46 protein-coding genes, 1 tRNA gene and 4 pseudogenes (1 of these 51 running past the window's edge) are annotated in these 57,671 nt (G+C 43.0%); 22 read left to right on the forward strand and 29 right to left on the reverse strand.

Annotated elements, in window-relative coordinates:
- Window positions 1–418 precede the first annotated feature (418 nt).
- Complete coding sequence (locus N0824_RS10110) at window positions 419–1,864, forward strand: Ig-like domain-containing protein (RefSeq protein ID WP_108936664.1); 1,446 nt, start codon at window positions 419–421, stop codon at window positions 1,862–1,864.
- A 241-nt stretch (window positions 1,865–2,105) separates the two neighbouring features.
- The gene (locus N0824_RS10115; protein ID WP_108936665.1) at window positions 2,106–4,343 is read left to right on the forward strand and encodes an FUSC family protein; all 2,238 of its coding nucleotides are present in this window, start codon (window positions 2,106–2,108) and stop codon (window positions 4,341–4,343) included.
- A 29-nt stretch (window positions 4,344–4,372) separates the two neighbouring features.
- Here N0824_RS10115 and N0824_RS10120 read toward each other — a convergent pair whose 3' ends face one another.
- The 7 genes from N0824_RS10120 to N0824_RS10145 all read right to left on the reverse strand — a co-directional run bounded on the left by N0824_RS10120 (window position 4,373) and on the right by N0824_RS10145 (window position 10,846).
- Entirely contained in the window at window positions 4,373–6,445 is a 2,073-nt protein-coding gene (locus N0824_RS10120) for an AAA family ATPase (RefSeq protein ID WP_108936666.1), read from the reverse strand.
- Window positions 6,446–6,607: 162 nt separating this feature from the next.
- Window positions 6,608–6,784 carry a hypothetical protein gene (locus tag N0824_RS20980; RefSeq protein ID WP_004160190.1) on the reverse strand — a complete coding sequence of 59 codons (177 nt, stop codon included), beginning with the start codon at window positions 6,782–6,784 and terminating at the stop codon, window positions 6,608–6,610.
- 101 nt (window positions 6,785–6,885) lie between these two features.
- Complete coding sequence (leuD, locus tag N0824_RS10125) at window positions 6,886–7,476, reverse strand: 3-isopropylmalate dehydratase small subunit (RefSeq protein WP_108936667.1); 591 nt, start codon at window positions 7,474–7,476, stop codon at window positions 6,886–6,888.
- A 9-nt stretch (window positions 7,477–7,485) separates the two neighbouring features.
- Entirely contained in the window at window positions 7,486–8,280 is a 795-nt protein-coding gene (locus N0824_RS10130; RefSeq protein ID WP_108936668.1) for a class I SAM-dependent methyltransferase, read from the reverse strand.
- Window positions 8,281–8,285: 5 nt separating this feature from the next.
- Window positions 8,286–8,837: a bifunctional adenosylcobinamide kinase/adenosylcobinamide-phosphate guanylyltransferase gene (cobU, locus tag N0824_RS10135; RefSeq protein ID WP_108936669.1), complete on the reverse strand. Its 552-nt coding sequence runs from the start codon at window positions 8,835–8,837 to the stop codon at window positions 8,286–8,288.
- Window positions 8,838–8,885: 48 nt separating this feature from the next.
- The gene (locus tag N0824_RS10140; protein ID WP_108936670.1) at window positions 8,886–9,263 is read right to left on the reverse strand and encodes a phosphomannose isomerase type II C-terminal cupin domain; all 378 of its coding nucleotides are present in this window, start codon (window positions 9,261–9,263) and stop codon (window positions 8,886–8,888) included.
- 299 nt (window positions 9,264–9,562) lie between these two features.
- Window positions 9,563–10,846 (reverse strand): flotillin family protein, encoded by a 1,284-nt coding sequence (locus N0824_RS10145; protein WP_108936671.1) that lies wholly within the window; start codon window positions 10,844–10,846, stop codon window positions 9,563–9,565.
- A 125-nt stretch (window positions 10,847–10,971) separates the two neighbouring features.
- On the opposite strand from N0824_RS10145, the gene N0824_RS10150 reads away from it, so the two are divergent.
- Window positions 10,972–12,486 carry a SagB/ThcOx family dehydrogenase gene (locus tag N0824_RS10150; RefSeq protein ID WP_108936672.1) on the forward strand — a complete coding sequence of 505 codons (1,515 nt, stop codon included), beginning with the start codon at window positions 10,972–10,974 and terminating at the stop codon, window positions 12,484–12,486.
- Window positions 12,487–12,529: 43 nt separating this feature from the next.
- Here the strand turns inward: N0824_RS10150 and dndE are convergent, their stop codons facing one another.
- Window positions 12,530–12,928, reverse strand: coding sequence for a DNA sulfur modification protein DndE (gene dndE / locus N0824_RS10155; protein ID WP_004160206.1), 399 nt, complete (start codon window positions 12,926–12,928; stop codon window positions 12,530–12,532).
- 190 nt (window positions 12,929–13,118) lie between these two features.
- A complete protein-coding gene (gene dndD, locus N0824_RS10160) occupies window positions 13,119–15,104 on the reverse strand; it encodes a DNA sulfur modification protein DndD (RefSeq protein WP_108936673.1) in 1,986 nt (661 codons plus the stop codon).
- A gap of 256 nt (window positions 15,105–15,360) precedes the next feature.
- Between dndD and N0824_RS10165 the strand changes: the two genes are divergently transcribed.
- Entirely contained in the window at window positions 15,361–17,004 is a 1,644-nt protein-coding gene (locus tag N0824_RS10165) for an alpha-keto acid decarboxylase family protein (RefSeq protein ID WP_108936674.1), read from the forward strand.
- A 144-nt stretch (window positions 17,005–17,148) separates the two neighbouring features.
- Window positions 17,149–18,540 carry an IctB family putative bicarbonate transporter gene (locus N0824_RS10170; protein ID WP_108936675.1) on the forward strand — a complete coding sequence of 464 codons (1,392 nt, stop codon included), beginning with the start codon at window positions 17,149–17,151 and terminating at the stop codon, window positions 18,538–18,540.
- Window positions 18,541–18,554: 14 nt separating this feature from the next.
- On the opposite strand, the gene N0824_RS10175 is transcribed toward N0824_RS10170, so the two are convergent.
- The 11 genes from N0824_RS10175 to nifJ form a co-directional block, all read right to left on the reverse strand.
- Window positions 18,555–19,478, reverse strand: coding sequence for a MoxR family ATPase (locus N0824_RS10175; RefSeq protein ID WP_108936676.1), 924 nt, complete (start codon window positions 19,476–19,478; stop codon window positions 18,555–18,557).
- A 237-nt stretch (window positions 19,479–19,715) separates the two neighbouring features.
- On the reverse strand, window positions 19,716–20,639 hold the full coding sequence (locus N0824_RS10180) for a bifunctional riboflavin kinase/FAD synthetase (RefSeq protein ID WP_108936748.1): 924 nt from the start codon (window positions 20,637–20,639) through the stop codon (window positions 19,716–19,718).
- A 141-nt stretch (window positions 20,640–20,780) separates the two neighbouring features.
- The gene (rplA, locus tag N0824_RS10185) at window positions 20,781–21,494 is read right to left on the reverse strand and encodes a 50S ribosomal protein L1 (RefSeq protein ID WP_002765993.1); all 714 of its coding nucleotides are present in this window, start codon (window positions 21,492–21,494) and stop codon (window positions 20,781–20,783) included.
- A 55-nt stretch (window positions 21,495–21,549) separates the two neighbouring features.
- Window positions 21,550–21,975, reverse strand: a complete 426-nt coding sequence (gene rplK, locus N0824_RS10190) for a 50S ribosomal protein L11 (RefSeq protein WP_002735897.1) — start codon at window positions 21,973–21,975, stop codon at window positions 21,550–21,552.
- 3 nt (window positions 21,976–21,978) lie between these two features.
- Window positions 21,979–22,596 (reverse strand): transcription termination/antitermination protein NusG, encoded by a 618-nt coding sequence (gene nusG, locus N0824_RS10195; RefSeq protein ID WP_108936677.1) that lies wholly within the window; start codon window positions 22,594–22,596, stop codon window positions 21,979–21,981.
- Complete coding sequence (gene secE, locus N0824_RS10200) at window positions 22,593–22,829, reverse strand: preprotein translocase subunit SecE (protein WP_108936678.1); 237 nt, start codon at window positions 22,827–22,829, stop codon at window positions 22,593–22,595. Before secE ends, nusG begins: the two co-directional genes overlap by 4 nt.
- A gap of 124 nt (window positions 22,830–22,953) precedes the next feature.
- A tRNA-Trp gene (locus tag N0824_RS10205) sits at window positions 22,954–23,026 on the reverse strand.
- A gap of 101 nt (window positions 23,027–23,127) precedes the next feature.
- On the reverse strand, window positions 23,128–23,490 hold the full coding sequence (gene rplS, locus N0824_RS10210) for a 50S ribosomal protein L19 (RefSeq protein WP_108936679.1): 363 nt from the start codon (window positions 23,488–23,490) through the stop codon (window positions 23,128–23,130).
- Between the two features lie 198 nt (window positions 23,491–23,688).
- Window positions 23,689–24,897, reverse strand: a complete 1,209-nt coding sequence (locus N0824_RS10215; protein ID WP_108936680.1) for an ATP-dependent 6-phosphofructokinase — start codon at window positions 24,895–24,897, stop codon at window positions 23,689–23,691.
- Window positions 24,898–25,429: 532 nt separating this feature from the next.
- Entirely contained in the window at window positions 25,430–26,455 is a 1,026-nt protein-coding gene (locus N0824_RS10220; RefSeq protein ID WP_108936681.1) for a dihydroorotate dehydrogenase-like protein, read from the reverse strand.
- Window positions 26,456–26,457: 2 nt separating this feature from the next.
- Window positions 26,458–30,012, reverse strand: a complete 3,555-nt coding sequence (nifJ, locus tag N0824_RS10225; protein WP_108936682.1) for a pyruvate:ferredoxin (flavodoxin) oxidoreductase — start codon at window positions 30,010–30,012, stop codon at window positions 26,458–26,460.
- Window positions 30,013–30,466: 454 nt separating this feature from the next.
- On the opposite strand from nifJ, the gene lexA reads away from it, so the two are divergent.
- From lexA to N0824_RS10260, 5 genes are all read left to right on the forward strand, one after another.
- Complete coding sequence (gene lexA, locus N0824_RS10235; protein ID WP_066030189.1) at window positions 30,467–31,081, forward strand: transcriptional repressor LexA; 615 nt, start codon at window positions 30,467–30,469, stop codon at window positions 31,079–31,081.
- 662 nt (window positions 31,082–31,743) lie between these two features.
- The gene (locus tag N0824_RS10245; RefSeq protein ID WP_108936684.1) at window positions 31,744–32,376 is read left to right on the forward strand and encodes a cohesin domain-containing protein; all 633 of its coding nucleotides are present in this window, start codon (window positions 31,744–31,746) and stop codon (window positions 32,374–32,376) included.
- A gap of 47 nt (window positions 32,377–32,423) precedes the next feature.
- The gene (locus N0824_RS10250; RefSeq protein WP_108936685.1) at window positions 32,424–34,442 is read left to right on the forward strand and encodes a hypothetical protein; all 2,019 of its coding nucleotides are present in this window, start codon (window positions 32,424–32,426) and stop codon (window positions 34,440–34,442) included.
- A gap of 104 nt (window positions 34,443–34,546) precedes the next feature.
- On the forward strand, window positions 34,547–35,509 hold the full coding sequence (locus N0824_RS10255; protein ID WP_108936686.1) for a diiron oxygenase: 963 nt from the start codon (window positions 34,547–34,549) through the stop codon (window positions 35,507–35,509).
- 48 nt (window positions 35,510–35,557) lie between these two features.
- Entirely contained in the window at window positions 35,558–36,271 is a 714-nt protein-coding gene (locus N0824_RS10260) for a glutamine amidotransferase (protein WP_108936687.1), read from the forward strand.
- Here N0824_RS10260 and N0824_RS10265 read toward each other — a convergent pair.
- A complete protein-coding gene (locus N0824_RS10265; RefSeq protein ID WP_255420527.1) occupies window positions 36,268–36,876 on the reverse strand; it encodes a MarR family winged helix-turn-helix transcriptional regulator in 609 nt (202 codons plus the stop codon). The two genes, N0824_RS10260 and N0824_RS10265, sit on opposite strands and share 4 nt — an antisense overlap.
- 247 nt (window positions 36,877–37,123) lie before the next feature.
- Between N0824_RS10265 and N0824_RS10270 the strand changes: the two genes are divergently transcribed.
- Window positions 37,124–37,360 (forward strand): thioredoxin family protein, encoded by a 237-nt coding sequence (locus N0824_RS10270; protein ID WP_108936689.1) that lies wholly within the window; start codon window positions 37,124–37,126, stop codon window positions 37,358–37,360.
- A gap of 616 nt (window positions 37,361–37,976) precedes the next feature.
- Here N0824_RS10270 and N0824_RS10275 read toward each other — a convergent pair.
- Window positions 37,977–38,278 (reverse strand): annotated as a pseudogene (locus N0824_RS10275) (IS5/IS1182 family transposase); the annotation flags it as partial.
- A gap of 169 nt (window positions 38,279–38,447) precedes the next feature.
- On the opposite strand from N0824_RS10275, the gene N0824_RS10280 reads away from it, so the two are divergent.
- Window positions 38,448–38,714, forward strand: coding sequence for a TIGR02450 family Trp-rich protein (locus tag N0824_RS10280; protein WP_002737176.1), 267 nt, complete (start codon window positions 38,448–38,450; stop codon window positions 38,712–38,714).
- A 151-nt stretch (window positions 38,715–38,865) separates the two neighbouring features.
- Here the strand turns inward: N0824_RS10280 and N0824_RS10285 are convergent, their stop codons facing one another.
- Window positions 38,866–40,203, reverse strand: a complete 1,338-nt coding sequence (locus N0824_RS10285; protein WP_108936690.1) for a DUF4335 domain-containing protein — start codon at window positions 40,201–40,203, stop codon at window positions 38,866–38,868.
- Window positions 40,204–40,473: 270 nt separating this feature from the next.
- The gene (locus N0824_RS10290) at window positions 40,474–41,013 is read right to left on the reverse strand and encodes a DUF3038 domain-containing protein (RefSeq protein WP_108936749.1); all 540 of its coding nucleotides are present in this window, start codon (window positions 41,011–41,013) and stop codon (window positions 40,474–40,476) included.
- Between the two features lie 135 nt (window positions 41,014–41,148).
- Here N0824_RS10290 and N0824_RS10295 point away from each other — a divergent pair, with 135 nt between their 5' ends.
- Window positions 41,149–42,720, forward strand: a complete 1,572-nt coding sequence (locus N0824_RS10295) for a Na+/H+ antiporter (protein ID WP_108936691.1) — start codon at window positions 41,149–41,151, stop codon at window positions 42,718–42,720.
- Window positions 42,721–42,749: 29 nt separating this feature from the next.
- On the opposite strand, the gene N0824_RS10300 is transcribed toward N0824_RS10295, so the two are convergent.
- From N0824_RS10300 to N0824_RS10315, 3 genes are all read right to left on the reverse strand, one after another.
- The gene (locus tag N0824_RS10300) at window positions 42,750–43,313 is read right to left on the reverse strand and encodes a hypothetical protein (RefSeq protein ID WP_108936692.1); all 564 of its coding nucleotides are present in this window, start codon (window positions 43,311–43,313) and stop codon (window positions 42,750–42,752) included.
- A gap of 389 nt (window positions 43,314–43,702) precedes the next feature.
- Window positions 43,703–43,954 carry a UPF0175 family protein gene (locus N0824_RS10310; protein WP_043995814.1) on the reverse strand — a complete coding sequence of 84 codons (252 nt, stop codon included), beginning with the start codon at window positions 43,952–43,954 and terminating at the stop codon, window positions 43,703–43,705.
- A gap of 206 nt (window positions 43,955–44,160) precedes the next feature.
- The gene (locus N0824_RS10315; RefSeq protein ID WP_108936693.1) at window positions 44,161–44,676 is read right to left on the reverse strand and encodes a single-stranded DNA-binding protein; all 516 of its coding nucleotides are present in this window, start codon (window positions 44,674–44,676) and stop codon (window positions 44,161–44,163) included.
- A gap of 85 nt (window positions 44,677–44,761) precedes the next feature.
- Between N0824_RS10315 and N0824_RS10320 the strand changes: the two genes are divergently transcribed.
- From N0824_RS10320 to N0824_RS10340, 5 genes are all read left to right on the forward strand, one after another.
- A complete protein-coding gene (locus tag N0824_RS10320; RefSeq protein WP_108936694.1) occupies window positions 44,762–45,757 on the forward strand; it encodes an amino acid ABC transporter permease in 996 nt (331 codons plus the stop codon).
- 256 nt (window positions 45,758–46,013) lie between these two features.
- Window positions 46,014–46,391, forward strand: a complete 378-nt coding sequence (locus N0824_RS10325) for a hypothetical protein (protein WP_052277890.1) — start codon at window positions 46,014–46,016, stop codon at window positions 46,389–46,391.
- A 65-nt stretch (window positions 46,392–46,456) separates the two neighbouring features.
- On the forward strand, window positions 46,457–47,317 hold the full coding sequence (locus tag N0824_RS10330; RefSeq protein WP_108936695.1) for a shikimate dehydrogenase: 861 nt from the start codon (window positions 46,457–46,459) through the stop codon (window positions 47,315–47,317).
- 29 nt (window positions 47,318–47,346) lie between these two features.
- A complete protein-coding gene (locus N0824_RS10335; RefSeq protein ID WP_108936696.1) occupies window positions 47,347–48,390 on the forward strand; it encodes an AI-2E family transporter in 1,044 nt (347 codons plus the stop codon).
- A 172-nt stretch (window positions 48,391–48,562) separates the two neighbouring features.
- Window positions 48,563–49,549 carry a DMT family transporter gene (locus tag N0824_RS10340; RefSeq protein WP_108936697.1) on the forward strand — a complete coding sequence of 329 codons (987 nt, stop codon included), beginning with the start codon at window positions 48,563–48,565 and terminating at the stop codon, window positions 49,547–49,549.
- Here N0824_RS10340 and N0824_RS10345 read toward each other — a convergent pair.
- Window positions 49,526–50,755, reverse strand: a complete 1,230-nt coding sequence (locus tag N0824_RS10345; protein WP_108936698.1) for a methyltransferase domain-containing protein — start codon at window positions 50,753–50,755, stop codon at window positions 49,526–49,528. The two genes, N0824_RS10340 and N0824_RS10345, sit on opposite strands and share 24 nt — an antisense overlap.
- 229 nt (window positions 50,756–50,984) lie before the next feature.
- Here N0824_RS10345 and N0824_RS20705 point away from each other — a divergent pair, with 229 nt between their 5' ends.
- On the forward strand, window positions 50,985–51,140 hold the full coding sequence (locus N0824_RS20705; RefSeq protein WP_158269547.1) for a hypothetical protein: 156 nt from the start codon (window positions 50,985–50,987) through the stop codon (window positions 51,138–51,140).
- A 227-nt stretch (window positions 51,141–51,367) separates the two neighbouring features.
- Here the strand turns inward: N0824_RS20705 and N0824_RS10350 are convergent.
- Window positions 51,368–53,026, reverse strand: a pseudogene (locus tag N0824_RS10350) (IS1634 family transposase).
- A gap of 169 nt (window positions 53,027–53,195) precedes the next feature.
- On the opposite strand from N0824_RS10350, the pseudogene N0824_RS10355 reads away from it, so the two are divergent.
- The 3 genes and pseudogenes from N0824_RS10355 to N0824_RS10370 form a co-directional block, all read left to right on the forward strand.
- Window positions 53,196–53,911, forward strand: a pseudogene (locus tag N0824_RS10355) (transposase); the annotation flags it as partial.
- A gap of 4 nt (window positions 53,912–53,915) precedes the next feature.
- Window positions 53,916–54,590: pseudogene (locus N0824_RS10360) on the forward strand (IS5 family transposase); the annotation flags it as partial.
- Between the two features lie 1,069 nt (window positions 54,591–55,659).
- Window positions 55,660–57,671 carry the beginning of a type I polyketide synthase gene (locus N0824_RS10370; RefSeq protein ID WP_108936700.1) on the forward strand. The gene runs 2,572 nt beyond the window's last position, so the window shows 2,012 of its 4,584 coding nt (coding positions 1–2,012); it begins with the start codon at window positions 55,660–55,662; its stop codon lies off the right edge, out of view.

Consider the following 57,671-nt stretch of genomic DNA (forward strand, 5'->3'; position numbering starts at 1 on the left):
CTCCAAAAACTTGAGAATATTTAAATTAACATTCCGCAATATTTATAAATTCTTAAGAATTAATTGAGAAAGATTTTTATTTAACAACGATGTTATGATAGTTACAGCGATTTTACTGAATTTCACAGTGGGTTATTCTGTGCTTTTTTGGGCAGCAATGGTTGAAACCCTTGCCACACCTAGAAAGTGATCCTAATTAAGACGGTTAAATCAGTCAATTTCACCCACAACGATGATCTTTTTTTGTGTAGTTTTATTGCAAAAAAATTTTTTTTTGACAAAAAGTACAAAATATGATAGGCAGCCAAGGTGTTTCTGGTTGGGAGTAATTATTGTAGAGGGGGGAGATGGGAGAATAAATAAAAGCAATCTCCTGACAACCGACGACCGACTACTGATAACTGATAACTGATAACTGATGAAAAGATTAGCTTGGTTCGATCGCTTAGTGTTAGCGACTATTTTGGCTTTAATTGCGGCGATATCGTCGATTTTGATCCAGGGAAATCAAGTTCCTACGCGAGGGGAGAATTTTAGCTGGCAAGGACGAAAAATCGGCGTTAGGGACAATTATTTCACTTTAAGTTTTAATCGACCGATTGACCGTTCCGACATAGAAACCAGCTTGGCGATCAATCCTCCCTTGCCGGGTAAAATTAGCTGGGCCGGAGATCGCTTAACCTATACCTTGACAGAATTGCCAATCTACGGCAAGAAATATCAAGTAAAGTTACCCATTGCCAAAGGTGAGGATTTTATCGGCGAATTTTACAGCCACGATCGAGCTTTTGCCTACATTGGAGTCAACCAAGAGGAAAGAGGCCGTTTAATCGTCTGTAATATCATTCAGGGGGCAAATAACGTCACAGAACTGAAAAAAACCATCCTTACCCCTGAAGATATAGTGGTCACGGATTTTCAAATGTATCCGACGGGGGATAGAATTCTATTCTCGGCCTTCGATCGCTCTGACTTAGGACGAGATACCCCAAAACAGCAACTTTACACAATTACCACGGGTTTAAATCATGACGAAAATGGTCAAAATTTGCCCAGTGGTCGTATAGAAAGGTTTTTAGATGCGAAAACCTATCAAAATCTGCGCTTTAATCTCTCAGATAACGGCAAAACCCTAATCGTGCAGAGAATTAATCATGGGAATCCGGGGGATGCCAGTTTATGGGTAATCAGCGATGATGGACAATCGCGACCGTTAGGAATACAAGGGGATAATTTTTTACTATCTCCCGACGGTAAAAAAGCGGTTGTCAGCCAAACGGGAGGGGTAGCGGTGATTCCTTTGGATGTCCAGGCGGGAAAACCGCAATTTTTGCCCACCTACGAGAAAATACTCGCTTTTTCCCGGGATGGTCGCCAAAAACTCATGGTGAAATCAGAACCGGATAATCAGCGATCGCTATTTCTGCTCAACGATCAGGGAGAGTCAAGACTACTATTAAGAACAGCTAATCCGATTATTAGCTGTGAATTTGAACCGCGACAGGAAAAAACCCTTTACTGTCTGAAAAGCGATCTGGTTATAGGCAGCGATGGCAAGGTGAAAGAAGAACCTTTTTTAGGGATTATTGAGCTAAAAACGGGTAAAATGATCCCCCTGCTGGCCTTACCTAATTATCGTGACGTGCAGATGAGTATGTCTCCCGATGGCGTGGCTTTATTATTTGATCAGTTAGCAACCATACCCTTTGGAGTCGGAAATGATTTAGTCACTGGGGAGGGGTCGAGCATTGCCGATGGTCGTCTCTGGTTATTACCGCTTCCTGATCAATTCAGTCCCAATAGCATCCCGAAAATTCTACCTCAAGAACTAAACGCTGGTTTTAAACCCCGTTGGCTGCCCTAATACAGCAGAATTAAGGAGTTAGGAGTTAGGAGTTAGGAGTCAGGAGACAGGAGACAGGAGAGAAATCCTTACCTAATCAGGTGACTCGGAGAATACTGATACTAAATCCGGTTATTAAAGATTGATTATCTATTCCCTCTTTTGCGGGAGTGCCTCTCCTCATAACTAGCCTATACTCAACGGATTTAGTATGACTCCCGAAAACGAAAACCTCATACCTCACCATTAAGATAAGTGCTATATGCTACTTCAGCGATTTGGTTTTTTATTGCGTCCTAGTGGCGATATTGAGATCGAGCGGGGGATTCGGACTTTATTAGCGATCGCAGTACCGATTATTGTCGGTGATATTTTAGATCGGTCAAAATTGGGGTTAATGGTCGGTTTAGCGGCTCAAATCTTGATTTTAGCTGATGCGGGGGGACTTTACTGCCTGAGAGCGCAAACACTAGTCGCTACGACTATCGGGATGGCTCTAGCTTTGATTATCGGTACATTAGCCAGTGCTTGGCTAGGATTGACCGTAGTGATAGTTTTTTGTGGGTTGTTTCTAGCGGGTTATTTGACGGTTTACGGGGAAAATGGGGCGTTAGCTGGGGTAGTAATCAGTTTATTGCTGCTTTTTGCTGTTTCTTTGCCATCGGGGGATATTATCGTCGCTTTACAACGGGCCGGAATCGTTGTGTTGGGGGGGGGATGGACAATTTTTTTGGCCCTGTTTATCTGGCCTTTTCGTCCTAATCAGCCTTTACGTCAGGTAACGGCGGAAAATTTTCAGGGTATCGCCACCTATCTCCGCTCTTTGCCTTTACACTCTCGTTCTAATGCTAATGAGGAGCCATCTTTTAACAAAATTCGGCAACTGTTGCTCCGTTCTAGGAAAACTGTCACCTTGACGCGTCGGGGACGTTGGGGAAAGAGTGAGCTGCGGGAATTGTTAATCGTCTTGATTGAAGATAGCGATCGCATTAATACCAGCTTAATTGCGCTGCGAGAATTGCTTTATCTTCATCCCTTGCCACAACTGACCACGGTGGGTATTTTATTAGAAGATATTCTCGTGCAGGTGGCGGAAATTAGCGAAGATATTGCCAGGTTAATTTTGGGTAGAAATAAACAACCAGATTGTGAGCGCTTGCAGCTATTACTCAAGGCGATCGAACAACAAAAAAACCTGCAAGCTAAAGTTTTAGAAAATGCCCAGGATGATTATAGCAGTTATGTGGCAATTTCCCAATTAAATAATCGTTTAAAAAAATTATTTAAACAGCTAAAAATAGCCAGTGAAACAGCGCAACATTTGCGGCAAAGCGAAGAATTTTCCGATAAAAAAAATCCTTGGCAGCGGAACTTTGAAGGGATAGAAAAAGAGTACGGTCAAGAAAAAGCTTGGTGGGAACCATTAAAATCTAATTTTAATCTAGAATCGCCCCTATTTCGCCATGGTTTACGCTTAGGTTTGGGAAGTGCGCTAGGAGTTTTGATTTACAATAAGCTAGGAATTACCCATAGTTTTTGGATTGGTTTAACCTTAGTTATTGTGTTAAAACCAGATTTTAGCTTGACTTTTCAACGCTTTTTTAATCGGGTGTTTGGCACGATTTTAGGCTCGTTTTTTGTTTTGGCACTGTTGCGAATTATAGATAATCCGCTCTGGTTAGAAATTATTGGGGTGATTTCTATAGCGATCGCTTTAGCTTTGGTGCGATTTCACTATAGTTTGGCCGTATTTTTTATCACAATTTTTGCTTTAATCATCAGTCGTCTCGATGCCAGCAATGACGGTATTAATTTAGAGTATATCAGAATAGTTTATACTTTAATCGGTAGTGCTTTAGCCTTTGTCCTTTCCTTCGGTTTTTTGCGGTTTAATGAAGATGAACGTTTTTCCCTCGCTGCCATTAAAGCATTAGAAGCTAATCAAATATTTTTTCAGTCAGTTATGGCAGTTTATTTAGGAGAATCATCCTATCAAACTGCAATTTTATCTTCCCATCGCAATAAAGCTCGACGAGCAAATACAACTATGCAAACAGCCCTACAAAGATTAATTGATGATCCTAGCACACCCTTTCCACAAATGGAACCAGCAATCACTTTAAGTAATTATATTCCTCGTTTTGGTCGCGGGGTGACAGTTTTATTGACGGAATTGGAACAATATCGCGGTAGTCCTCCCCATCCTAATCTGAGTCTGTTCACGCAACAAATAACCGAAGCTTTGACACAATTAACCGAAGCTTTGCAAACAAATAGTCCTCCTTCTCCCTTACCTCCCCTCGAAGATACTTTAGAAAATATCCTCGATCATTTGCAAGAATTGCGAGAGGAAAGGTTAGTAGAAATTGCCCATCAAAAAGAGGGAACTAATCTCCAGAAATATTTAGGTGATTATAATATTGTCACCACGGAACTTGTGGAATTATCCCGTCGTGTTGGAACAATGAATACAGCAATCTCTCGTTTTATTAGAAGTTAAAATTTAGTTATGACCACAAAATTTACCAGTCACGAGGAAAATCGATTAACTTCGATAATTTCTGTATATTCAAAATTATTAGGACTGCGTTTCACCAGAGAATAATCAACACCATGAAGATTAATTAAATCCTCTTGACAATCTGCTTTCGGGGAATTATAAACTAACACATATTCTTTACCAATATAGGGAGAAATCTCGGTTTCTACTTCTCCTCTCCATTGAGTTTTTGTCACTAAAACAACTAACTGATTGGCTAATTTAGGAATAGCGATCGCAACTTGCCGACGATAGATATGATCGAGACTACCAAAAGGAGAATCCATCACCAGAGGAAAAGTGCTGCTATCAATTCCCATCAAAGTATTTTTCTGACTCCATTCTCGCACTCGATCGATAATTCCCCCGATAAAAGATAAACTAAGAATCTGATTTTCTCCAGTAGAAGCTGCCACGGGAATAGCGAATCCTGTCGTATTTTCTAATAATCTTACCTCGTAATCGGGACTAATACGGGGAATATAGGGAGTAAAAGAAATTGAGCTAAAGATTTCCTGTACCCGTTTTTCTAAGGACAAACGAAACTGATTTTCTAATCTCTGTCTTACCTCACTAATGCGATTAATTGCCTCTTGAGTCGCTAAAATACGTCGTTGTCCTAAATTATATTTTTCCTCTTTTTGTTGCTGTTTCTGTACCTGTTTTTGCAGGGATTCTAACTCTTTTTCATAGATATCTAGTTGATTTTTATTGCTGCCCTGTTCCAAGCGTAAATCTTTTAGGGAATCCTCGATCGCATCTAAGCGAGATTGCAGATTTTTAATATCTTCATCGGGATAATGGCGAAATTTATCCCGCACTTCATCTAATTCTGATTCTACCAAAGATAATTCTAAGCGCCACTGGTGAATATTAGCTTGATAATTATCCACTTCTTGCCAAAAATCTAAGACTCGTTTATCTATTTCTTTGACTGTGGAAGATAAGCGAATAGCTGCTTCTTCTACATCGGCCATTCCTGCTTTATTCATCCAATCTTGTACCTGTAAATAAGCTTGGCTATTTTCCTGTAATTCCTGACCACAAATACATTTTTTCCGCTCTAATAATTGTTGGACAAATTGCTGTTTGATACCACTGGGTAATTCCCCTTGTTGTCTTAGGCGATCGATTAATTGCTGAAAATTTTGATTAATTCCTTTTAAAAAGACTTGATAAGCTTGCTGGGAAATTAATTTCTTTAACTTATCCTTAGTTCTGACTAAATCTTGCCGCAGATTTCTTTCCTGTTGTTCTAATTTTTCTTTTAACTGTTTTAATTCCTCGGCACCACTTAACTCTAGTAAGCGATTAGTAACGGCTTTTTTTAATTCTTCCTGCTGGGATAACTGGCTAATAATATCCTGCTGACGCTGTTTTAATTTCTCGAAATCCTGCTCAATTTTACTTTCCTGTTTCAATAACTTTTTTAAATCCGATTCCCCTAAATCTTTAAGCTCATCTTGTAAAGATTTTTTGGCTTTTTTTAAATGCTCGATCGCTCGATCTAATACTTTAACTCCCAATAATTCTTTTGTATCTTCGGCGATTTTACCTTGGCTACTACTACGAAATTGATGATCGATATATTCCCCATCAAAAAAGAAATAACGGTGTAAACTTTCGGGTAAGATTTGATTAATAATATCCTCCGCTGGTTGATTGGGTGTGTACCAATTGCCATCATCACCAGCGTAGAGCATATATAAACTATTTGAACCGTATTTAATTTTACTATTTACATCTTGGTAGGCGAAAAATTTTCGTTTTACCTGATAGCGTTTATTTTCATGTTCAAAGTTTACTTCTGCCGAACATTCTATGGAAGTTCCCGTGGTTACTTCGGTAATTGCCCGTTTATTAACTAATAACTCTGGTTCGGCAAAAGCTGCTGTAAATTTTTCATAAAGAACCCAGGTACAAGCATTTAAAATGGTTGTTTTTCCTGCCCCATTATTGCCATAAATTACCGTTGTATTGCGAGAACTCGCCGCTAAATGTATCTCAGGAGTCTTGCCATAAAATTGTCGAAAATTACATAACTTTATTGATAGTAGTTTCATATTTATATAGAGGGGATGATGGGGAAGTGGGAATTATGAATTATGAATTATGAATTATGAAGTGGGGAGAAGGGAGAGGGGAGAATAAATAAAACTAATCTCCTAACTACTGACTCCTAACTCCTGTCTCCTGACTCCTGACTCCTGATAGCTAAAAGCTAATTATTGGATTACTTCTTTAATAATCGTTAAAACATCATCATTGATATTGCGAGGATTGCGCTGGTATAACTTATCTCTTTCCAATTTTAAAACGCGATCAATGATTTTTCGCACATCTTCGGGAGCGTTTAAAATCGGTTCTTGGATATTTTGGAGATTATTATCAGGATGAGTCATAGGGCAGATTTTTTAATATTTACAGCCGCTGCATTGCAAACAAAATCCTTGCCAGGGTACGTTAATCTATTACTAACGCACCCTCAGCCTAGATTGTTTCCCTAGACGAAACTTAAATAGGGTAACTTTTGGGCGGTAGATTGAATCAGATCGAGATTTTGTAAAAGCTGTCCGCAGGTATCCCAACCCCCTTCTATTAACATCTGTCGGGAACCTTCATTCATAGAGACGGTAGCGACAAAATCCCCCCATTCCACTGTCATGGTTGGCAAAGAAAGATCGACGGGAATTTCGGGATTAGCTGCAATTAAATCCTGTAAATGGGTGATGGTTTTTGCCTCGGCAGTGACACAGGGAACCCCATTAGCGATACAATTGCCAAAAAATATTTCGGCGAAACTTTCCCCGATAATTGCTTGTATTCCCCAACGTAAAATCGCTTGCGGTGCGTGTTCCCGAGAAGAACCACAACCAAAATTACCATTGACTACCAGAATTTTCGCTCCTTGGTACTGGGGTAGATCGAAAGGATGACTCCCCTGTAAAGCCGCTCGATCATCAGCGAACACTTGTTCGCCTAAACCTTCAAAGGTGATACAACGCAAAAAACGAGCCGGAATAATGCGATCGGTGTCAATATCGTTGCCTCGCAAGGGTAAAGCTCGTCCGGAGATGGTTTTAACTTGACTCATGATCTTTTTCTAACGTTTACTAGCAGTGACAAAAAAAGTGGTTGCATCTTGCCATACCCCCTGATCGGTGGCATTTTTCTCGATTTCTCGGCGATAATTGTTCACTAGAGTCGCAATTTCGCCAGCCGATAGGCGGTCAAAAGGGTTATGCTGAGGATGAAAATACTGCCCATACCAGAAGTTTTTGGCAGTTTCTAGGGGCAAATATCGACCTAATTGCTCGACATTGACCGATATATTGGTAAATCCCGCATTTTCCAGCAATTGATGGCATTTTTCCGGGGTGGCGATGGGAGTATGCAGATTAGGCAACTCAAAACCATAGGTTTCGCGACAAACACCACTGATCAAGGGTAGGAAGTGGGATTCTAAATTATTACAGGAAAAAGCGACCGAACCGCCTTTTTTTAACCATTGATACCATTTTGCCAGCACTTGCGGGATATCGGGGAAAAGTGCAATCGCCAGAGAACAGGTAATCAGATCGAAACTAGACTCGGCAAAGTCAATGGCAGCTATATCGGCGTTAATCAGGTCAATATTCTCGATATTTAATGCTTCTAGCTTTTTTTCGGCTCTGGCAATCATTTCTGGCGTGAAATCAACCCCGATGACACTTTTTACTTTTGGGGCAATTGCTACCGCTATAAATCCCGTTCCCGTTGCCACGTCTAGCACAGATTGGCTTTTTTGTAAATAGAGATAATTTACTAATTTAAGGGCGCGAGCTTGTGTAAAATCGTTATCGTAATCGTGACGAAGGGCATAAAAATCAATTACTTGACGCTGATAATCGTTGCTCATCTTCTCTATTGCCCAATTATCGACAAAGACTGACCCAATTGACTTAAATTAAGAGCATGGCCGCCGGTAACTAGATAAACCGCGTCTGCTATTGTGCCAATTCTACGACAGAGATCGCCTAAACGATCGCGAAACAGACGACCGAGGGGATAAGGGGGAACCACACCCCAACCGGTTTCTTCCGCCACCAGAATAACATCAACGGCCGCGTTTTTGAGGGAAGACAAGAATCGATCGCTAATTTCTAACCATTCGGCTGCCGACATTTCTAAACAATTGGCTACCCAAGTACCGAGGGAATCGATCAATAAACAGTGAGTAAATGGGCTATTATCAATAGTTTCGCTCAATTGTCGGGGAATTTCTTGGGTTTGCCATTGGGGGGAACGTCGCTGCCGGTGTCTTTCAATGCGATCGCACCATTCTTGATCTTTTTCATCCACCGAGGAGGTGGCGATATAAATAACGGGTTTTTGGCTGATTTTGGCTAAATATTCGGCCCATTCACTTTTCCCAGAACGGGCAGCCCCTGTAACTAGGATAATTTTTTCATCCACGATCGAGATTTTGGCAAATAACTAAAGTATATACGGAAGAAAACTGTCCTATTCTCGATCATCAAAACGGTGAATATCATCATCTCCTAAATATTCGCCATTTTGCACCTCAATCATCACCAGAGGAATAGAACCGGGGTTTTCCAACCGATGACGGGTATTCATAGGAACATAGGTAGATTCTTTTTGTTTGAGGAGAGTTTCTTTTTCATCACAGATTACCCGCGCTGTACCAGAGACGACAATCCAGTGTTCACTGCGATGGTAGTGCATTTGGGTACTCATGTGATGGCCGGGTTTAATGACAATGCGATTGATGCGATACCGGGGACCTTCCTCCAATACCGTCACCGTTCCCCAGGGGGGAGTCCTCGTCATTTCTAGGTCTTGGGGAGAAGGGGAGGGATCATTAATTAAGTCATCCATGGTGGTGGTCTCCAAACTTGATTAACATTCTAGTGGACAATCTCTGGTTTGCAGCTATTAGCTAAAGGTGTGTGGTGTGTGGGGTGTGGGGTGTGGGGTGTGGGGTGATGGGGTGATGGGGTGATGGGGGAGATGGGGAGATGGGGAGATGGGGTGATGGGGAGAATAAATAAAGTAATCTATTGAATCCTGTCTCCTGTATCCTGTATCCTGTCTCCTGTCTCCTGACTCCTGTATCCTGTATCCTGTATCCTGTATCCTGTCTCCTGTATCCTGTCTCCTGTCTCCTGATAACTGATTCAAGAGGGCAATTTTTTAAAATCAAAATTTGTGTCTTTGCCCTTGACAGATGGCTCGGTTTGTGCTAGGCGATTAGCCATTTGTACCAGATCCACTCCGGTAGCTTGACGCAATTGTTCGGCAAAGGCAGTCATTTTCGGGACAAGATTACCATCACCCCCGTCCACTACCGTCACCGTTTGCACCTGCACTTCTGGGACACTAGCGACCATTAATTTAAGTAATAACTCCAATTTTTGGTATAAAAAGATGTTTTTAGCGTTATTTCCCGCTCCTTGCCAAGAGGCCGCTAATTTTTTGGTTCCTTCCGCTTGCGCTTTCCCCTGTTCGATAATTTTGGCCGCTTCCCCCCGGGCTTTTGCGATCGCTTGTTGACATTCCGCTGCCGCAGGGGCGATCACATCTGCTTGTAATTGCTGTTTCACCTGCTTAATTCGGGCGTTTTGTACCGCCACTTCGGCCTGTACTTTAGCTAAATCGGACATAACCACCGATTCTACCTCAGCAATCATGGCGCCGCGCTTAGTTTGAGTGTCGCGCACCCGTTTTTCTGCGTCAGCTTTGGCTATTTCTAAATCTTTTTGGATACGACGCAAAGCGGTTAGGCGTAGATTCTCGGAATCCTTGATAATCGATGTTTTTCGGGCTTTTGCTTCTGCTATCCGGGCATCTCTCTGTAATTCGGCTTTTTGCTTCCGTCCGATCGAATCGAGATAACGCACCTCATCGGAGATATTCTGGATCTGCAAACTATCCAAAACTAAACCCAATTTTTCTAGATCCTGTTCCGCTTCTTCCAGGAGACTTTTAGCGAAAGCGATCTGATCGGAGTTCGCTTGTTCTGGGGTTAAATTCGCCAAGACACCGCGCAAATTGCCCTCGAGGGTTTCTTTAGCCAATTGTTCAATTTCCTTGCGTTTCTTGCCCAATAAACGCTCGATCGCATTATGAATAATCGGTTCTTCCCCGGCAATTTTAATATTTGCCACCCCGGTGACGATCAACGGCACACCGCCCTTAGAATAGGCATTAACCACCCTGAGATCGATGATCATGTTGGTCAGGTCCATTCGATACACTTGTTCTAGCATCGGTAAACGAATACTGCTGCCCCCTTTTACCAAACGATAACCGATGGTTTTGCCCGTGGCCGTGGGACGACGACTGCCGGCAAAAATTAAAACTTCGCTCGGTTGACAGATATGGTAATAGTTACGGATGACCAATAAACCCGCACCTGTGCCTAAACCGAAAACTCCCAGTAAAACAGCGATAATTTCCATAGATTTTATGTGGGTGAAATTGGTGATTATCTTTACTTTTAGCCGATCGACTCTCTGGCTGGTTGATTTTTTGGGGGTCATCGATATTACACTAAAAAGTAAAGCTTAGACAGCCTATCTTTATCATGCCAGATCAGCCAATCTCGATCGCCCAATACTACCACGAGCGGACCAAATACGACCCCCAGACGATCGCCTCAAAAAGTAAAGGTCTTGATTGGAGTCAACAACCCTATCCCTTCAAAGAATACAAAATTGGTCAGACTTTCGATCTCAAACCCTACCTCTCCCGTCAAACAGTTCCCCAAAAAGGAGACTTTTGGCGACGTATATCGCGAATTGTGGGCTGTAGCTATGGTTTAACTGCCAAAATCGCCACTATGGGCAGTCCCTTGTACCTACGTTCCGCACCCTCTGCTGGTGGATTATACCCCGCCGAGGTCTATCTGATCTCCCGTGGCACGGAATTTTTACCCGCCGGTCTCTACAGTTATCAAGGTCAAAGTCACTCGCTGCTTTTATTCTGGGAAAGTGATGTCTGGACGAACCTACAATCTGCTTGTTTCTGGAATCCTGTTTTAGAAAATACCGATATCGCTGTAGTTACCAGTGCCATTTTTTATCGGTCCGCTTGGCGCTACGAAGATCGAGCTTATCGGCGTATTTTCCTCGATACAGGGCATTTATTGGGCAATATTGAGCTATCAGCCTCGATTAATGACTATCGGGCCCATTTAATCGGTGGTTTTAACGATAGTCAGATGAATGAATTGCTTTATCTCGATTCCGAGAAGGAAAGTGTCATGACGGTGATTCCTTTGGCAGATCTGCTCAATATCCGGCAAAATCTCCCCCCTAGTACCACGGCACTCCCTTCGGCAACCACGACTCTTTATCCCAAAATTGCCGAGGGAGAATTATTAAGCTCCCTACAGCGAGCCACTATCATAGATGCAGACGAAAAGATAGAAGCAGCCGTTACCCTGTCTAATTGGGAAGATAAATATAATTTTCCTTTTTGTCTGAAAGTTTCGGTGACATCCCGTCCCGTCAATTGGGGGGAAGATTTAATCGATCTGGAAAGTACGATGCTTAAACGCAGATCTACCCGCGCTTATAGTGGTGCTAGTCTCAGTTTAGACGAATTGCGAGCGCTGCTGCATTTTACCTATCAACCCCAAGATTATGCCAGTCAAAATCTCGATCCCAATCCCGATTATTTTGCTCTGGATTTATTGGAAACTTTTATCGCTGTTTCGGCAGTAACTGGATTAGAGGAAGGCTGTTATTATTATGCTCCTAAAGCCCAAGAATTGCGGCAAATTCGCTTTAAAAATTTCCGGCAAGAGTTACATTATCTCTGTTTAGGTCAGGATTTGGGACGAGATGCGGCTGCTGTGGTTTTTCATACGGCGGATCTGTCAAAAGCAGTGGCTAAATATGGCGATCGAGTTTATCGTTATCTTCATGCAGATGCGGGCCATTTGGGACAGAGATTAAATTTAGCGGCTATTCATCTGGGGTTAGGGGTTAGTGGTATCGGTGGTTTTTTTGATGATCAAGTGAATGAAGTGTTAGGAATTCCCTCGGATGAAGCGGTTATTTATATCACTACTTTAGGCCGACCGAAGGTTTTTTAGGGTGAGTTTGAACCATTAAAGGATTAAGGATGAACCTCCTTGATTAAGATTCTCTGAGATTTTCTCTCTCTAATTCGATTAAATTATCGATTTTTTTTAGCTTGGTATCCCCAGCAAGATAACCGATACCGCGATGTAAGTGTAAGCGAAATTGTTGAGTTAGGGTTTCTTTATCGGTTCCCAATCCGTCTTGATGACAACGTTGTTTGAGGGCAATTAAGAAAATATCAGCCATTTCTCCCCCGAATACTTTCCAAGATAATTCTACATTGCTATCGGCAGGAATGGGAACGGGAGAGGGGAGACTCGGTTCGGCAAGGGAACGACAAAAAGCCCAACGACAAAGGATATTCCATTGGTCAATTTTGGTGTAGCGTTTTAATTTTATTAGGCTATCTTTGGCGGTTTGAGATAGTCGAAAACGTTCGATCGGTGATTCCATAATTTATAATTTTACCTCGATCTGAGTGATGATAAAATAGTTAGTCATTCTCAATCCTGTTTAATAGGATAGTGGAAAGTGGGGAGTTTTTTTCAGTGATCGGTAAACAGTGAACTGATAACTGATTACTGATTCAATGTCTCAAGTTAATTGGGGGAGGATTTCGTGGGAATTTATCTCGGTCATAATCTTACCAAAAGTAACGATCGGGGTGAATAGTGGTTTGACGTTGTTGGGAATTGTATTCTAGCAGGTATTTTCTGGCGATTACTTCCTGTTTTTCTAATAAGAGTAGCTCATTTTGTCCAATTTCTGTATCGGTAGAAAGGAGGATGACTTGAGAGGAAGCAGCGGGAAAATAACGTTCAACTAAATTATGGCGATGGGAAGAATCTAAACGTCCCAGGGGTGTATCGATAGCGATGGGTAAATCTCGTCCGGAGACTCGCGCTAATCCCCACAAAAAAGCGATCGCTAATAGTTGTTTTTCTCCGGCAGAAAGACGGTGTTTAGGCACATTTTGTCCATCGGGTCCAAAGAGAGATAGACCAAAAGTATCAGCATCGATCGCTATTTTCTGAACTAGATCAGACTTATGTAATAAATAACGAAAACATTCCGCCACTTCTCCCTCTAATCTATTTAATTTTTTTAAAGTTAAGCGTTCTTTAAATACTTTTAAAGTTTGCTGTGCTTTGACAATAGCATTGACGATATGTTCGTTACTTTGGGATTCTAAAGCTTTCTCACTATAGGCAAATAATTCTTTTTTAGTTTTCTCAATTTTCTTTTTGATTTCCTCATAATTTTTGTGGCTTTGCTCGTATGATGCTTGAGCATTTAGATACTTTTTCTGAGCATTTTTTAAGTTATTACTCAGGGTTTCGTATTCTTCGGGAGAGGCTGCTACTGCTAATTCTCGCTCTAAATTATCTAAGTCAACTTCCAGATTTCTTAATTGTTCCATCGCTTGATGAGCGAGGTTAATTTGTGCCGGTAATTGATGGGTTAAGACTCGATTTAATAATTCGATTGCCTCCTCGTCTAAATCTAAGTAAGGAGCGGTCAAAGAATTGCTATCCTCGGCTAAAAACTGATTTTCTTGCTGTAAAAATTCCCTAATATTATCCAATTGTTCTAAAGTTAAATTCAGTTGTTTTAAATAAGCAAGTAACTTTTTATCTCTGGATTCTAAAACTGATTGAGCGACTTTAGCTGATTGAAATTTTAGCTCTTTTTCTCCCTGAATTTTAGCGGCTACTAGGATAGGAAAAATTAACTTTAATGGTAAAAATTCCCCTGCTAATTGACCTAAATATTCCCTCTGTTTATCTAACTTTTTATCTAAGTCCTTTTTTCTGCTCTCTAATTGACTTCTTTCGGCGGCAATTTTTCCGCCATCAATGCGAAATTTATCCGAGACTGCATCAAAATCATTTCTAACCAAATCTAAATTTTTTTGTTGAGTTTCCATCTCTTGTCTAGCCAATTCTAAATCTTCTTGGTACTGAGCTAATTTTTTCTCAATAGCTTCAATAGTTGCCAGTTCATTTTCTGCCGCTAATAACCGGCGCTTGCGACTAGCTAAAATATCGAGATCAAGGGCTAATCTTTCTGCTAATTCTAACCCTAATAAAGTCTGCATCGAATCCTTAACGCTGTCAGGAGGTACATCCTGTTCCGCCAATTCTTTTACCTGTTCCCCATCAAATAAAAACAGGTTAGAAATACCCAAAGGTAATAAAGTTTCAATATATTCATCCCAAGTATTAGCTAAGGCGGGATCGGGCCAATCTTCATCTAAAATACCGAGGGTATCCCTACCATCTTTGGGCTGTTTTGTCCAGTATCTAACGATACGATATTGTCGCCATTGTTCATTAACTAGATGTTCAAAAGCCAATTCAATTCTAGCTTGATCGATGAGGGAAGCTTGATGATTAACTGCTTGACTGAGAAACTCGGCATAACTTAAATTATTGCGAGTAGAACACTTTGCCCGCGCACCGTACAAAGCCAAACGAATCGCATCCATTAAAGTAGTTTTACCGCCCCCATTCATGCCTCCTAAAAGGATAATCGGACAGGGATTGTTATCTTTTTCGGGACGTAAATTAATCACTTGACGACCGGCGTAGGGACCGAAATTTTGCAAAACTAATTCAGTAAAAATCATTAACAGTCAGCCTTAGTTAAGTCGAAAGTTTTAGGGAATCTCCTGTAAAAATTATAGCTGAAAAAGTGCCGCAGATATTTTTTTACACCCAAGAGAAAAACCCCAGATTTTATACTATAGCATCGATCAGCAGCACCTAGATATAATTAAGGTTTCCTGATTTTTACTTTCTAGTTCATTACTGGGGATTAGCCTATTTTTGGAAAAAATCGTTATGATCGGCCTGAATGTGCCAACACACCAGGAGAAAATTGCTATGATCACGATCGGCGAATATTTATTCCAGCGTCTCCATAGTTTAGGGGTTAATCATATTTTTGGGGTGCCGGGGGATTATGTCCTCGATTTGATGGATGTTTTGGTGGAAAGTCCGATCGAATTAGTTTGCACCTGTAATGAGCTTAACGCAGGTTATGCCGCCGATGCCTACGCGCGAGTTAAAGGCATGGGCGCTGTCTGTGTCACCTACGGAGTCGGGGGATTTAGCCTTGTTAATGCTGTGGTCGGTGCTTACGCTGAAAGAGTTCCCCTGGTGGTAATTAGTGGAGCTTCCGATCGCTCGATTCGCCGGGATAATTTATTATTACACCACACCACGGGCGATTATAATCTGCAATTTTCGATCATGGAAAAAGTCACGGTTGCCTCGGTTATTCTCACTAATGCTGCCCAAGCAGCCAGTCAAATCGATCAAACTTTAGCAGCTTGTTTGCATCACAAACGTCCTGTGTATATCGAAATTCCTCGGGATCTGGTCTATCGTCCCTGTATCCCCTCAGAAAATCCAATTTATTTAACCGATAATCTCACGGATGCCGCCGCTTTAGAAGAAGCCGTTGAAGAGGCAGTTTTATTATTAGAAAAAGCGGAAAACCCAATTATTTTAGCAGGGGTAGAATTCCATCGCTTTAAACTCCAAGATAAGTTACTGAAACTTTTAGAGGTAACGGGTTATCCCTTAGCCACCACTATTTTAGGTAAGTCGTCAATTTCGGAAATGCAGCCGCAATTTATCGGCACTTATGTGGGGGCATTAAGTCGCGAATACGTTAGTCAACGGGTAGAAAATGCCGATTGTGTCCTCTGTTTAGGGGCGATCATGTCCGATATGAATTTAGGCGGATTTACGGCTAATTTAAATCCCAATAATTTGATTAATGCCAATTCCGAGAAAGTAAAAATTAAACATCACTTCTATCAACCTGTATTCCTAGGGGATTTTATCGATGGTTTAATTGATAAACTAAGTCACAAAGAAGCGGCAACACTAGAGATTAAACCCGCAGCCGAATTGAAGGATTTAGAATTCATTCCCGTGCCGGAGCAAAAATTAAATAATGCTCGTTTTTATGAGCGAATGAATCATTTTATTGCTCAAGAATCTTTTGTTATTTCTGATACAGGGGACGCAATTATTGCCACAATTGATTTATTAATGCCCCAAAAAACCGACTTTATCGGTCAAGCATTTTATCTCTCTATTGGTTATTCAATTCCCGCCTGTTTAGGAGTAGCTTTTGCCGCACCAAATACTCGTCCTATCGTCTTTGTGGGTGATGGTGCTTTTCAAATGACCGCCCAAGAACTTTCGACAATTATCCGTCACCATCTCAATCCAATTATCTTTTTAATTAACAACGACGGTTACACGATCGAGCGGGTAATTCAAGATAATATTTATAATGATCTACAACCGTGGAAATATCACCAATTACCAGCAGTATTTAACGGGGAAAGTTGGAGTTGTCAAGTCAGGACAGAAGGGGAATTAGAAAAGGCTTTATCGATTGCCCAGGGTAACATCGATCGCCTATCATTTATTGAAGTACATCTCGATCGTTTTGACTGTTCCCAAGGCTTAACTCGTTTAGGTCAAGCTTTACGTTCACCCCATACTTAGACTGGTTATGCTATTAGGTTTTGACTGTGTGAAGCTGCCCTAAGACACCAGACTGAAACTCTTTTGGCTCCCAAGAGTCAACAATTAAGATACAATCGGTATCTTAATCAAAGTTTGCCGGTGACAACCGCAACTAAAAACCCTATGAATGCTTTTTGGAAACAAATCACCCTACTGAACTTTTCCCCCGCTTCTTGGTCGAAATATAGCTATCTGCATCGTTTCGTCGGCCTTTTTAGTCAATGGCGACAGGGTAGCCGGTTTGTGGAGTGGACAGAACTGATGGGTGCGCTGTTAATCTCTCTTCTTATCGCCACTGCGCCGTTTTTTTCCACCAGTCAAATCGGTTTTTTATTGTTAGCAATAGCCGGTTATTGGCTACTCTTAACCCTTGTGGATGAAGGCAAAATCGGGGTGACACCGATTCACATTTTAGTGCTTTTATATTGGGGAATTGCCACGGTTTCTACGGCTTTTTCTCCCGTTAAAATGGCAGCTTTGGAAGGACTAATTAAATTAACTCTCAATCTCATCTTTTTTGCCTTTACCGCCCGAATCATGCGCTCGCCACGCCTAACAAATTGGATTCTGACTACTTTAGTTTTAACCGCCTTAGCAGTCAGTGTTTACGGCATTCGTCAGCAAATTTTTGGCGCGGAACAGTTAGCAACTTGGAACGATCCCACTTCAGAATTAGCGGGGGATACTAGGGTTTATAGTTATCTCGGTAATCCTAATTTATTAGCTAGTTATTTATTCCCCGGTATTGCTTTTAGCGGTGCAGCCTTGTTTGTGTGGCAGGGATGGCTACCGAAAATTTTAGCGGCTTTATTAACTTTAGCCAATGGTGCTTGTTTATTTTTTACTGAGAGTCGTGGCGGTTGGATTGGTTTGATGGTCTTAGGAATTGTTTTCTTATTGCTATTATTTTATTGGTTCAAAAATTATCTACCTTTATTTTGGCAAACATGGCTTTTACCCTTAGTTTTAGGTGGTTTAGCCGTGGTGATTTTAGGGGCGATTTTATTGGTGGATCCGCTGCGAATTCGGGTGATGAGTATTTTTGCAGGCCGGGAAGATAGTAGTAATAACTTTCGGATTAATGTTTGGGATGCAGTTATCCGCATGATTGAAACTTATCCACTTTTGGGCATCGGACCGGGTAATGATGCTTTTAAGAAAATTTACCCCCTATTCATGAAGCCAAAATACACGGCTTTAAGTGCCTATTCTGTGCTATTAGAAATCATGGTAGAAACGGGAATTATTGGTTTTACCTGTTTCCTCTGGTTATTAGTTACAACTATCGGCCAAGGCATCCATCAAATTAAACTTTTACGCGATAAAATGGATAGTCAAGGCTTTTGGTTAATCGGGGCAATTGCCGCTCTGGCCGGAATTCTTGCCCACGGTTTTTTTGATACAGTTTGGTATCGTCCCCAAGTTAGTACCCTCTGGTGGTTAGTTTTGGGTTTAATTGCTAGTCGTTGTTATTCCCCCGCTAGGGGTTTTAATCGTGGCAATTCTCTCCTGTAGGGTTTCAAAGTAGTTTAAGCATAGATGCGATCCTCGATCGCCACCGATTGCAGAAGTCTTTCCACGATAGCTTTAGCTTGACGACCGTGACTAGGAATCAGACGATGGCAGAAGACGTAGGGAGTAATCAACTTAACATCATCGGGGATAGCATAGTCGCGACCTTCGAGGAAAGCGTAAGCTTGAACTGCTTTTTGCAAAACCACACAACCTCGGGGACTGACTCCTAAACTAATATCTTCATGGTCACGGGTAGCGCGGACTAAATCGACGATATATTGCTGTAAAGTGGGAGCTACCCGGACTAGACTGACTAATCTTTGCAATTCTCCCACCTGTTCTAAGGAAATACAAGCTTCTAGGGATTTAAGCGTCTCTTGAGAATGCTGTCTTTGTAACATTTTTAATTCTTCTGTGGCGCTGGGATAACCCAAACTGAGGCAAACGGCAAAACGGTCCATTTGCGCTTCTGGAAGCGGAAAAGTGCCTTGATATTCGATCGGATTTTGGGTGGCGATAACAAAGAAGGGTTGGGGGACCGGCCGCGCTTCTCCATCGACGGTAACTTGTTTTTCTTCCATGACTTCTAGAAGTGCCGATTGGGTGCGCGGGGTGGCCCGGTTGATTTCATCGGCCAACAGGACGTTAGCAAAAGCGGGGCCGGGGATAAATTCAAATTCGCGACTGTTGGGGTTCCAGATCGTGGTTCCCGTGATATCACTGGGGAGGAGGTCGGGGGTGCATTGTACCCGTTGGAAACGACCGTTAATTGAACGCGCTAAGGATTTGGCTAACAGGGTTTTGCCGACTCCGGGGACATCTTCCAGGAGAGCGTGACCACCACTGAGCAAAGCCACCAGCACAATGCGAATCGATTCGGTTTGGCCGACGATGCTCTGGCTCAGATTTTCCATCAAAATATCAATAGCGTCTCTCATAGTACAAATGGGGTATTTTGTCAAGAAGATTAATGTTAATTTTTTTGATCTTAACGATTCTTTTCCCAATTTGCCCACACTAGCGAGGAAAGTTGACAGACAATGGCGGTAATTTTTCTGCTAGGGAGCTAATCGGCGTTAGGGTGGCGAGCATAGAGAAAATTAGTTAAGAATTGTTGCCAGTGGGCGAAATCAAGATTTTCAGTCGGTTCAGGTGGAAAGAGAATACCAAAAATATTAGGAGTTGTCGGTGACAGAAGTTAAAATTAATCGAGAGCGATCGCAGTCTATCTCGATCTGATTTTTTAATCGATCAAGAGAATTAAATTTTTGTTCTGGTCGCAGGAATTGCACTAAATCCATCGTTAAAATGCGATCATATACATTGCCTGACCAATCCAATAAATGGATTTCCACACTGATAGTTTTTCCCTCGATCGTGGGACGATAACCGATATTCATAACTGCCGGTAAGCGAGAACCCTCGAGATGCACCCAACCGCAATAAACCCCCAGTCGCGGCAATAATTTATCGGGGGGAACCTGTAGATTAGCGGTATGAAAACCTAATTTTCTGCCCAGTTGTTGCCCGATGACCACACGACCGGTTAAACTGTAGGGACGACCTAACATTTGTCCGGCTTGCTCAACGTTTCCTGCTGCCAAAGCTTGACGAATTAGGGAACTACTAATCCGACCCGTCCCACAGTTTTTTAAACCAACAATCTCGACTTTAATATTAAATTGAGAGGCGATCTGTAATAAATCTTCCGCTGTACCTTGACGACGATAACCGAAGCGAAAATCTTGACCAACACTGATCGATTTAGCCTGTAATTTTTCTACTAAAATCTGTTCGACAAAAGCCAGGGGAGTCAGGGAAGCTAATTGAGCAGAGAAAGGCAGTAAAACTAATTGTTTAACGCCTAAATTCTCTAAAACCTCCACCTTTTCCCCTAGAGGAGTTAATAACTGCCATTTTTCCCCCGTAAAAAATTCCCGCGGGTGGGGAGTAAAACTAACAACGGTGGGATAAGCGGGTTCATCCTGAAAAATTGGCTGTAGGACGGTTTGATGACCTAGGTGCAAACCATCAAAGTTACCAAGAGCGATCGCGCTAGGGGCTAAAATACGGGTATTAGGGGAATCTACAATCCACACGCTGGCTTTAAGAACAGATACAAGAGAATAATTCAAGCGATTAATCTTGAGTGTAGCCTTTTGATTCTATATCAATCGGGCGATCAAGCCAAAAAAACGCCCCCAATCCCTTGGAGGCCTTTTCAGAGAAAAATAACTGTATTAACCTTCTGCTAATTTCAGATCCCGCAGGGTGCTAATATCCACTTGAATCGATGGCCCCATGGAAGAAGAAACATAAACTGTACGCCAGTAACGACCTTTGGCCCCGGAAGGACGGTTTCTGTCCACCGTTTCCTGTAAAGCCTTCAAATTGACTAACAGATCCTCGGCACTAAAGGAGGCTTTACCAAATTGAACGTGAACGATTCCGGTGCGATCGGCCCGGAATTCCAATTTACCCGCTTTAAACTCAGAGATTGCTCCCGTTAAATCCGTGGTTACGGTTCCCCCTTTCGGTGAAGGCATTAAACCCCGTGGACCGAGTTGACGACCTAATTTCGCCACTTTCGGCATCATATCGGGGGTGGCGATTAACACCTCGAAATCCATCATTCCCTTGGCGATTTCTTCGATTAATTCTTCTGAACCAACGATATCGGCCCCGGCGTTGTTCGCTTCCTGTACCTTTTCCCCGCGAGTAATCACCGCTACTCGCACCGTGCGTCCGGTTCCTTTGGGTAAACTTACCGTTGTCCGCAGTTGTTGGTCGGTATATTTAGGATCGATGCCTAAACGAATATGAGCTTCGGCGGTTTCGTCGAATTTCGCCGTCGCTAATTCCTTTAATAATGTCAGTGCCTCTAATGGCTCGTAGGCTTTATTTTCTACCTTAGCCTGGGCATCTCGCAAACGTCGTGAAACTTTTTTTACCATCTGATTTGTTGCTCCTTGGGTAATAACGAAGCTTAACTTCTCCCCGTAATAAGATTTAGTCTGAGATCTTGACACCCATATTTCTGGCCGTTCCCGCCACAATATTCATGGCCGCTTCGATGTCGTTAGCGTTAAGATCTGGCATTTTAGTCTGAGCGATTTCGCGTAATTGGTCGCGGGTAATGGTGGCGACAAATTTCTTGTTAGGTTCGTTGGAACCTCTTTCCACACCGGCCGCTTTACGGATGAGAACGGAAGCGGGGGGAGTTTTGAGGACAAAGGTAAAACTCCGATCCTCAAAAACGGAGATTTCCACAGGGATGATCATGCCGGCCTGATCAGCGGTTTTAGCGTTGTAATCTTTACAGAACGCCATAATATTTACCCCGTGTTGACCCAAAGCAGGACCGACCGGAGGAGCAGGGTTAGCCTTACCAGCAGGTAAAGCTAGTTTAATAATTGCGACGACTTTTTTAGCCATGATTTAGTTTTGTTTTTCGACTTGATTAAATTCCAATTCGACCGGGGTATCCCGACCAAAAATGGAGAGCAGGGCCTTGAGTTTGCCGCGTTCGGGACTAACTTCGATCACTTCCCCTTCAAAGTCCTTAAATGGACCGGATAGAACCAAGATTTGATCGCCAACTTCCATATTGATTTTGACGACGGGTTCTTGAATCTGAGCTTGTTTGAAGATGCGATCAACTTCTGACATACTCAAGGGTAGCGGGGTGACGTGACCGCGGCCGCGTCCGTAGTGGCGTTTTTGTTCGGCCCCAACAAAGTTGATCACGTGGGGGGTGTTTTTCACCACCTGCCAAGCGTCATCATCCATGATCATTCTGATCAGGACATAACCGGGGAAGACTTTTTCCTCGCCGTGTTGCCGTGAACCATCCTTGCGGACTTTAACGGTGGCCGCTTGGGGAATCTGGACTTGCAGAATGCGATCGGCCACATCGAGGGTGTGGATGCGCTGTTCCAAATTAGCTTTGACCCGTTTCTCACAACCGGAAGCCACCTGCACGGCATACCAACGGGGTTTTTTCGGTAGGCCGCTAAGATTGAGTTCTTCGGGAAACTGCTCTTCTTCTAGACTCATGGGAACACCTTCCCCGCACCCCAGGCAAAGAATTTATCAATCAGATAGATGAGAGTGGCTACTAAAGTCACCATTAACATCACCGCCGCCGATTCGCTCAAAAGTTGCTGACGGGAAGGCCAGACGACTTTGGCGAGTTCTTCTTTGGTTTCATTGACGAATTCCTTGACCTGAAAGGAGTTTCCCTCTTTCTTGTCGCTCGCGTCTTTTTCTAGGGTTTCTTTTTTGGCCACGATCGCTACTCCTTAAAATGATACTCAAGCTATCCTTAACTTATCATTTTCACCGGACAACCCACACTAACCCTCAGACATTTAGATCATGTCCTTTGCAGTTATCGGCTTGGTGATTACCAAACGCGCCCTGGAGGACTTGAACCCCCGACATCAGGTTTTGGAGACCTGCGTTCTACCAACTGAACTAAGAGCGCCCATTCGCTAAACTATTCGGCTTTTTTAAGGCCTTTATTTATTATAGCATAGTCGTTGGCGATTAAGCAACTTTCTTGGTTAGGCTGTCGCCGGAAATTTTTTAGAGAGGGCGATCGAAACGTTCTTGGACCCTGGTGGCTTTACCAACCCGATCGCGCAGATAGTAGAGTTTCGCCCGACGTACTTTACCACGACGGATAATCTTGATACTGGCAACCCGCGGCGAGTGGAGCAGGAAGACTCTTTCTACTCCCACACCCTGGAAGACTTTGCGTACTGTAATCGTTTCGTTGATACCGCCATGGCGTTTGGCGATGACGATGCCCTCGTAGGGCTGAATCCGCTCTTTATCTCCTTCGACGATTCGCACCCCTACCCGGATCGTGTCACCGACATGGATAATGGGCAGATCGCTCTTGAGATACTCGGCTTCGATTGATTTGATAATCTCTTCCGCTTTCATCGGCTTTCGTAAAACTGACAATTTCCCATCATACCATATTTTTTTAAGTAAAGCCTTTCTCGTCTAGATGAAATATTACACAGTTGTGCAAAATTAATTTCCCAGTTGAGATAGGCAAGAGGCAAAAGGCAAGAGAGTTAGCGAGGGGTGTAAGTAATTTGGCTTCAATAGTTAGTAACCCTTCTCGCTTTATTATCACTAAACCAACGCCTCCACAGCTTGCGGAACTACTGCCGTCTCGGTCGTGGTATTTTCCCCTAGGTAAATTCCCAAAGAACGGGCGGTTTTGACGATGAACCCCTGGGGATCGACGGGATAGGCACAGCGATGCTCTTGATGACATTGTTTGATAATTTTGATCACCGGTTTCAGGGGCAGACTACGCACTTGTCCCCCGCGCCAAATCACCACGCGATCGAGTTTACCCTGTTCGATTAATTCTACGGCCTTAATGCCGAAAGCCGTCGCCAACAGTCGATCCATAGCTAAAGGAGGACGACTTCTTTGCAGGTGTCCCAAGGACATGGCGCGCACATCCATGGAATTGAGATAACAGAAGACGGGATCGGTAAGGCACAAAGAGCGAGTTTTGTCAACTATCAATTTTTCTAAATAATCGGCAATATACTTCTCTTTTTGGTTATTTTCGTCCTTAACGCCCTCAGAAATTACAATGAGAGCGAATTGACGACCTTGAGCGCGTAATTGTGCCAAATGACGACAACAACCGTCGATAATTGCGGGAGTGAGAGCCGGGGTTAATTCGGGAATAAAAATCGCATCGGCCCCCCCGGCAATTCCGGCATGAAGGGCCAAATGACCAGCATCTCTACCCATCACCTGCACAATCATCACCCTTTCGTGACTAGCGGCGGTAAAGGTGAGATCATACAAAGCTTGAGTGACGATATCCACGGCAGTGGTAAAACCGACGGACCATTCCGTATAGGGAACGTCATTATCGATGGTTTTGGGAACCGCAATAATATTCCAATTGCCTTTCTGGGCCAGATCGTAGATGATATCGATGCTCCCATCGCCCCCGATGACGATCAGGGCATCTAATCCTAGCATTTCGTATCCTTGCAGGATTTTCGTGGCAATTTCTGGGTTTTCGGGATGTCCTTTGCTCAAAGAACCCAAAATACTACCACTAAGAAACTGCAAAACGTCTAATCCTTTCAATATCCCGGGTAGGTCATAGCCATGCTGAGTCAGGATCAAATCTTGGGGGTGATATTTCCCCTCAGCAATCTGCATAAAACCGTCGGTCCCGTAGGGAATGCCGTACACATCCCAACCCTTGAGTTTTGATGATTTCACCACGGCACGAATTACCGCATTTAACCCCGGGCAATCGCCACCACTGGTCAGAATGCCGATTTTTTTCTTTTGATTCTCGTTCATGGTTATATCCTCCAGGATTTTTTTGTCAGTTATCAGTTATCAGTTACCAGTGAGCAGTTATCAGATGTAAGTTTTCAGTTTTCAGTTAAGTAGCTGATTATATAGCAATTCCCATAGTTGTGAGGTACAGAGTCTTAGGTTTTGAGGAGTCAGGATTCAGGATTCAGGAGTCAGGATTCAGGAGTCAGGATTCGGGATTCAGGATTCAGGATTCAGGATTCAGGATTCGGGATTCAGGAGTTAAGATTTTGGTGTACCTCATGAGATTGGGAAACGCTATAATTAAATTAAAAATGGATTTTAGGTTCGATCCCCCCTGCCCCCTTGATAAGGGGGGTGCCGATAGGCGGGGGGATCCCCCTTGATAAGGGGGGTGTCTGATAATTTTTAACGCCTACCTACTTAAGTTTTTAGTTCACTGATTACTGATTACTGATTACTGGACGGCTACGCCGTGCCTTTGGCAACACTGAAAAAAGCTCCCCACTCCCCAATTCATAATTCATAATTCATAATTTCCCACTTCCCACTTTTATTTACTGGTGGTTTGAAAACGTTTCCAAACAGGTTCGTAACTTTGCAGGGCCCTCATATACTGTACCCTTTCAAAAGCAGTCGGATCCGGGCAGTTCATTTGACTCATACTGCCAATTAACTGCTCGATCGATTCGTACTCATTTTCTTCCAACCAATGCAATAAACCCTGTTCGATCTTGGTAATTTCCTCCAAACCGTGGCGTAATAAAACACTAACTAACATGGTCGCTTTTGCCCCCACCATCATCATTTTGATCACGTCGATGGCGTTATGAATGCCACTGGTAGCGGCAAAATCCGTCGCTACACGACCGTAAAGCATGGCAATCCAGCGCAGGGGTAAACGCATTGCTTGGGGATTACTGAGGATAATATTGGGGTGAACATCTAAGGTTTCTAAGTCGATATCCGGCTGATAGAAACGGTTAAATAATACCAACCCATCGGCCCCCGCTTCCGCTAATTGTTTAGCCATATTGGCTGTATTGCTAAAGTAGGGACTTAACTTCATCGAGACGGGAATCGATACCTCCGATTTGACAATTTTGAGGATATCAATATAGTTTTGTTCGACGTGATTTCCGGTTAATTCTAGGTCGTTGGGAACATAATAAACATTCAACTCCAAAGCATCAGCGCCCGCTTGTTGAATTTGAGTGGCATATTCCAACCATCCCCCGGAGGTCTCACCGTTGAGACTGGCAATAATCGGAATATCGACCATTTCTTTGGCTTGGCGAATATGGTTGAGATATTCGTCGGAACCAACGTGAAAAACCTCCGGTTCGGGAAAATAAGTCAAAGCTTCCGCAAAACTCTCGGCTCCGTGGGTAAAATGATGGTGTAGAGCCAGTCTTTCCTGTTTAATCTGCTCCTCGAAAAAGGAGTGTAAAACCACGGCAGCGGCTCCAAAGTCCTCCATTTTCTTGATATTGTCGATATCCTCGCTCAAGGGTGCGGCCGCACCGACGACTAGCGGCGATCGCAATTGCAAACCCATGTAGGTAGTGTGTAGATTCATAACTATTCGTTGCTCCCTGTACCTTTTGCTGCTAAATACTGATACATTTGCCAGCGCGTATCCACATCTGCCTGTGCTTCTTTGAGCAGACGTTTAGCTTCCTCCGGCTTACTGGTGGCCAACATCTTAAAGCGATTCTCCGAGTAGAGAGTTTGCGCTACGGTAAGCTTAGGCGCACGGCTGTCCAATTGCAGGGGATTTTTGCCTTCTTTAGCTAAATCGGGATGATAACGGTACATTAACCAGCGACCGCTTTCCACCACTTCTTTTTGATGGTTCATGGCGGTGGTCATGTTGATCCCGTGAGCAATACAGTGAGAATAGGCGATAATTAACGACGGCCCGTTATAAGCTTCCGCTTCTAGGAAAGCTTTGATAGTTTGCTCGTTTTTTGCCCCCATAGCCACGCTGGCCACATAGACGTTACCGTAGGTCATGGCCATTAAACCGAGGTCTTTTTTCGGGCTGGGTTTGCCACCAGAAGCAAATTTAGCTACGGCGGCGCGAGGAGTAGCTTTCGAGGCCTGGCCGCCCGTATTCGAGTAAACTTCCGTATCCATGACCAAAATATTCACATTGCGACCACTGGCTAAAACGTGATCTAAGCCACCATAACCGATGTCGTAGGCCCAACCGTCACCCCCGACAATCCAGACACTTTTCTTAACCAGATAATCAACCACGGATAACAACATTTTCACCTGCGTGGTCGGGGTTAATTGCCCTAAACGGGATTTTAGGTCCTCTACCCGATGCCGTTGTTCGTAAATTTCCGCTTCATCCACTTGGTGACAATTGAGAATATCTGCCGCTAGACTTTCTCCGATTTCACTAGCAAGGGTTGCTAAGAGTTCGGCGGCAAATTCTGCCTGTTTATCGATGGAAACTCGGAATCCTAAGCCAAATTCGGCATTATCTTCAAAGAGGGAATTCGACCAGGCCGGACCGCGACCTTCGGCGTTAACTGCCCAGGGTGTTGTCGGTAAATTACCTCCGTAGATAGATGAACAACCGGTAGCATTAGCCACTATCATGCGATCGCCAAATAGCTGACTGACCAATTTAACGTAGGGAGTCTCACCACAACCGGCACAAGCGCCGGAAAACTCAAAGAGAGGTTCCTGCATTTGCTGATGGTTAATTTTATTGAGATTTAAGCTTAATCGGTCTGGATTAGGCAAATTAAGGAAGAAATCCCAGTTAACTCGTTCCTGTTCCCGCAGGGGCAATTGGGGAGCCATATTAATCGCTCTTAGACGCGGTTGCGATTTGTTTTTAGCGGGGCAAACATCAACACAGAGACCGCAACCGGTACAATCTTCGGCGGCCACTTGGATGGTGAATTTTAGCCCTTTCCAGTCGTGATCCTTGGCATTAGCGACTTTAAAGGTTTCTGGGGCCGTGGCTAATTCGGCCTCATCATAGACTTTCGAGCGAATAACGGCGTGGGGACAAACGAGAACGCATTTACCGCACTGAACACAGACATCCGCATCCCAAACGGGGATTTCTTGGGCAATATTGCGTTTTTCCCATTGGCTAGTGGCGGTGGGATAGGTCCCATCGTTGGGAAGGGCGCTAACGGGCAGTTGGTCCCCGTGACGGGCGATAATTTTGCCGAGGACTTCTTGGACGAAAGCGGGTGCGTTGTCGGGAATCGCTGGTCTTAATTCAAAAGCTTCAGGGGTGACAGTAGCGGGAATTAGGACTTGATAGAGGTGTTCTAGGGCAGAATCCACAGCTTTGATGTTCATCTGCACGATTTCTTCTCCTTTCTTGCCGTAGGTCTTGCGGATGGCTTTTTTGATTTGTGCGATCGCATCTTCCCGAGACAAAACTCCCGCTAGGGCAAAGAAACACACCTGCATGACGGTATTAATCCGACTGCCCATGCCCGCTTCTTTGGCTACTTGAGTGGCATTAATCGTATAAACTTGCAGATTTTTGTCGATGATAGTTTGCTGGAGATGGCGCGGTAAGTGACTAAATACCTCCTCCGGTCGATAGGGACTATTGAGGAGAAAAATAGAGTTCGGTTTAGCGGTTTCTAGCAGGTCAAATTGTTCGATAAATTCCCACTGATGACAGGCGATAAAGTTAGCATCAGTGATTAAATAGGTAGAGCGAATCGGCCTGGGTCCAAAGCGTAGGTGAGAAACGGTGACGGAGCCAGATTTTTTGGAATCATAGACGAAATAACCCTGGGCATAATTATCAGTATCTTCACCGATAATTTTAATTGAATTTTTGTTAGCTCCCACCGTACCATCGGAACCTAAACCGTAAAAAACCGCCCGCACTACTTTGTCTGGTTCGGTGGAAAAACTGCGGTCATATTCCAGACTGGAAAAGGTAAGATCGTCAACGATACCAATAGTGAAGTGATTTTTCGGTTTGTCGAGACTTAAGTTATCAAATATACCAGCAACCATAGCTGGAGTAAATTCTTTGGAAGATAAACCGTAGCGTCCTGCCACAATTTTCGGCAGCTGGCCTTCGTACTCTTCCATAAAGGCATTTACCACGTCTAAATATAGCGGATCGCCCCCGGCACCGGGTTCTTTACAGCGATCTAAAACGGCTATTTTTTTCACCGTGGTGGGCAGAGCTGCCAGTAATTTTTCGGCGGCAAAGGGACGATAGAGACGAACTTTTAAAACCCCAACTTTAGCCCCATTTTGATTGAGATAATCAACGGTTTCATGGACGGTTTCCGCTCCCGATCCCATTAAAATAATCACTCTTTCGGCATCGGGCGCACCGTGGTATTCATAGAGATGGTATTGCCTTCCTGTTAATTGGGCAAAACGATCCATAATTTTTTGGGCGATATCGGGACAAGCATGATAGAAAGGATTGACGCTTTCCCTTGCCTGGAAATAAACATCGGGATTTTGTGCCGTGCCTCGTAACACCGGTCGATCGGGAGTTAAAGCTCTTTGACGATGGGCAATAATTAGGTCTTCATCGATCAGTTCTTTGAGAGTTTCATCGCTAATTAATTCGACTTTTTGCACCTCATGACTGGTACGAAAACCATCAAAAAAGTGCAGGAAAGGAATCCGCGTTTCTAGGGTGGTAGCTGTGGCAATAGCCGCCAGATCATGAGCTTCTTGAACGGAATTAGCCGCTAACATAGCCCAACCCGTACTTCTGGCAGACATGACATCACTATGATCCCCAAAAATTGACAACCCTTGGGCTGCTAAAGCACGGGCCGCCACATGGACTACTGAAGAGGTTAATTCTCCCGCAATTTTGTAGAAGTTGGGGAGCATTAATAATAATCCCTGGGAGGAAGTGAAAGTAGTAGTTAAAGAGCCTGTTTGTAGCGCTCCGTGCAGGGTTCCCGCTGCCCCACCTTCGCTCTGCATTTCGATTACGGAAGGAATGGTTCCCCAGAGATTAGCTCTGCGTTCGGCTGACCAACTATCGGACCATTCACCCATAGGCGAGGAGGGAGTGATAGGATAAATAGCGATTACTTCACTGAGACGATAGGCAACGCGCGCAACAGCTTCGTTACCATCTATGGTTGCATAGGTTTTTGTGGTCATGTGTTCCCCTTAGTTTTGACGATATTTGTCGGGATTTTAAGTTTTTTTACGGCTCAATTTCGCACTAAATATCCTGTCGTTTCCCTGACAACCGAAGGATTTTCTTTGAGCGTCGCTTTTGACTCCCTATCTACTATTGGACGCTTACGGCAGACAGGCTTAAGTAGAGCAATTTTTCTGTCTCCACCTCGATCATTATCCAGATTCTTGGCTTTCTAGCAATTCGTTATTTTTTCTTAATATGATGCTGAGTTTGCCAGCAACTGACCCTGGGATTAATTAATATTGAGAATTGATAAGTAATCGTGCAGAATTAATTTCCTAAAATTTTGATTTTTGCCAGCGGTCTCAATAACCAGTTGATTTAGTCGGCCGATGAAGTTAAGATGTACTAGGTTGAACACAAATGAACTAAAGTACAAATTATCTTAACCCAAGGATAGGAAAATAGATCATGACTAACCTCGAATCCCTTACTCAAGCGCAACAGGAGTTGTACGACTGGCTAATTGAGTACATTCGCACTACGCAACACGCCCCTTCCATCCGGCAAATGATGCGAGCGATGAATTTACGCTCTCCCGCACCGATTCAAAGCCGTTTAGAACGTTTACGCGCCAAAGGCTATATTGATTGGACAGAAGGAAAAGCACGCACCCTGCGGATTCTCAAACAACCAGTGCAAGGTTTACCGGTTCTCGGCGTGATCGCTGCCGGTGGTTTAGTGGAACCCTTCACCGATGAGGAAGAAAAACTCGATCTTTCTAATCTGTTGCAACGCAGTCAAGACTGTTATGCTCTGCGGGTTTCTGGAGACAGTATGATCGAGGACCATATTGCCGATGGGGATCTGGTGATTATGCGTTCTCTCACAGGCAATGAAGGGGTGTCCAATGGGGAAATCGTCGCCGCTAGAGTGGAAGGCCACGGCACTACTTTAAAACGTTTCTACCAAGAAGGAGAAATCATCACTCTCCAACCCTCCAATCAAAAATATCAACCAATTACAGCCAATACTGAACAAGTACAAGTACAAGGGGTTTTAGTGGGTGTTTGGCGCGGTTATTAGCCAAAACTGGGGCGCACTTAAGCGCCCCGATCATTTTTCCTCTCCTTGGCTTCTGGAAAAGAATCGGGTGGGCCAACTAGGACAAGCTGTTGACTATCTAAATGACTCGTTAGGATTGCAGGGGAGCGGGGAGTGCCGGAGCAGGGAGAGGCAGTTTGAGCATTTGTACTAAAAATTTTAATACGCAGTTTAAATTCAATACAGCTTACCAGCACTTTTTGAGAATTTACTCAGACAGTACCTGATGAGCCTTTCTTTGTCAACTCTTGAGGTTGATGCGTTTCATTTTTGAATTGGCGCTAAATCAGCATCATGTCTCTCTTGTAAAATTTTGTAATGTTTGCGGAAAGCCCAAGAGTGAATTGTAGAAATATAGGGTAAGATAACAAAAGATTAGGAGTGCTAAATAAGTACCTAGGCAAAATTATTTACACATGACGATCATTGCCCCGTAAGGGTTTTAGCTCGATCGGGCAGGTAATTAATTTTGCATGACTACTTATTAAAATATTTAGGATACCTATAGCGTTTCTGATTCACAAGAGGTACATTCCCGATCCTGAACAGCTTAATCAGCAAAGGTTTAAGTGTGCCGCACAGATGCGAGAACTGCTATAAATTACATTAACTTACATTTGTTCTTTACACACAAGAGTAATTTGATGAACCAGAATGTATTGCCTCTAGGTATAGTCTTTTCATTGCTATTAACGCTCCCGACACCAGAAATAGCTCAAGCAGTGTCGATAGAAATGTTTCCATCAAAACAGGCTGTAGCAGTAGGAGAAGCATTTCAGGTAGATATCGTTATTAATGGACTAGGAAAGATGACTCCGCCTTCTTTGTCTGCCTTTGACCTCGATTTAGGTTTTAATAATAGTGTGCTGAAATTCGACAGTGCTATCTTTGGGGGTTTTGTCGATTTGTCTGGCACGGGAACGAAGGGGTTTAACAATAGTCAACAGGGAATTGTGAACTTCTTTGAGATTTCTTTAGATTCTCCTGAAACCCTTAATGCTTCGCAACCCAGTAATTTTAAGCTAGCAACATTAAACTTCATGGGACTTTCTCCCGGCAGTAGTGTCCTTTCGCTCTCTGTCAATGATTTGACAGATGAAAACACGAATCCTCTTACTTTAAATACGTTGCCTACTGATAAATCCGTTCAAGTTATTCGTGTACCTGAATCAAGCTTTGGTTTGTTAAGTTATTTGACTACCCTTGGATTGGGTTTGGTACTGACAGGCAAAAAGTTAAAAGTCACGCTCCCATTAGTGGCAGACAAAGAAAGATAACACAGCGATTCAAGACTGTTGAGAAAATTCTAGGAGATATTTTGATTATGGAAAATTCTGCCGCATCTTTACCTGTTTCCGGTTTAAACTCATCTAATGTAAATCCCATGCTGTCAGGGCTTTATCTGGGTTATTTATCAGGGACGAACACCTCCCTAAACTCAGGATTACAGCAGATGATGTCCACAAGTGTCCCTATTAGCGATCTAAACCTTCATGGATATACTCAACCTCAAAAGACTGAGATAATCCCAATTACTAATAAAGATTCTCTTACGGGACTAATCCCCCAAGATTCTCCAATGCAAGTTAGCTACTTAGGAGATCAGTTATTAAAAGGAGATGCTGATGGCGATGGGGATTTAGAGCAAGACGATTACAATGCCATTGTTAATGCCCGCAATACTAAAGCTTCAGGAGCCAACGATCTGCGTGATCTTGATGGTAACGGACGTATTACTGTAGCGGATGCCAGAATATTAGGTTTACAACTACGCAATAACACGGATCATAGCGGGCCAATTGTTACCAATGCGCTCTTGCGTGATACAGCCCACGATCTGGGAACAACAAGCGATAATATTACCGCCGATCCTTCTGTCACAGGAACAGTAAGTGACGCTAGTGGAGTAACGAGGGTCTTAGCTACCTTTGATGATATTCACTTTACTAATGTTACCAATTGGATCAATGCTGATGGCAGTTTCACATTTCAGCGTTATCAGCTAGAGCAAATCAATGGTGCTCCCTTAGGAGAAGGTAATCACACATTTCATCTTCTTGCTAAAGACAAATGGGGAAACACAACTGATTTCGATATCAACTACACCCTCAACCGAGTCATTTATGCAGCAGTGGATATGATGGACGAAGATTTGGTCTTGATTAACACTGAGACGGATCAAATACTTCAATTTCCTCTAGCAAGTTTAGGTACAGGAGCAAATGCTTATCCTGGGGGTAATCCACAGCACGCTTGGATCACGCCTGATGAAAAGACGATCTATCTGACAAGTGACAACTCAGCCACTACCCCAAGCGCAATTACAGTGATCAGTATTGGTGATCATATAGATTGGTCAGGAGGCCCATCAGATATAAGCATTTCTAAGGTTTTAATTCTCGATCCGCCTGGAAATCCATCCAACTATCCCACTGTCAGTCAAGTTGATCCGAGCCAACGAATTGCTAGTTGGACTCAACCGCCATTGACTCAAATACATGGCCCCACTTTTCTGCCGGAGTCTCCCTATACTTATATGACTGTTTGGACGGATAATCGTTTTCCCCTCATTGATACGAGAACAAATGAGTTTGTCAGCATCTCACCCTTGACTTTTGGAAGTAACAGTAATCAAACTCACACCGTTACATTTAACGATGCTGGAACTCTCGGATTAGGAACTGGTTATTACTACGATCACAATGAGATTGATTTGTATTCACCTAATCGTGAAACAGGACAACTTACTCATATCAGTTCTGTCAAATTAGAGCAAGGGAATAACTATGCTGCTTTCACCCATCACATGATTTGGCGAGATAACCGCTATATTCTCACAGGTTCGTTGCAGTTTGGACCGACATCCTTGACTCCCGAAGGCAAGAATATCATTGGGCCGAGTATTTGGTTAATTGATACCCTCAATCCTAGCGCCCCAACTGCTAGTCTGATTATTCCTCATGTCAATGATCCTAATCAGCCTGGTATCTACCGTTCTGCCTCAGATATGGCGATTGTTGGAAATAAGCTGTATGTAGGTGAAGAAGACTCTTTAGGAGACACTTTTGGACGAGATGGCTTTGTTTCTGTATTTGATATCACTGATATCAATAACCCTGTTTTTCTCAAACGGTTCAAACCAGGTGAAGATTTACCCTCAGATTTTGCTGTTGCTCACGGTATCGCTGCTACACCCGACGGGACATCCGTTTATGTGACTAGCTATGCTTCTAACTACATCATCAAAATTGATCCAAAAACAGACCAAGTAGTGAAAATTTATGGGGCAGCCGATGGACTGATGATGCCTCATGGAGAGTTAATTGCAGGGAATTATCGATAAGTTTCTAAGAAATCTCCGGTCCTGTGTTCTGAGTGAGGAGTTAAAGCCAATAACACAACGGAGATTTCTGAGTTTCTTGACAATTTTACATTAAGGAGTTAACCATGAATCCTCTAACAAATCAGAAGCCTCTCTCCCATTCTCGTAGCCTACTACAAAAGATGAATAAGAATTGGGCATTAAGAGCCCAAGTCAAAAAAGAAGAGTCAAATTTAGAATCCTTATTAGACCCCACCTTACCTGACTTTCGAGTTGATTTGTTGCCATTTCACAAGCACTCTCGTTTTTTGACGGTTGCTCCTAGTATTCAACAAAAAATTCTTTCTTGTGGCTGGTTAATCTATAATCTCAAGACAGTTGATATTGAACTTAAAGTCATCAATCCTGTTTGTGAAGATATTCTCTATCAAAAACTTCCGGGAGTCGAAGATGAAAATATTCAGGAAATTGTCGCTGATACTTTGATAGACGAATCATTTCATGTTAAGTTGGTCAAAAGAGCCTGTAGCATTACAAAGCAACAACGAGGATTAGAATTCCAGAATCTACCAGCTTTTAATCTGATTAGCAGTATGCAGCGTGAACAAGATTCCTATTCGGAAAATTGGCAAAAAACTATCATTCGGTTAGTCACAGCAATTGTTTCGGAGGTCTTTATTAGTGATTATCTCAATCTACTCTCAGATGATCGAAAAATTCAACCCTTTAACCGCATGGTTGTTTATACTCATCGCTGTGATGAACAAGCTCATGGGTGTATTTTTAAAAACTTGACCAAGTGTATCTATAACCAACTAAACCCACAAGAGAAGGAATTTTTCATTGAGAAGTTGCCATTACCTGTACGTTGGTTTGCCAATATGGAGTTTCCACTTTGGAACTCGCTGTTAGAGCAAATTGGATTTGATCATACTCAGGAAATGTTAAATGACTGCGCGGCTGATAATGAAGTTAACTTGATGCGGCTCGATTATAGCGGAATCATAACCCTCGCCCAAGAGCTTGGTATTTTCGATTCTCAGCATGGTATTGATAGTTTTGTTCGACAGGGACTTTTTAACTCCTGATATTTGTTTTCTCTCAAAAAAGGTCAATTCATTCATTCGGTAAACAGTATGAAGAAACAAGCGATCACTATTAGACATGTCCCCTTTGAGGATTTGGGAAATTTAGGTCATATTCTTGAGCAAAATAACTACGCTGTTAATTATGTCGAGGCAGCTTCTGGTTTAGTCTCTCAAATTGATCCTCTCAATCCCGAACTAATCGTTATTTTAGGAGGTCCGATTGGTGCCTACGATGATGTTGATTACCCTTTTCTTCAGGATGAGCTTACTCTCCTCGAACGACGTTTAAAGGCTGATCGTCCCACATTAGGCATTTGTTTAGGAGCCCAACTTATGGCACGAGCACTTGGAGCTAAGGTCTATCCGGGACAGGAAAAAGAAATTGGTTGGTTTCCCATTCAATTAAGTGAACAAGGAGAAAAGTCTTCTTTAAGTTATATAGCCTCAACTCCTGTACTGCATTGGCATGGAGATACTTTCGATCTTCCTAATGGTGCTATTCATCTTGCTTCTAGTTCCAAATATAAAAACCAAGCGTTTGCGTGGGGAGAATGCGGTTTAGCATTACAGTTTCACCCTGAAGTAACGGCTCAAGGATTGGAGCATTGGTTGATTGGTCATGCCTGTGAGATTAGTACAACCCCTAATCTTGGGGTTAGTCAATTGCGTAAAGATACGGATTGCTACGCTCAAACATTAGAAGCCCACGCTGCTCTATTCTGGCAAGCTTGGCTAAAACGGCTAGAACAGAGGCTAGGCTAATTCTGTGAGAGAAAGGCTTGCCAAGCTTGGTTCGCTGCTTCTGGTTCTGCTGCAATATGTTCTGGGCAGTCAAGCCGGAGGTGGCGATCACCAAAGGGCGCATTGACCAATTGACAATGATGAGGAAGCTCCGAGTTTGGGTAAACATTGGGGCGGAAAAACTTACAGTTAACACACATCCGAGACACAGGTATCTGCCCTTTCTCTTGCAAACTTCGCACCATTTTTATCAGACAACGAAAGAAGATCATTTGTTCTGACTCGGATAGTTCATCTACTGCTGCTAGCAAAAAATCCGGCCAACTGGCTACACTTTCCGCTTCAATCCGTCCAGCCTTAGTAAGAGCAATGGAAATTGCGCGACCATCTTCAGTATCTTTCCCTTTCTTGACGAGTCCTTTTTCTACCAAGGTAACAACAGCATCGCTAGCCGTCGCTGGTTTTACCGCTAACCCCTCTGCAATTTCTGTCAATCTCAAGGAAGAATGTCGAGAGTGCAAAAGAGTTAAGATTTGTCCTTGAGTGGGTGTAAGACCCTTTGGACTGGCATCCTGCCAAGCATGGCTTTTGAGTGCGAGACCAATCTTAAGAAGACCAGTAACCACTTTTTGCTCAACTGGGTCTTTAGCCGTATCGAAGGGATTGGTGATGGGACTGTCCTCTTGAATTTACTTACGCCTAGTTTCTGGATTATAAACAAATTATCCAACACAGTCAAGTCTTGAGTAGATTGATAAATATTTTTTTTACCACTTGACAATACACAGAGACAAGGTTTATTATTTAGGAGTCCTAAATAAAAACAAGACACCCTGCTCTTGTTACACATATCTTGTTTACTGGAGAATTATTATGACTCAAAAAGCAGTTTTTTATCATGCAGGATGCCCCGTTTGTGTCGCCGCCGAAAAACAGTTTGTTACGGCACTCAATCCCTCTGAATATGAAGTTGAAGTAGTTCATCTAGGGTATGACAAATCTCGTCTGGCAGAAGCGGAGGATCTAGGGGTTAAATCAGTCCCTGCTTTAGTGATTGCTAAAACTCCCTTCCATATTAATTTTGGGGCTTCTCTTGATGCTCTGAAATAACCTTTAAATCAAAATAAAAGAGTATCCTGTTTTGGGGTTGTGTCACCTATAATATTATGATTATATAATTAAGGAGATGCCAATCCCAAAAGGAACTCATTAGAACTCTTGCAAATTATAGCGGTTCTCGTACCTGTACGGCACAGTTAGACCTTTGCTGATTAAGCTTTTTAAGCTCGAAAATGTACCTTTTATGCATGGGAAACACTATAATTATATGTTATAATGATCGGTTAACTAATTTTACCCTAAAAATTAGTTAATTCGTACGTTAGTTCTGGATGAAAACTTGAAGTTTTACTTCTAACTCAAAACTCTTTAGAGCTGCTTTAATTTGGTTATAAAAACCTCTTTATTTGAGCTGCAGAAACTATCTCAATTTTTATATAGCAGTTTTCATCAGAATGAGGTATGGGCAAGGGGCTTAAACCCTTTGTTGGCAAAACTTGTTGATACCTCAGTAACGTGAAAAGCGCTATAATTGAGAGTAAATTCTCCTTGACTTGATTAATGTTTGGCAACTTTTAAGAAGTAGCTATACCTAACTCACAGTTATAAATAGCCGCCAACAAGTTAACTCTTAAACTATATCTTCGACGACGATTCCGACTACTTAACCTCTTTTACCTGAAAAAAAAATCTTTCTGTTTCTTTTGGGTGCGTTCCAGGGGAGTTTCCGTCACATCCATTACCGTTACGACCGGTATCTCTGCTTGATTTAGTCAAGCTTTTTTTCCTTTTAAACGGAAGTTTCCCGATGGTAAAAGCATTTTTTTCGTCTTATTTACAATTAGAGTCGGCTTCAACACTTTTTACTGATTCTACCATCTTTCTATAGGTTTGTTTATACACACCGAAACGGCGTTTGAAATGTTCATCTGATAAGTTTTGATAATCCATAATTTTGCTAATCAATATAGCAGAAGTATGGATGATTTCCCGAGCTAAGATCACATTTTATTCTTTTTTCCACTTCCATCTAAAAATCGAGAAAAAAGCAAGAAGCTCAATTATACCATAAAAAAATTATGAAAAAGGTCTAATATAAGGGTTTTAGCCTATCCCGAACTCAGGTGTCTTAACTTTTATGCCCAAAAAACAGAAATATCCCCATCTCTTGGGATCAAAATGGACGGCAAAACAAAAAACATGGGGCTGGCGACATTTTCAAGTGGTCAATCGTCAAAATCGCGGTCAATGGGTTTTTGCCGAATTAGTCGCTTCCTGCGATCCGACCGTCCGCTTCTGGATTAATGCTAAACAGTTGCAAGACGCGAATCTCTGGCAATCAGGTTGGCAAACCCTAACAGAAATGAACCAACCCGACAGCGCCGACGAGATTATTGTAAATTAAGTAGGTAGGCGTTAAAAATTATCAGATGCCCCCCTTATTAAGGGGGATCCCCCCGCCTATCGGCACCCCCCTTATCAAGGGGGGCAGGGGGGATCGAACCTAAAATCAATTTTTAATTTAATTATAACCAGCTACTTAAATGCAGTACAGCCTATTGCTGTTCCATAAAAGTCCGCACCGTAGCATCAGAACCGAGAACCAGGCGCAATTGGGGATTACCGGAGATATCGAGGGGAGAAACGAAAGGTTGATTGAGCAGGGGCATATTAGTGCGATCGAGATAGATTTTCGCCGCCTGTCCCAGGGGAATAATCTGTTTTAGGGAACCATCCTGATTTAAGACCAAACGGTACTCTAGAGTATGCTTGAGACTTTCCGGCGGTTGCCAACGGGATTGAAAATATTCTCTGGTTTCTGCCACTTGGGGAATTGTATCTAGTAAATTAGTCTCTGGGGCTTTAGCGGTGCTTGTAGGCGGTTTGGGGTCTAAATTGGCATTTTCGGGGTTAATAGGGCTTAGAGGCGGTAAATTGGGCAATTTTGGCGGTGCTGGAGTCGGATTCATCGTGGTGGGGGGAAGATTTGCCAGTGCATTTGTACCCTGAGCGCCAGTGACGGGGGGGGCAGTAATCGGGATGTTCTGATTATTCGGTTCAATTACGATCGCCGTGCCGCCGGGAAGCGAACCCGTGACTGGTGGCGGCGGTAAAGTGGGCGGCGGAATCACTAGGGGGACGCTAGAGGGGCGAACTGGGGCTGGAACGGTTCCCACGGGGGGCGGTGGCGGTAAAGGGGTTTTATTGCCCAAATTTGCCGGTAACTGCGGGTTTGGGGCGGCTGTTCCCGTGGGGGGTAAAGGCAGCGTTGGCAAGGGTTGGGGAATCTTGGCGTTATTGGGATCGCTGGTTAAATCATTGTTGACCACTTCTTGCCGTTGATAAAATGCGATCGCTATTCCCCCGATAGTTATTAGGGCTGAGGCGATTAATCCCGTCCAGATCAGGGCATTTTTTCGAGTTTTCTGGCGAATTAATGGGGGTATTAGGGGACTTTCATGGTTATATTCCCCTAAAGCATTGGCTAGATCGAATAATTGCGATGTGGTTAATTCGATCTCCTGTTTATCCCTATCGGTTAGCAGGGAACCCAAAAATAATTGATGCTGCAGAAGTCCCCGACAACGGAGAGAAGGCAAGGAGGGGAGATGACTTTCGGGGGAACCACTAGCCACGAAAGAGAGGGTAGAAACGGGACTAGAGAGTAAATTCTGCACATAATTAGCGACAATTTCCCCTAGTAGTTGTAATTGTGTGCGATCGCCTTTGATCGTCACCTGTTTTTCCTCACTCAATCTAGGATCATCAAAGCGCAATTGAAAGTGGGCATCCTTTAAGACATTTTTACCTAGCCAAACCGCTAGGGGCGAACTATTTCCCCAAATTTCTAGGGTACAGGTGGGGGGTGTATATTTGCGAATTAGATTACTCATTTTTGGTTATCGGCGGGAATTATAAATTATGAATTATGAATTATGAACTGGGAAGCTTTTTTTCAGTGTTGCCAAAGGCACGGCGTAGCCGTCCAGTAAACAGTAAACAGTAATCAGTGAACTGAAAACTTACATCTGATAACTTACATCTGATAACTGATATAGCGGTGTGCAGTCGTATGAGGTACAGTGTCACGAGCTATAAACCATGCTAGGCAAAGCTTGGTCTGTATCTCACTCAAGCGCTTACCGCTATAACTGATAGGCTTTTTATTTTTTACTTGTCAAAAGGGTGTGCCAGAGAAGGAGATGACTGCGGGGGCTGCTGTAGAACAATAAATCGATTAATAATTTCCAAGCTAGGGAAGCAAGGCTAGAATCACTGAGATTATTTTCCGATATTTCTGGGTATTTTAAGCGAAAATTATCGATATAATTGCCCAAAAGCGTGGTTTTGACTGGTTCTTGTCCTTGAGTTCCCACTTGTTCCAAGAGAATTACAGCGCGACGGATTAACTCTTGCTTTTTTTGGGCTAGATGACAGAGGAGGAGAACTAGAGAACGGATGTCCGCTAGGGAGAGGTTTGACTGGGGTTGCCAGTGGTGGGCAACTAGGCGATCGCTTGTATCTGCATCTAAGGCTAATTCTTGGGCTGCTTGGGTGATAGAATCGGAGTCTAAATTAGCTAGAGAGACTAAAGCTGCCAAAATCAGGTTTAAATAGCTATTAATACTCTCTAACTGCTCGTTACTGGGTGAGATAGCTAGGGGTAAATCCTCACCCGTGGAGGACTCGGCAGACTGAGGCATAGTCAAGGACATAGATAAAAGGAATTGCCAGCAGAAAAACTTGGGTTTAGGAGAAAAAATCACTGGTTCTAAAGTGTCATAATAATTGAGATTGTTCTTTTCTTGCACGTCCGCTCACCGATTGCCTCCCACCCAATGAGTTTAGAATCCGCTACCGATGAAGTCATTAAGCAAAATTTGGAACAATTTCTAATTGTTTTGTCCGTTTCCCTGAGTGTGGCCACGGTTTCGAGGATTTTTAGCTGGTTTCGCCAAATTCCTTACACCCTATTGTTAGTGATAGTCGGTTTAGGTTTAGCCTTTATCGATATCCGTCTGGTGAACCTATCCCCCGAACTGATTCTAGAAATTTTTCTGCCCCCTTTGCTATTTGAAGCCGCTTGGAATACGCGCTGGCGAGATCTGAAGGATAATTGGATTCCCGTCAGTCTTTTCGCTATTGTCGGCGTAATTATCTCGATTTTCGGGGTTGGTTTTACCCTAGATGAATTGACCAATTTACCCCTATTTACGGCATTATTAGTGGGTGCGAGCCTTTCTTCTACGGATCCCGTCGCTGTTGTCGCTCTTTTTCGCGAATTAGGGGCCAGTAAAAACCTCACCGTGCTTTTGGAAGGGGAAAGCTTATTTAATGATGGGGTTGCTGTGGTCGCTTTCGCTCTTTTGGTGGAAATTCCCCTCGGTGCTAGTGGTCTATCCTTAGAGACAACCATTAGCCGGATTGCGGCTTTTATCGGTATCGGGGTGGCAGTGGGTTGTTTAGTGGGTTTTGGTATCTCCTATCTGACTCAACGTCTGGATTTACCCCTAGTGGAACAGTCTTTAACTCTTGTGTCCGCCTACGGTGCTTATTTATTAACCGAGGAGTTCGGGGGTTCGGGGGTAATCGGAGTGGTGACTACGGGGATTATTTTAGGTAATTTTGGCTCTAGAATTAGTATGAGTCCCCGTACCCGCCTATTAGTCACGGAATTCTGGGAGTTTCTCGCTTTTTTTGTCAATTCGATCGTTTTTCTCCTCATCGGCGATCAGATACGTCTCTCTAGTTTAGCCGATAATCTCAATTTAATTTTTATCACGATCGCCGCCGTGGTAGCAGCCCGTTTTCTGGCTACCTTTGCTTTGGCAACTGTTAGTAATGCCTTGATGGAAACTAAAATTAATTGGCGGGAAAAAACGGTTTTATGGTGGGGAGGTTTGCGCGGTTCCGTTTCTATTGCCCTAGCTTTAAGTGTGCCGGTTATTTTTCCCAATCGTCAGGATATCATCGATATCGTCTTCGGAGTTGTTCTCTTTACCCTTTTGGTTCAAGGATTAACTATTCAAACTTTCCTATCGAGATTAGACTTGATCGGTGATCAACCAATTCGAGAAAACTATGCGGAACTTTTAGCCCGACGGGTAGCTTTAAAAAGGGTTTTAGACTATCTTTCTAAATTAGATAAATCTCCCGATGTTGCCCCAGAATTTTTTAGTTATGAGCAGCACCTCGTCAAAGAAAAGTTAAAGACTGTAGAAGCGGAAATACAATCTCTCAACGATAGTTATCCCCAATTACAGCTATTAACAATGGAACAACTTCGGGAAACCCTCTTAGATATCGAAGCTGATACCTACGCTGAATTTATTCGATCCGGCCGTTTAACTAGCAATTTATCCCCCGTCCTCCAAGAAATTCTCGCTGAAAGTAAAATTACTGAACAGTAGGACTATGTTGGGGTATATACCTGAACTTTTTATTGTTTTGTACCCGTAAGATTCTGACATACGTGGGGTACAGATTCATCAGAATCTGACCTCTCGACACATTGGTCAGGACGAGGGGGCGTTCGATCATGAACAGGAGGAGGAGTAGGAGGAGATTGCTCACAATCAGGAAGTTTTAAATAGTCATTATACCTATTCCAATGCTTCCAGTGCTGATCAATCAGATTCTGACCATATTCTATTTGTGCGTTTAATTTCGGGATAGTTACAAATTGTGCTAAAGTAACTGCTAAGGTAGATTCAAATGAAAAAAGAAAAGTTTTACTGGCTACTCTCTGAGCTTCATCAAGATCTTTTCGCAGGTTATAAACTCTCCTTACAAGTCCATCAATTTGCACTCGTATCGTAGTCATTTCTTCGTCTATCCTTGATCGCGCACCTGGGCGCAGACACTGGCCTGCATGGGTTTTTCCATCGAACAATAGGAGCAGAATTGCCGTTGTAGCAACACAGGAAAGAGTCAAAAGTGAATGTATTTTTCTCACCTGACTATCTTGAATTACTGTAACCTCAATTTGATACTCACTTGCCATAGAATCTACTCCTGTATGGATTTAAGTTGTAGGCAAAATTAGCCTTTGTAGGTTTGGTTAAGCGACAGCGCAACCCAACCCCAAAGACGACTTTCCAACAAAGGTACACACTCCCCCCCCCACAACTGTATCCTAAGCTACAATTTAATAAATCTTTATATTCTTCTCCCTAGCTTAGGGATTCATAGGGGAAAGAGTTTCAGGTATTTTCCCCTGTGTTACTGCTTCTCAGGCGACCGATCGCCTTCCGTGAGGGATTGTGGCGCGGTGTGTCAGATTCGGTAATAGGGTTCAAAATTTCGCTAACACGGTTTGGTAAATTGACTCTAGCAACCAGAGATGATCGATAATCGCTAGATTGGCAAGGGCGGAGGTATCGCTGACGACGATCATAGCCAGCCTCGATCGCGCAGATGCTGAACATCCTGCTCAAAGTCTTCTACATCGTAGTGAACACAAATACCGCGATCTGCCAGCAGTTTTTGAAAGTCCATGACTTCCATCCCGGCAATTTTACTGGCGCGACTGAGGGAAATCCGCTCTTGCTGAAACAGTGCAATGGCAATCTCCCGGAGCCAGTCGCCTTGGTTAAAGGTTTCGGCTTGGCTGAGGTTATCCGGTAGGTTCAGGGTAATTTTCATTGAGACATCCTCACGCATATTCTTCTCTAACCCGCCATATCTCAGTTAAAGCTTTGGCTCTTCTGGTTTCTGTGTGAAAACGAGGTCTATACTGATAGAATATCCGCCAAATAGCACTTAAGGTCTTGCCCGATCAGCATTTCACGATTCCATAAGCAAAAATTATCAGACAAAATCGAGAAGAGCCATTAATTCTGTCGGGGTGATTAGAAAGGAATATCGTCTAAATTTTCCTCCACCGATGTGTCCCTAGGTTGCCAAGCGGAAGGATTAGAAAGTTCATAGGATGCGTCGTATTCAAAATCCCCGGTGGAGACAGGTGCGACGGGTTTCTCCACCTCGGTTTTATTCGATTTGTGGGTATTGATTGGTACGACTTTTTCTGGAGTCGGGGCCGTCATTTCACCGCTACTCACGCTGCCGTCAAGATGATAGAGATGACTAATGACTAATTCGGCCCGTTTTTCCTTAAAACCTTCGGGACGATCGATCGTCTGCATGGAGAGACGACCTTCTAAAATTACCTGATCACCTTCATGATAGTTCTGAGCGACTTCTGAGGCTAAATTTCCCCAAGCTACGGCCCTTAAATTAGTCGGGGTTGCCTCGGCACGATTGGGAGAAAACTCGACTAACATTTGAGCGTAGGGAGTTTGATTATCTTGGGTATAACGTAATTCGGGACGACGGACAATTTTAGCCATTAAAATGCAACTGTTCATGGTCGAAAATTAGTCTGAATTTTTCTAATAGCACCATTGTACTGAATAAGTACGAGGATCACCACTGTAGAGGTTAGGGAATTTTATGGGACTCTGGTTAAGAAAAAATCTCTTTAACACTTGGTACAACGTCATCTTAACCCTTGCGGGTCTATTTCTCAGCCTCTGGGGTGGTTTAAGTTTTCTCGATTGGGCGATAAATCGGGCAAAATGGGCTGTAGTGACGGAAAATCTCGGTTTATTTGTGGTCGGTCGTTATCCAGAGCAGTCAATATGGCGAATTTGGCTGATTTTAACGATACTTGCGGCTTTATCACTGTTTTCTTGGCAATTAAACCGGGGTCGCTTCCCCAATTGCCCCGCTTTTCTCCAACGCTGGTGGGGATTGCTCTGGTTATTGACTTTACCTTTAATCGCTTGGTTGCTATTGGGGGGATTATTTTTAACGACAATTCCTCTCGATGATCTCAGTGGTTTAATCTTAACTTTATTAGTAGCGATCGCCAGTATGATTTTATCTTTCCCCTTGGGGGTATTATTAGCCCTGGGGAGACAGAGTGAATTACCGGCAATTCGTTGTCTATCTATTGGTTATATCGAATTATTGCGCGGTTTACCTTTGTTGGGAATTTTATTCATGGCTCAGGTGATGTTACCTTTAATTTTACCCGCCGGGACCAGACCAGAACGAGTGATCAGAGCGATCGCCGGATTTACCCTTTTTGCGGCAGCCTATCTGGCCGAAAATGTCCGGGGTGGTTTACAAGCGATTCCCAAAGGTCAAATTGAAGCGGCCAAAGCCTTGGGTTTACAACCGATTTTCGTTTTATTATTGATCGTTCTACCCCAAGCTTTAAAAGCGGTCATTCCCGCTATTGTTGGTCAATTTATCAGTTTATTTAAGGATACTTCTCTACTGGCGATCGTGGGACTGGTGGATCTCCTGGGTATGGCAGGATCGGTTTTAGCTAATCCGAAATTTATCGGCGATTATCCAGAGGTTTATCTATTTTTGGCGTTTATTTACTGGATTTTCTGTTATTCTATGTCCCTAGCCAGTCGTAGGTTAGAACAGCGTTGATTGGGGTGTGGGGGAATTATGAATTATGAATTATGAATTAGGGGTGTGGGGGAATTATGAATTATGAATTATGAATTATGAATTGGGGAGTGGGGAGAACAAATAAAAATAATCTCCTGACGACCGGCTACTGACTCCTAACCCCACCAACAGACTTATTCAGCAAGCCCCACCTAGCTTTTTGTCATAAATATTGATATGATTTAACAATCAGCAGCAATTTATGGTAAATATATTTATTTAGGAGAGGGAGAAAATGGCTGGATTCTTTGGCCTGTTTGGCAATAAGACGAAATACGTCGATGAACCGATGGATATGAGCGCACCGGAACCGAAAGAGGCTTTTTACTTGGAACCCGATGACGCTAAAACTCTCGGTAATATCGACTTTATGCGGACACCGATCACGATTCGACGTACCTTCCCGAAAACTGCCTCGAATAAAAAGGGTGGCGAATCGATTAAACAGATTTCTTCCATGGAAGTCAGCAAAGTCACCGATAACGGTATTGTGGCAAAATCGGCCACTTCCGAGGCTAATAGTAAGGCTAACGGTGCTAATGATAACGTTCGTCGCGCTAACGATGACAATATCAATCCTTTCCTGAAAATGGCCCGCGAAATCAAGAAATAGTATAGTAAGGTGAGCATTGGCCACCCTTGAGAGCAAACTTTGGTGGGGAAAGCCCACCTTTTTTTATGACCATTATTAACGGAAAAACCAAGTTATTAGGCGTAATCGGCGATCCTATCGGCCATACTCTTTCTCCTCTCATGCACAATGCCGCTATCGATGCCTTGGGGCTAAATTATGTCTATCTTCCCCTCCCGATCGCGCCAGAAAATTTAGCAACGGCGATCGCTGGTTTGGATGCCATCGATCTACAGGGTTTTAGCGTCACGATTCCCCATAAATTAGCAATTATTCCCTTATTATCGCAAATTACGGAGAAAGCAAAGCTAGTAGGCGCAGTTAATACCGTCTGGCGCACGGAAACCGGCTGGCAGGGAACAAATACCGATGTGGATGGCTTTCTCGCACCCTTGAAATCCCTTGACAAAGATTGGAGTCAGGTGAATCCAGTTATTTTAGGCAATGGCGGCGCTGCTCGGGCGGTAGTGGTGGCTTGCGCCCAGTTGGGCTGTGGCGAAATTCATGTGGTAGGACGCAATCAAAAGAAATTAGATCCTTTTAAAGAAAGTTGGACGAATACCAGCCTCTATGACCTCCTAGAAGTGCATGGCTGGGACGAATTAGAGGGGCTGGTATCCACCACAGAACTCCTGATTAATTCTACCCCGATCGGAATGTCCCCCCAGGGCGAACAATCCCCAGTAGAGTTAGAATTATTAGACCTTTTACCCCCATCGGCGATCGCCTACGATCTGATTTATAATCCCCGACCGACCAAATTCCTCCAGTTGGCCCGGACTAGAGGGATAAGAATTATTGATGGGTTAGAAATGTTAGTTAATCAGGGAGCGATCGCACTAGAAATCTGGTTAGGTCAACCCGTCCCCGTCTCGGTCATGCGGGAAGCTTTGTTAAAACAATTCTAAATGCTAAAATCCTATTTCTAGCTTTATTTATGCCCCCTTCTAGCTCCTTTTGGAAAACTCTGAATAACTCGATTCTAGTACGCTATCTATTATTATTTGGCTGTGGCTGGAGTCTGATTATCTTAATTAACTATTTCTACGGGATGATCGCTATTTTTACCGGTTCAGCGATCCTGGCCGCCCTATTAAATTATCCCGTGGTTTGGTTATCCCGTTATCTACCGAGAGGACTAGCCATTGCTATTACCACCCTAGCAGCTTTTATACTCCTATTTGGATTAGTCACAGGCATAGGATTAGAAGCAGTTAATCAGGGGAGAGGACTACTATTTAATCTTACCGATGCCCTCAGTCAAAAAGATTTTTTGCCCTTTCAAGACTTTCTCGATCGATTAGATTTGAATAAAATGGTGGGAAGCTTACAAACCGGTTTAGCCACGGGTTTATCGATCGTACAAGGGGTTTTTTCCAGTGTCTTTACCGGCGTTTTCGGGGCGGTGATCAGTGTTTATATGCTCATCGATGGTGATAAACTTTGGCGAGGTTTTTTGCAACTTCTCCCCCTAGCATACCGGGAGCGTTTTGCCAAGTCTTTTCGACAAAGTTTTCTGGGATTTATTCGCGGGCAACTGTTGTTAATGCTCTTTTTATCGGTGACGAGTTTCTTGAGTTTTTCGGTATTAGGAATCAAATACGGGCTAATTTTAGCGGGTATTCTCGGTGTCATCGATGCTATCCCGGGTATCGGGGCAACCCTGGGCATTTTGTTGGTAACTATCTTGACTTTTACCTCCCAGGGACCAGCAGTTGCGGTTAAAGCTTTTATTGTCTGTGTTGTCTTGGTGCAAATTCAAGATAATATTATTCGCCCTAAAGTTATGGGCAATGCCCTAGAATTAAACCCAGTAATTTTATTTTTATCCCTCTTTATCGGCGAAAGAATTGCGGGATTATTAGGGGTTTTTCTCTCCATTCCTATCGCTGGGATGATTGCGATCTGGATCGGATCGAGTCAAGAAAAACCAATAACAGCTTTAGAGGAAAATCAGTTAGGAGAAAGTCAAGAGAATTAAGAGCCGATCCTCGGTCTCTACTATACAATTAGGGAAATTTGTTAAGTAAGTAGTTATAATTAAATATAAGATAGATTTTGCCTTTGATCCCCCCTTAATCCCCCCTTAATAAGGGGTGTGTCTGACAATTTTTAACACCTACCTACTTATCCACAAAACTCGATCGCTACCTATGGAAAACTTAGATTTAAAGAAATCCTCGCCCCTCTTACTTATCTCACCGTTTTTTCTCTGGGGAACAGCGATGGTAGCGATGAAGGGTGTTATCCCCCACACCACCCCCCTATTTATGGCGGCAATTCGCCTGGTTCCCGCCGGAATGTTAGTTTTAATGGTAGCTTGGTTTTTAGGTCGTCCTCAGCCCAAAACCCTGCAAGCGTGGCTATGGATTGCCCTTTTTGCTCTGATGGATGCCACTCTTTTTCAAGGTTTTCTGGCATTGGGATTAAATCGCACCGGGGCGGGGTTAGGCTCGGTAATTATTGACTCCCAACCTCTAGCGGTGGCTTTAATGTCCAGTTGGCTATTTAAAGAAGTTATCGGTGTCTGGGGATGGTTGGGATTGAGTTTAGGGATTGGGGGAATTAGTTTAATTGGCTTGCCAGATCAATGGTTTTATGACTTTTTTGGACAAAAAGCGGTAAATATTGACTTTAGTTGGCAGGAATTACTAAATAGCGGCGAAATGCTCATGCTTTTGGCTTCCCTATCCATGGCGGTGGGAACAGTCTTAATCCGGTTTGTCTGTCGTCATGCGGATCCCGTCAGCGCCACGGGATGGCACATGATTTTAGGAGGATTGCCGCTATTTTTAGCTTCAGGTTTCACCGAATCCCATCAATGGCAGAATATAGATTTAAATGGTTGGTTAGCTTTAAGTTATGCCACGATTTTTGGTAGTGCGATCGCCTATGGAATATTCTTTTATTTAGCCGCCAAGGGCAATTTAACCAGTTTAAGTTCTTTAACTTTTTTAACTCCGGTTTTTGCCCTCAGTTTCGGGAATTTATTCCTCGGTGAGATGTTAAGTGTATTGCAATGGGTGGGGGTATCTTTAACCCTCGTTAGTATTTATTTAATCAATCAAAGGGAAAGAATCTCCCCACAAGTGCGGGCAATTTTTGCTAATCTTTCCTCACTTATACCCAAAAGCAACTAATTCAAATTCCGTGCGAATTACCTCGACTCTGGCAAAATTTGCCTCTTGTAATTTTTGGTTAAGATTTTGAGAAGTAAAACCAGTTTTATGAGCCATATAGGGCATCCCGGGAACTTCTGTTCCCATGCCGTAAAACATCCACAAAGCGCGCACGGGACCTCCGGGAGAAATATATAAAGGTTCATTTTCCATATCGCCTCTAGCGACAAATTCGGCGGCAGTTTGCATATCGGGAACTACGATCATTAAAAAGCCTTCGGGTTTAAGAATGCGGTTAAATTCCTCTAGGGCGATGGGAACTTCGTAATGATAAATATGTTCTAAATTATGACTAGAAAAAACCGCATCGACGGAGTTATCGGGAACGGCACTTAAATCGGTAATCGTTCCTAAAATATCGGGGTTAACAGCAGTATTAATATCGAGGCGAATTTCTTGCCAATTACCATCGCGGAATAGTTGGGGTAAAGCTTCGGGATTATAGGGACCACAACCCACATTTAAAACCAGTTTTTTTGGGGATTTTAGGGCTGTTATGTTCGGGGGAGCATTCCAAGCTAATAAACAAATATTTTTGAAACCAAGCAAACCGTGATTAGCGACTTGATCATCTAAAATTATCTGAGCTTGGGGATGGGTTTTAGTAAAATCTTTTATTGCCTGTTGGAGAGCGGGATGCTGACATTTATTGATGATAATTAAAGCGGAATCAGACCAGAAGTTTTTGGCTAAAAGTAAGGAGATAAAGAGCGATCGATAGTCTTCTGCGGCATCGTAGTAATAAACTCCCAGCTTTTCTTCACTGTTTAATTCTTCCAGATCATCGAAAAAGTTTTCCGTTTCTTGATCGCTTAAAAATATCTGTTCTGATAGTTGAAAATCCTCCAAATCCTCAGATAATATAGTTAGCTTTTCTCCCGATGGATCGTATTTAAAAAAAGCTTCCACGCCATAACCGCAGCGATCGCTATTATCGCAGAAAGCGGCGACTAAACTACCGCGACGAAAACAACCCACCTGACAGTAAACCTCGTCCGGTTGCAGACAGGCAACGGCTAGATTGAGCAGGGGAAAGAGATTGCGATCGGAATAGGCGGCGATTTTTTGGCTTAAAAGGGTTAATTGCTCGGAAATAGGCGACATTAAAGCCGATCCCCAATCCTGATACTGTTGGGGCAGTTTTTCTAAGAATTTCTGTAAATCCATACCTTGCTTTTCCGAAAACTATAATCCTTTTCCAATATCGTAAATCATCGTGCTTGTCATCAGGCACAGACTTAATTGTGGAAGAGTGCTAATCTGGTCTATAGCGGTTTTCACGGAAGTTAGTCCCGATTGAAACCCTGAAACGCCTATCTATCAAGGGATTTACCATACCTTACTAGACTGAAAACCGCTATATTATCCCATCAGCACAAGTAGAGGAGCTTCTGATATGCCCTACAACTGCTTCCAGATCAAATTTTGGGGAGTACGGGGGAGTATTCCCTGTCCAGGTTCGGAAACCGTTCGTTATGGTGGTAATACTTCCTGTGTCGAGATGCAAGTCGGTAGAGAAAGATTAATTTTGACCCCACATTCCGCACCCTAAGTGTCACAAAGTCTCAAAAGGGGAAGGGGCGTGAGTCAAAATACTTATCTAGAGGACTGAGTTGGCGGCAAGCTGCCAGCAACTAAGCGGAAAATTTCAGGGTTCCCCCAGTCATTCTCAATAAACAGTGCTTATTGAGAATGACTAGGCAATCAGACTTAACATCTAGGGGGAGATGTTCCAGTTGCTCGCTTTGTTTTGTCACCCCTTGAAGTCAATCCATCTGGTCAAGATAAGAGATAATATTCCTGGCAAGGTTTGGGAAAAAATCTCAAAATGTTGCGCCTCTCATCCGTTAAGTTACTAATCTTTTGATTGTCTTGAATAGGTCGGAGATGAATCCCTTGAAAGTTCTGAAATATCCAGCGTAATGTTGGTCGGTCAGTTAACTTACCCAACTGATTTTTAAGTCCCGTCTCCTGCTGTTTTAAACTTAAACGAAGTTGTCTTTGACCAATAGTATAAACCAGCAGGCACAAGCCCATGAGCATGGCCATGACCTCAATTCTATGGGGAGATTTGAGAAAGACAATGTCGGCAAAAAAGCAGGGGTCTTTGAGAAAAGAAAATGCTCTTTCTGGAGCTTGTTGCCCCTTATATTTTTTGAGTATATCCTCACTGCTCAATCGTTTTTTCTCCAAGTCGTTAGTTGCTAAAACGAATCGTCCTGCTCGTTTCTTTAGCCTCTCAATCGCTGCCAAATTCAACTCTAATTCGGCTTGAACTTGATAGCTTTGAAAGGGTAAATCGTCTTTTGATTGAAGTTTTGACTGCTGGGACTCAGGCGGAATGATATTGACTTTAATCTCCGTTAACTGATGATATTTTAAGGAGTCAGATAATCCTTTGGCTATCGCCAACGCCACCGCTCTATTCTCAAATTCTCTTCGGGATAGTTGGCGGATTTTTTCTTGGGCAGAATTCTTTTCCTGCTCGATTTTTTTCTCTAATTTTTTCAAGTCTGATTCTTGTCTAGCTTGACTTTCAACTAGCAACCATCTTTGTTCTATCCCCCCATAGTTAGAGCTTGTTTCCCACCAGGAATAACCCGGTATTTCTGAATCGGTTAACTCTTTTTCTGAGATGCTATCGACTAACTTTTGAGCCTCTTTAATGCTGAAGGGGACTCGAGACAACCAACGCATTTCTCTCATTAGTTTTAAATTCTCTTTGCTATAGAGGGCGCTATCGCCGACTATTAAACTGTCAAAGTCAACTTGTTTTTTAAATTCTCGGGCGATTTGACCAAAAACCGCTTTGTCCGCTTGATTTCCGTCCCCTACTTTCAAGAATAAAGGTACATCTCCATCCCCACTTACGATTAAGTCAATCATAAATTGTTTTAAGTCAGGTCTTCGGTCGCGGGAGTATCCCTAGGTAATTTTTATTGGCTGTTGTCTGGTTTCAATTTTTTCTCCAACTGCTCCTGATTTCAGGATTTCTACTGTTGGGTATTCCTTGTTATATTCTCCTTCCACTGATAGAGAAGTCGAATCTAAATGGGAATTCTCTGTCCCTACACCAAATTTTTTCACGGCGGCTAAACTAATGAGTAGGAAAATACCCGAAACATTAAGTTGATAAAGTTTGTCCATCACTCGACCAATTTTATCATCATTTAATTGTTTAGGTTCGATGCCCTCTCCCAGCAGATGTTCGGTTGCTTTATCTTCAAAAAATTGAGGAAATAAATACAAAGCCCGGGAGACAAATCCCAATCCATTCAGGATAATTGCTTTCACGACTTGCCCCGCTGTGACAATTTCTCCTCGCTCACTTGAGACTTGTTCGTTGATAATTTCAACGATTCCTATTTCATCGATAATTCCGGCTACTAATCCCAGATGGTCTAGATTTTTGACTTCAATTTCTGTTGATTGATTCATGGTCGAACAGTCCACTCGCCTAAGTTTTCCAACAATTCCTATTTTTTCATAATTAGGGGTCTCAAGACCCCCTAACTGGTGCCGAGAAAACCTTCACCAGCTAAGTATTTTTACTCAAGTCTCTGGAGGGGGACAGCTTATGTGACAGTTGAGGGTGCGGAATGTGGGCATAAAAAAAATCAACATGAGGTGGAAAAGGGTGAGAAGAGGGGTTGCCAAAACCCCTGATGAGTGGGAGCTTGAGGTCAAACTACCTATTTTAGAAGAACTCAAAAAACAGGAAAAAAGAGGAGAGATTGAGATAGGATATTTGGATGAAATGGGATGGGATTCAAAGCCTTGTATTCCTTAGGCTTGGCCAGAAGAAAAAACCACGATAAAGTTACCACCAATTGAAGGTAAAAGACTAAATATTTTAGGAATAATGAAACGAGATAATCAATTATTTTATGAGACACAGGTCGGAACGGTTACTAGCGAGATAGTTATCAATTTTCTGGATAAATATTGCCAAAATATACAGAAAAAAACTGTCATAATAATTGACCAAGCTTCCATTCATACCAGCGATGCATTTATCGAGAAACTTGAGGAATGGGAAAAGAAAAACTTGAAAATATTTTGGTTGCCCACTTATTCACCTCATTTAAATTTAATTGAAATATTATAGCGGTAAGCGCTTGAGTGAGATACAGACCAAGCTTTGCCTAGCATGGTTTATAGCTCGTGATACTGTACCTCATACGACTGCACACCGCTATATGGAGATTTTTAAAATATGAATGGATTGAATTTAGCGCCTATAAAGACCGAAAGAGCCTCCTTGCTTACGTTAAAAAAGTGCTGGACAATTTTGGAGGCGAGTATGTAATTAATTTTGCCTAGGTACTTAACGTTAGAATATTGGCGAGAATATAGAACATATTTTCACATTGGTACAAGCTGGGAACTATCAGAATCAACTATATGTCGGATTGTAAATAAGACGGAAAAAATGCTTTTACAATCGGGAAACTTCCGTTTAAAAGGAAAAAAAGCCCTACTAAATCAAGCAGAGATACCGGTCGTAACGGTAATGGATGTAACGGAAACTCCCATTGAACGCCCCAAAAAGAAACAGAAAGATTTTTTGGGGGGTAAAAGAGGTTATCATACTTTAAAATCCCAATTAGTAGCTGATCAAAATACCGAGGAAATTATCTGTGTCTTTTGTGGAAAAGGTAGAGGTCATGATTTTAGTTTATTTAAAAAAAGTCTAGTTCTTTTTCATCCTTTAACTACCAGCATAGAAGACAGTAATTATCAGGGAATAGCTGCATACCATAGTAATAGTTATACACCGAAAAAGAAATCGAAAAATAGAAAATTAACAGAATTAGAAAAAGAGTATAACAAGGCTTTAGCCAAAGAAAGGATTATCATTGAACATATAAATAGGAAACTCAAAACCTTTAAAATCTTATCCTGTAAATATCGGAATCGTCGTCGAAGATATAGTTTAAGATTTAACCTGTTGGCGGCTATTTATAACTGTGAGTTAGGGATAGGTATAGCAGCTTCTTAAAAGTTGCCTAAAGATTAATCAAGTTAAGGAAAATTTATTCTCAATTATAAAAATTGAGATAGTTTGTGCCGCTTAAATAAAGAGGTTTTGATAACCAAATTAAAGCAGCTCTAAAGAGTTTTGAGTTAAAAGTTAAACTTCAAGTTTTCATTCAGGACGAATGTACTGGTTAACTAATTTTTTGGGGAAAATTAGTTAACCCATCATTATAACATATAATTAATTTGCAAGAGTTCTAGTTTTGAGTTAAAAGTTAAACTTCAAGTTTTCATTCAGGACGAATGTACTGATTAACTAATTTTTTGGGGAAAATTAGTTAACCCATCACTATAACATATAATTAATTTGCAAGACTTCTATTAAAAACCGACTCACGGGAGACATCTATACCCTAACATCGAAGCCGCCGATGCACCTGGGCGGCAATAGTCCACCCTCGATCAATACAGCGTTCATTAAAACCCATCTTCCGCACTTCTTAACATTCAATTGATAATTTTTACTAATACATTGCTTACAACCCTTTGCCAGTAAGGATTATAGCTACAATGATGGATTTTTATCAAGGTGAAGAATTGTAATTGGTTTTCTCAGAAAAAATCAATTATTGAAAATAGTTCTCAATAGTATTCTCTACAATGACAGTTTTTCGTAAAAACATCTTGGGGAATGTAAAAACATATAAAAATATATGAAGATGTGCGGAATGTCGGTTAAAACTGATGTTAGAATAAAAAAGCCAACGCACCCAGGTGTGCCAAGATGAGCGAATTGGTGGTTCTGGCCAGACAAAATGCTTGACCAAAGTAAAATACCTAACAACAGGGGCGACATTGTTTGTAAATGAGGAATCGCAACATAATCAAGTTTTGTTATCTGCTGCCGGGCAGTCAGTGGATTTAAAACAGATGCTTGTGGAGGGGAATCTGGACGGGGTTTCAAGCCAGAGATGACTTGGGACTAGACAAACCCGATGAAACAAGAATCTCCCGTCAAGCTACGCTGTGACGGTGAGAGTGTCAATGTAAAGCCGTGCTTCTAGCACGGGGTTTCCCACCCAGTTTTTCTGATGAATTCGGCAAGCTCACCTGCTCAGATTGCGATTATTGGCATGGCTGGACTGTTCCCAGGAGCCAAGGATCTGGCTACCTACTGGCAAAATATTCTTAGTAAAGTCAGCGCCATTCGAGAAGCCCCTGATGACTGGAATCCGGCTAATTCTAGGGATGATAATGGCGGCTTATATACCCGTAAAGGGGGGTTTCTTGATGATATCGCCGAATTCGATCCCCTAGAATTTGGCATTATGCCCAACTCCATTGAGGGGGGCGATCCGGATCATTTTCTCTCCCTGAAAATTGCCCGGGATGCCTTGAAAGATGCCGACTATCTTGATCGCCCTTTCAACCGTGAAAAAGCTGGCATTATCTTGGGGCGCGGCACTTACTTCAATCGGGGTTTTGGCACGGTCATCCAACATGGTCTGATCGCCGATCAAACCATAGAACTGTTACAGCAAATCGTCCCCACTCTCGATGCCCAAACCTTGGGCCAGATCCGCCAAGAGCTAAAGGCCAGCTTGCCCCCCTTTAATGCCGAGATGTCCCCTGGATTAGTACCTAATGTGGTGACTGGACGCATTGCCAACCGTCTCGATTTAATGGGGCCTAACTACTTGGTGGATGGAGCTTGCGCTTCCTCTTTGATTGCCGTTGATTTAGCAATCCAAGAACTGTTGAGCGGTCGCTGCGACATGATGCTGGCCGGTGGAGTCCAAGCCTCCACACCACCCCAAGTTCACATGGTCTTCAGCCAACTTGATGCCCTCTCCCGTTCTACCATCAAGCCTTTTGACCAGTCTGCCGACGGAACTCTCCTCAGTGAGGGGTTGGGAATTTTAGTGCTCAAGCGCCTAGCTGATGCCCAAAGAGACGGTGATCGCATCTACGCAGTTATTCAAGGTATTGGCACTGCCAGCGATGGCAAAGGTTTGGGACTGTTAGCTCCCCGTTGGCAAGGGCAGGTACTGGCCATCCAGCGAGCTTACGAGAATAGCAGCATTGATCCAGACACAGTTACTCTTGTGGAAGCTCACGGCACGGGGATGCCTCTGGGAGATAGGACTGAAATTAAGTCCCTCACCCACATCTTTGGCCAACGTCAGGGAGAGATGCCCCACCGGGCCATAGGTTCGGTCAAATCAGCGATCGGCCACTGCATTCCCGCCTCCGGAGCCGCCAGTCTGATTAAAATGGCTTTAGCTCTTTATTATAAAGTCTTACCTCCTACCCTCTGTCAGCAGCCTCACCCCTGTCTAGAGGAAGAAAAGACTTCATTTTACGTCAATACAGAAGCCCGTCCTTGGATTAACGGACAGAGCAAAGAACCCCGTCGTGCTGGTATTGATGCCTTTGGTTTTGGGGGCATCGATGCTCACGCCATTTTGGAAGAATACGATCGCTCCCCTGATCTCCCAGAGAGGAAGCTGCCCTGTTCATGGCCCACAGAATTGTTCATTTTTTCGGGAGAGGAGACAGCCAATCTCATTGATTTAGTTGAACAGGTAGAGCGGCGGCTGCAGTCATCCCCCAATCTGCTCCTTTCTGACTTAGCTTATACCCTAGCTAACCGTAATCCTAGCCCTCACCGTCTGGCTATAGTTGCCAGCGAGAAGACGGATTTACAAGCCAAACTCCAACTGGCCAAGTCAAAACTAGCAGAACCTGGACGGACTCGTTTCCAGACTCGCAGTGGCATTTACTACGCTCAGGTACATCCAGAAGCCGAAGTAGGTAAAACCGCTTTCCTATTTCCAGGAGAGGGATCTCAGTACCCCAATATGCTCTCAGATATCTGTCTCCACTTCCCGAAAGTGCGGGCTTGGTTCGACTTTTTAGATGATATATTTGGCAAAAATAGGAATTATCCGCCAAGTTACTTTATTTTTCCGCCGCCCACAGGCTTGAGCGAGGAGCAACGCCTCCTAGCAGCCAAAGAGTTGTATAACCTAGATCTGGCAACGGAGACAGTCTTTACTGCTAGTATGGCTCTCTACGAACTGCTCAAAGATCTGGAAATCCA

Origin of the sequence: Microcystis sp. 0824 (genome assembly GCF_003112475.1) — a bacterium.
Lineage (GTDB): Bacteria > Cyanobacteriota > Cyanobacteriia > Cyanobacteriales > Microcystaceae > Microcystis > Microcystis aeruginosa_C.

Coding starts and splice junctions, on each gene's coding strand:
- N0824_RS10110 (WP_108936664.1), top strand. CDS start 419: ATGAAAAGATTAGCTTGGTTCGATCGCTTAGTGTTAGCGACTATTTTG.
- N0824_RS10115 (WP_108936665.1), top strand. CDS start 2,106: ATGCTACTTCAGCGATTTGGTTTTTTATTGCGTCCTAGTGGCGATATT.
- N0824_RS10120 (WP_108936666.1), bottom strand. CDS start 6,445: ATGAAACTACTATCAATAAAGTTATGTAATTTTCGACAATTTTATGGC.
- N0824_RS20980 (WP_004160190.1), bottom strand. CDS start 6,784: ATGACTCATCCTGATAATAATCTCCAAAATATCCAAGAACCGATTTTA.
- leuD (WP_108936667.1), bottom strand. CDS start 7,476: ATGAGTCAAGTTAAAACCATCTCCGGACGAGCTTTACCCTTGCGAGGC.
- N0824_RS10130 (WP_108936668.1), bottom strand. CDS start 8,280: ATGAGCAACGATTATCAGCGTCAAGTAATTGATTTTTATGCCCTTCGT.
- N0824_RS10140 (WP_108936670.1), bottom strand. CDS start 9,263: ATGGATGACTTAATTAATGATCCCTCCCCTTCTCCCCAAGACCTAGAA.
- N0824_RS10145 (WP_108936671.1), bottom strand. CDS start 10,846: ATGGAAATTATCGCTGTTTTACTGGGAGTTTTCGGTTTAGGCACAGGT.
- N0824_RS10150 (WP_108936672.1), top strand. CDS start 10,972: ATGCCAGATCAGCCAATCTCGATCGCCCAATACTACCACGAGCGGACC.
- dndE (WP_004160206.1), bottom strand. CDS start 12,928: ATGGAATCACCGATCGAACGTTTTCGACTATCTCAAACCGCCAAAGAT.
- dndD (WP_108936673.1), bottom strand. CDS start 15,104: ATGATTTTTACTGAATTAGTTTTGCAAAATTTCGGTCCCTACGCCGGT.
- N0824_RS10165 (WP_108936674.1), top strand. CDS start 15,361: ATGATCACGATCGGCGAATATTTATTCCAGCGTCTCCATAGTTTAGGG.
- N0824_RS10170 (WP_108936675.1), top strand. CDS start 17,149: ATGAATGCTTTTTGGAAACAAATCACCCTACTGAACTTTTCCCCCGCT.
- N0824_RS10175 (WP_108936676.1), bottom strand. CDS start 19,478: ATGAGAGACGCTATTGATATTTTGATGGAAAATCTGAGCCAGAGCATC.
- rplA (WP_002765993.1), bottom strand. CDS start 21,494: ATGGTAAAAAAAGTTTCACGACGTTTGCGAGATGCCCAGGCTAAGGTA.
- rplK (WP_002735897.1), bottom strand. CDS start 21,975: ATGGCTAAAAAAGTCGTCGCAATTATTAAACTAGCTTTACCTGCTGGT.
- nusG (WP_108936677.1), bottom strand. CDS start 22,596: ATGAGTCTAGAAGAAGAGCAGTTTCCCGAAGAACTCAATCTTAGCGGC.
- rplS (WP_108936679.1), bottom strand. CDS start 23,490: ATGAAAGCGGAAGAGATTATCAAATCAATCGAAGCCGAGTATCTCAAG.
- N0824_RS10215 (WP_108936680.1), bottom strand. CDS start 24,897: ATGAACGAGAATCAAAAGAAAAAAATCGGCATTCTGACCAGTGGTGGC.
- N0824_RS10220 (WP_108936681.1), bottom strand. CDS start 26,455: ATGAATCTACACACTACCTACATGGGTTTGCAATTGCGATCGCCGCTA.
- nifJ (WP_108936682.1), bottom strand. CDS start 30,012: ATGACCACAAAAACCTATGCAACCATAGATGGTAACGAAGCTGTTGCG.
- lexA (WP_066030189.1), top strand. CDS start 30,467: ATGACTAACCTCGAATCCCTTACTCAAGCGCAACAGGAGTTGTACGAC.
- N0824_RS10245 (WP_108936684.1), top strand. CDS start 31,744: ATGAACCAGAATGTATTGCCTCTAGGTATAGTCTTTTCATTGCTATTA.
- N0824_RS10250 (WP_108936685.1), top strand. CDS start 32,424: ATGGAAAATTCTGCCGCATCTTTACCTGTTTCCGGTTTAAACTCATCT.
- N0824_RS10255 (WP_108936686.1), top strand. CDS start 34,547: ATGAATCCTCTAACAAATCAGAAGCCTCTCTCCCATTCTCGTAGCCTA.
- N0824_RS10260 (WP_108936687.1), top strand. CDS start 35,558: ATGAAGAAACAAGCGATCACTATTAGACATGTCCCCTTTGAGGATTTG.
- N0824_RS10270 (WP_108936689.1), top strand. CDS start 37,124: ATGACTCAAAAAGCAGTTTTTTATCATGCAGGATGCCCCGTTTGTGTC.
- N0824_RS10280 (WP_002737176.1), top strand. CDS start 38,448: ATGCCCAAAAAACAGAAATATCCCCATCTCTTGGGATCAAAATGGACG.
- N0824_RS10285 (WP_108936690.1), bottom strand. CDS start 40,203: ATGAGTAATCTAATTCGCAAATATACACCCCCCACCTGTACCCTAGAA.
- N0824_RS10290 (WP_108936749.1), bottom strand. CDS start 41,013: ATGCCTCAGTCTGCCGAGTCCTCCACGGGTGAGGATTTACCCCTAGCT.
- N0824_RS10295 (WP_108936691.1), top strand. CDS start 41,149: ATGAGTTTAGAATCCGCTACCGATGAAGTCATTAAGCAAAATTTGGAA.
- N0824_RS10300 (WP_108936692.1), bottom strand. CDS start 43,313: ATGGCAAGTGAGTATCAAATTGAGGTTACAGTAATTCAAGATAGTCAG.
- N0824_RS10310 (WP_043995814.1), bottom strand. CDS start 43,954: ATGAAAATTACCCTGAACCTACCGGATAACCTCAGCCAAGCCGAAACC.
- N0824_RS10315 (WP_108936693.1), bottom strand. CDS start 44,676: ATGAACAGTTGCATTTTAATGGCTAAAATTGTCCGTCGTCCCGAATTA.
- N0824_RS10320 (WP_108936694.1), top strand. CDS start 44,762: ATGGGACTCTGGTTAAGAAAAAATCTCTTTAACACTTGGTACAACGTC.
- N0824_RS10325 (WP_052277890.1), top strand. CDS start 46,014: ATGGCTGGATTCTTTGGCCTGTTTGGCAATAAGACGAAATACGTCGAT.
- N0824_RS10330 (WP_108936695.1), top strand. CDS start 46,457: ATGACCATTATTAACGGAAAAACCAAGTTATTAGGCGTAATCGGCGAT.
- N0824_RS10335 (WP_108936696.1), top strand. CDS start 47,347: ATGCCCCCTTCTAGCTCCTTTTGGAAAACTCTGAATAACTCGATTCTA.
- N0824_RS10340 (WP_108936697.1), top strand. CDS start 48,563: ATGGAAAACTTAGATTTAAAGAAATCCTCGCCCCTCTTACTTATCTCA.
- N0824_RS10345 (WP_108936698.1), bottom strand. CDS start 50,755: ATGGATTTACAGAAATTCTTAGAAAAACTGCCCCAACAGTATCAGGAT.
- N0824_RS20705 (WP_158269547.1), top strand. CDS start 50,985: ATGCCCTACAACTGCTTCCAGATCAAATTTTGGGGAGTACGGGGGAGT.